Here is a 57,671-nt window from a genome sequence, read left to right on the forward strand (position 1 = left end):
TGCTGGCAACTAAAATCAAGGGTTGCGCTCGTTGCGGGACTTAACCCAACATCTCACGACACGAGCTGACGACAACCATGCACCACCTGTCACCTCTGTCCCGAAGGCCGCCTCTATCTCTAGAGGATTCAGAGGGATGTCAAGACTTGGTAAGGTTCTTCGCGTTGCTTCGAATTAAACCACATACTCCACTGCTTGTGCGGGTCCCCGTCAATTCCTTTGAGTTTCAGTCTTGCGACCGTACTCCCCAGGCGGAATGCTTAATGTGTTAACTTCGGCACCAAGGGTATCGAAACCCCTAACACCTAGCATTCATCGTTTACGGCGTGGACTACCAGGGTATCTAATCCTGTTTGCTCCCCACGCTTTCGCGCCTCAGCGTCAGTTACAGCCCAGAGAGTCGCCTTCGCCACTGGTGTTCCTCCACATATCTACGCATTTCACCGCTACACGTGGAATTCCACTCTCCTCTTCTGCACTCAAGCCACCCAGTTTTCAGTGCGACCCGGAGTTGAGCCCCGGGATTAAACACCAAACTTAAATGGCCGCCTGCGCGCGCTTTACGCCCAATAATTCCGGACAACGCTTGCCCCCTACGTATTACCGCGGCTGCTGGCACGTAGTTAGCCGGGGCTTTCTTCTCAGGTACCGTCACTCCGATAGCAGTTACTCTACCGGACGTTCTTCCCTGGCAACAGAGCTTTACGATCCGAAAACCTTCATCACTCACGCGGCGTTGCTCCGTCAGACTTTCGTCCATTGCGGAAGATTCCCTACTGCTGCCTCCCGTAGGAGTCTGGGCCGTGTCTCAGTCCCAGTGTGGCCGTTCACCCTCTCAGGTCGGCTACGCATCGTCGCCTTGGTGAGCCGTTACCCCACCAACTAGCTAATGCGCCGCAGGCCCATCTATAAGTGACAGATTGCTCCGTCTTTCATTATCTCTCCAGGAGAAGAAATAAATTATCCGGTATTAGCTACCGTTTCCGGTAGTTATCCCAGTCTTACAGGCAGGTTGCCTACGTGTTACTCACCCGTCCGCCGCTAACCCCAACACTTCCCGAAGGAAGTGTAAGAGTCCGCTCGACTTGCATGTATTAGGCACGCCGCCAGCGTTCGTCCTGAGCCAGGATCAAACTCTCCAAGAAAGACCAAACTTCGTTTGGTCGAACGATTGGAAATGGGTCAAACTCAGCTGAGTCGATCATTTCCAATCAACATCTTCGAAAGAGCGGATTTGCTCATTTTGAAACTGACGAGATTAAAAATCCCATTTATGCTCCGCAAATCATTCAGCCAGAAGGCTTGAACCAATTTGCTTCGCGATCGGCTTTGCAAGCAAAGCCTTATCTCACTCGTTGTTCAGTTTTCAAAGATCAAATTCTTTCGTTCACCGCCGAAGTGTTTCTCGGCGACAACTTTTATAGTATAACGTGTTCGACCGTTTTATGCAAGCTTTTTTTAAAATCTTTTTTTGAAGCTTTTCGCTTGCTAAGAACTCACTTTATCGTGTTTTCTCGGCCGGAATTAGAATATACCATGCGCCCAGAAATAATGCAACACTTTTATCAAAAAAGTTGATCATATTCATTATCCATCTTTACTTACAATAAACAAAAGGGCCGCCTTCCTCTCTTATGGAGAGAAATACGACCCTTCTTCTTCTATTATAAGTTTATTCCGTACCCAGGAAAACGAAACGGAAGATAACGATCAATGCGAGCACCCACATTAACCAATGGATTTTAACTTTGCGCTTGGTCACCAAGTTAGAGAAGATCCCCAGAATCACATAAGAGATGATACCAGCGGAGATACCGTTGGCGATACCACCCGTGAAAGGCATCAGGACGATCGTCAGGAACGCAGGGAAGGCTGCAAAGAAATCATCCCACTCAATGTTGCGGACCTGGCTCATCATCAGGACACCAACAATAATTAGCGCCGGAGCTGTAGCTGCCGAAGGAACAACCAGTGCCAGTGGAGCGATAAACAGAGACAGAATGAACAACACGCCAGTTGTTACTGCCGTCAGACCCGTACGTCCACCCGCTTCTACCCCTGCAGCACTTTCTACAAAAGAAGTCACGGTACTTGTACCGAGAACCGCGCCCGCACTGACGCCAACCGCGTCAACGAGCATGGCTTTCCCGATCATTTTTTCACTCTTCTCTTTGTCTTTCATCAGACCCGCACGAGTAGCTGTACCTACCAATGTACCGAAAGTGTCGAACAATTCAACAAAAGTAAAGATAAATACGATATCAAACAGACCGATATGAAGTGCACCCTTCAGGTCCAGCTGCCCTACAGCCAGATTGGAGAAGGAAGGAAGCCAGTTCGCATGAGTAAGTCCGCTAAGATCCGTTACTCCCATCGGAATACCGATCAGTGTTGTCACCACGATGCCGATCAGAAGAGCACCTTTGACACGGAGCACCATCAATACCGCGATAAACAAAAGACCGATCAAGGCAAGAAGGGCATCTTTATGTGAAAAGAAGTCGCTAAGCATCAAGTTGAAGCTTGCTCCGCCAATTGGTTTGCTCGCATCCGTACCTGGATTCACCGAAATGGAGATCAGATTGCTCAGTTTGAAGCCAACCACGGCGATAAACAAACCGATACCAACCGTAATGGCGCTTTTCAAGTTTTGAGGAACTGCCACAAGCAGCATTTGACGAACCTTCGTCACAGTCAGAATGATGAAAATGATACCGGAGATAAATACCGCACCCAGTGCAGCCTGCCATGTAATCGTACCATTCGAGCTCAGTACCACGGTCATAAAGTAAGCGTTAAGCCCCATCCCTGGTGCCAATGCAATTGGAATATTAACAAACAATCCCATGAGGATCGTAACCAGACCCGCTCCGACAGCTGTGGCGAAAAACACGCCCGAGTTCGGAATACCTGCACCATTTTCCCCTAGAAACAATCCGTTGACGAAAAGGATGTACGCCATTGCCATAAAGGTGGTCAGGCCGGCAATAATCTCTGTTCTTACATTCGTTCCGTGTTCCTTTAACTTAAAGAAACGCTCCATTTTTACTGAATCCCCCTTAGAAAATTGAGTCAGGACGACAAAAAAGCCCGCAGACCGTCATCGATCCGCAGGCATTATGCATAAAAGAAAGAGAGTTCGTCCGGATTTCGCGCATGCGTTTAGATGTCCCTACTAAATAAGGTGTACCAAGCACAGACTTGTTATCCGTCATCTCTTCTTTTCGTAGCCAGATCATTACGGTGATCTCGTAGAAACTCCCAGGCCAATTCCCGGGATTATACGAAAAAAATCTTATTTATTGTCGTTTCTCACATCATTTATTCTAGGGAGACAGAAGAAAATTGTCAATAGAAAAAACGAATATTCAAACATATGGATATACTTAACGTTCGGAATTAGTGCATTTTATTCCGATCTATTCGATTTCTACGATTAATTCAATCTCAACCGGTGTATTAAAAGGCAATTCATTGGCTGAAATAGCCGAACGCGCATGCTTGCCTTTTTCGCCAAAAACCTCAACCAACAGCTCGGATGCCCCGTTAATTACATACGGCTGCTCAACAAAACCGTCTGCGGAATTAACGAATGCCAGCATTTTAACGACCTGCTTTACGCGGTCCAGATCCCCCAGATGTTCTTTGAGCACCGAAATCAGATTGATCATGACCTGCCGCGCAGCATCATAGCCCTGCTCAACCGTCAGATCACTTCCCACTTTACCTGTGTATTTCAGAATACCATTGATGCGGCAGTCATTACCGGAGGTATACACCAGGTTCCCTACGGTTTTGGCCGGAACGTATTCCGCCACGGGTACGGGCACCTTCTCTAGAATGATACCTTTTTCTTCAAGAACTTTTTCGATTTTAGCCATGATTAGTCATCTCCTTAAATTGGGTTATCTCTAGGCTCGTAGCCTCTTTAATGACGGCAGCAGTGCTGCACGGGAATAAATACGCCGGGACGTTCATGAGTGTGCTGATGCTGCTCCATGGTCTTGCGGCCATTAACGAGTACCGCCGAAATCCCCTCAGGATAGCGGATCGGATCCTGGTAGGTAGCCGTGTCGGAGATCGTCGCCGGATCAAAAATGACGATATCTGCCGCATAGCCCGGTACAAGCAGACCCCTTTTGCCTAGCTTGAAGCGTTGTGTAGGAAAAGAGGTCACTTTGCGTACGGCCTGCTCCAGGGTAAGTATCTTGTGCTTGCGGACATACTCCGCGAACAATCTGGGGAATGTACCGTAGGAACGCGGATGCGGCTTGCCAGTGACACAGCCCAGGCTGTCCGATGCGATCAGGGAATAATCATAGCGGATGACTTCACGCACATCCTCTTCCGACATATGAAAATAGACAATGGATACCTGTCCATGTTCTCTAGCCAGCAGTTCCAGAGCAGTGTCTTCCGGATCCATGCCCCATAATTCGCTGATCTCTTGAATATGCTTGCCTTCCAGCAGTTTGCCCGCAGCAGATGGGACGGAGGAAACAAATACGCTCTGCCAACCCGTGGAGCAAACCAGGTTATCCCAGGTCGTCTGCTCTTCCCGCAGCTCTTGCTTGATCTTTTTTCGTATGGACGGGTCCGCAATCCTCTCTAGAGTAGCATTGATGCCACCCTCCAGCACCCATGGCGGCAGTACGGTTGTAAGCGTGGTTGACCCCGCGGAATACGGATACACATCACAGGTAACATCCATTCCCCGGCTTCTCGCCTCATCGATCAATTCAATCGCGTCCTGGGTTTGGCCCCAGTTGATGCGTCCCGCTGCCTTTAGATGGCTGACATGCAGGGATACGCCGCTTTGCTCCGCAATCCAGATGACCTCACGGACCGATGCCAGCAGGTTATTGCCCTCCCCGCGAATATGCGTAGAGAAGAGTCCACCGTATGCTGATACCACCTTGCATAATTCCGCGAGCTCTTCTTTTGGCGTATAGCTGCCCGGTGCATAGAGAAGTCCGATGGACAAGCCGATCGCGCCTGCCTTCAACCCGTTCTCCAGAAGCTGTTTCATCCGGTTCATCTCTTCCGTCGTAGCCGGACGGTTCGCAAAACCCATCACCGATATGCGCAGAGCGCCATGTGCCACATACGTGGAGACATTTTCGGATGCGGGTGACTTTGCGAGATGCTGCAGATACTCCTCGATGTTCTCCCATGGCCAAGGCCAATCAGTGCGTCCTATCACAGGCTCAATATAACTCTTTAGCTCGGCAGCCCTGTCTTTGAAATAAGGTGCCGGAGCAAGACCGCAGTTGCCTACGACTTCTGTCGTCACACCCTGCTGCATTTTAAACTCACTTTCGGGCTGGTCCAAAATCAGAAGATCGGAGTGGCAGTGCCCATCGATAAATCCAGGTGCCACCACCTGCCCTTTTGCATCCATCCGCTCTAGCGCTTCATCATCGGTTCTGCCCACGTGGGTTATCATACCGTCCTTAATGCCGAGTTGTCCAAAATACCATGGGTTTCCCGTTCCATCCACAAGTCTTCCATTTTCAATAATGATGTCGAGCATGTTGGTCTCCCCCACTTCCCTAGGCCAGCTTCCCTCTTGCCAACACAGGTACGGCCCGGATTACGCCTTCTTGCGTTACATATACTTCATTATGCAGGTTAATTGTAGGACAAATATGATTCGGTACAATTTCAAGAATATCTCCGACATGGAGGCCATGAGGACCGCTCGTGCGGATCATGCCATGCTCTTCATTCATTTTCTCGAATACGGCATCAGGATAACCTATAATCTCGCCAAAGCCCTTCAGATGCAGCGGATGCTGCCCCGGTTGTACATCGGTCGCGAAGGTTTTGCTGCCACCGTCCACAACGAGCCGGTCTTCAGCGGGAACGCTTACAACAGTGACCCGAACCCTCGCTGCCCAATCTTCCTTGGAGCAGGCTCCCATTACGGCAAGCATACGGTCATAAAAGATATAGGTTCCCGGACGTATTTCCGTTACGCCTTCGACTGCGGCTGCATACGGGGCTGTAGGCGTGGAGCCGACACTGACGTCGCGGATTGCAATGCCGCCGGCACGCAGCTTGTCAGCTGTCTCAACCATGATGCGTCCTTCCTCTTGGCCCGCAGCTTCCAGATCCAGCGTACCTGCTCCTTCAAAGACGGCTCCTTTAAAAGTGAAAATACCGCTTAAGTCGAGCCCCGGCAGTGCAGCGATCTCCTTCGCCATTTCAACAGCTTTATCCGGCGCTACTCCGGTTCGTGCAAGACCTGTATCTACTTCGAGTCTCACGGAAAGCGTGACGCCCGCATTCATGGCTTCCCTGGAGAGAATTTTTGCTCCTTCAATACTTTCCACACCAACAATAACATGGATTTTTTCGGCCAGCGCGATGATCCGCTTGATCTTGGCCGGAGATACCACCGGATAAGCAATAAAAATATCGTTTATTCCGTGTTCAGCCATAATCTCGGCTTCTCCAACCTTCGCAGCCGTAATGCCAGAGGCCCCTTTTGCGACCTGGCTCAAGGCAAACTCCGGAATCTTATGCGTTTTGATATGCGGACGGAGTTTTACTTGGTTGCGGGCGGCACAGTTCGCCATGTTATCCAAATTGCGCAGCACGACCCTTTCATCAATCAGAATACAAGGTGTTTCAAGCGATTCAATGGTTTGCACGCTTTAACTTTCCCCCTCTCAGAAGTGATGGTACTTAGACTCATTATATACGATATACGTAAAGAGATAAGGAATGAAATTATAAAAATCAACGAAATGGAGACATTACTCTAAAAGAAGGGAAGGTGCTCCAAGCATGCATACACCGGATAACGGTTTCGAAAACAATGATGTTTCCACCGTACAGTCGCAGCACAATGATTTGGTTCCAGAAGAGTTCCCGGAAGGGCCTTATGGCTCAAATCTGGAAGCCGAGTCCATTGGCAAAAGCTCGCCATGGCGGAAGGGGCAGCATAGCCCGCGCCGGTTCGGCAATGAAAATCTGGAGCTGCATGAGGCTAAGGGAAGAGAATATCCTGGCGAAGATCCCGTTGCTGAGAATTCACAAAAGGAATGATGATCTGAAGAATAGGTTATAGATAGCAGAGCCGATTTACATAGAAGAGGCTGCGCTGGCGCATATTGCGGCAGGAGCAGCCTTTTTGTGTGCAGATGTACCAAAAAATCCGTTCCCCTCCACAAGAGGAAAACGGATTTCGTATCAACAGTTATTGCTTAAGTTCTATTCCCACTCAATCGTTGCAGGCGGTTTGGATGTTACATCATACACGATGCGGTTAACGTTATCCACTTCGTTGACGATACGCACCGAGATTTTCTCCAGCACGTCCCAAGGGATACGCGCCCAGTCGGCGGTCATGCCGTCGATGGAGGTTACAGCGCGGATACCTACGGTGTAGGAGTAGGTACGTGCATCTCCCATAACGCCGACACTCTTCATGTTCGGAAGGGCTGTAAAGTACTGCCAGATTTCACGGTCGAGGCCAGCCTTGGCAATCTCTTCACGCAAAATGTAGTCGGAGTCGCGTACGATGGTAAGCTTGTCCTCAGTTACTTCACCCAGTACACGAATGGCAAGTCCTGGGCCTGGGAATGGCTGACGCCATACGATTTCTTCCGGAAGACCGCATTCTGCTCCGACCTTGCGCACTTCGTCCTTGAACAAGGTTTTCAAAGGCTCGATAAGCTTGAACTTCATGTCTTCAGGCAATCCGCCCACATTGTGGTGAGATTTGATCGTTTGAGCCGTAGCCGTACCGCTTTCTACGATATCCGTATACAGCGTACCTTGAGCGAGGAAATCAAAGTCATCAAATTTAGCAGATTCTTCATCGAATACATAAATGAACTCGTTACCGATGATTTTGCGTTTTTTCTCAGGATCTTCTACGCCGGCCAGCTTGCCGAGGAAACGTTCGCTCGCATCGATTTTGACAACCTTCATATCAAATTTGCCAACGAAGGTTTCCATAACACTCTCTGCTTCGCCCTTGCGCAGCAGACCGTGATCGATGAACATACAAGTCAGCTGATCGCCGATCGCTTTGTGAATCAGCATCGCCACAACGGAAGAATCCACGCCGCCGCTCAGTGCACACAGTACCTTACGGTCACCAACCTGATCACGGATATCGCGAATTGCGTCATCAATGAAGGTTTCCATAGTCCAGTTGCCATCGCAATGGCACACTTCGTACAGGAAGTTGCGGATCATTTCATTACCGTTTACAGAGTGGCGCACTTCCGGATGGAACTGAACCGCATAAAGCTGCTTGTCCGCGTTGCTCATCGCCGCAATCGGAGCCGATTCCGTGCCTGCATCCAGCTTAAAGCCTTCCGGCAGCTCCACAACATGATCCCCGTGGCTCATCCATACCGTTTGCTTGGATTCCAGGCCTTTCGTCAATGTCGTATTCGGTGCGAATTCCAGATCCGCTTTACCGTACTCGCGCTTCGATGCGCGTTCTACTTTACCATTCAGCTGCTGAGCCATCAGCTGCATGCCGTAGCAAATACCGAAGATCGGCACGCCCAGTTCATAAACCGCCGGATCCACATGGGGTGCGTTCTCAGCATATACGCTCGAAGGGCCTCCGGAAAAAACGATACCTTTCGGAGAAAGCTCGCGGATCTTCTCGACCGGTGTATTAAACGGCAGCAGTTCGCTGTAAACTCCCAAATCGCGAATGCGTCGTGCAATAAGTTGATTGTATTGTCCCCCGAAATCCAGGACAACGATGATTTCATTTGGCTTGTTCATAACGTGCCTCCCTCAATTGTTGAAATTAATTATACGCAACGTTAAATCATACCGTCAAGAAAACCGGGGCAGCAAGCTTATGCCACTTTTTTGGAGATCCGCAAGCAACGGCGCATGTAAGCGATACATCTCCCTCTGTCCATTGGACCTTCATCATATGCTATCCTTTCCCAATCGGCGGCAAAATCGTACAGCAGCATGCGTAAATCTTCTTTTTCAACGGGGAGGGCATTTACATATTCTCTGACCGTAATGCCGGTTGGCATAGCTCCAAACCGGCGCGCTAAAGCTGCCCAAACCGGGCGGGCGCTCCGCAGAAGCTCATCCCTGCCGGGAAATCGCTGCCGTGTTCCATGAAGTCTGAGCCAGACCGACATGAACCGAAGCCACGGCATGAGCTGGACGGTCATAAGTGCAACTATACCTGCCAGAAACGCTATGGCTGCTAATATAAGTTTCTTGCTCCAAATGAAATCCATTGTGTTGAACAGTCCTTTTACAGCCAAGCCTGATATTTTCTTAAATACATCACTTCCAGCTGCGGACATTTGATGCAAAGCAGAGGTGGGCTGTGACAAGCCGCTGGAGAGCGTAAATCCAGGAGTAGGATCAAAAGGAACCCAGCCCGATTCCGGAAAATACACCTCAACCCAGGAATGCGCATCGCCTTCGCTGACCTGATAACGTCCAGGCTGACTCAAGTCCTGCTTGCCTGGTGCAAATCCCTTCACATATCGTGCAGGTATGCCCTCACTGCGAAGAAGTATCGTCATTGCGGTTGAAAAATGGTTGCAGTATCCTGCATGGGTCTCAAACAGAAAATCATCCACAAAGTCCTGACCTTCGGGCGGCACTCTCGTTTCCAGCGTATAGCTTTCATGCTCCTCCAGATAACCTTTCACCGCCTCTACCTGCTCGTAGCGGTTTACAGCATTCTTCGTAATCTCATCAGCCAGATTTTTCACCCGCTGCGGGAGTTCACCCGGAAGCTGCAAATATCGTGCTTGGACTACCTGAGGATCTGCACCGGATTCACTGCTTAGGCGCTTCGCATCTGGGTCAGCGATATTCACTTTTACCGTGTACCCTTCCACCTGCGGCTGACCCCTGTCCAGCATCACCTTTACCGTTCCCGCCTCGCTATTTCGCTCAATTGCCGCGGGTAAGGCGGTCCCCGCCGGTGATAGCTGCAGGTCCAAGACTTCTGCAACCACGCCGCCGCCAAACAGCGGGAAACTTTGTAGAAGCGGCTGTTCAAATGTAATTTGCTGTGTGATTGTCTTGAGTCCGGCAGCCGTATTTTCCGCTTGTCCTGTAATTACCCCAGGTGCATACCCCGTCTCCACTTCTCCGTCAGGCTCCGACCATTTTCTGCCGTTATATTCGCTGAAGGTTTCCCCGCGCCAGTATGTAGCAACCGGGGTTTCCGCCGTAAAATAGATCCGGTTTCCCTGATGGAGTGGGAGTCCCATATCTTCCTCTGCACCGGATAAATTATATCCCGTAACCGCCTCTGCTTCACCGCCGTTGTAACCTGTCCTTACCCAGTCCGCCATACGCTCGGCAGCTTGCTGCAATGAGATACGGGCAGTAGGCTTCGGCTCCGTCAAACTCCCCCCAGCCCAGCCCCCTGCAACCAGAAGGAGTACGGCTGCTGCGAGCGAGAAGCCCCATATACTGTACACCGATTTGGGAATCGCATGTGATTTCCCGCTTTCTCTAAGCCGCGAGAGATGAACCATCCCTTGCAGCATAAGAATCAATGCACTGGTACGTATAATGTCAACATATACAGGAAGATTCAACAGTGTTTCTAGGCAGAGCAAATACAGCAGCGTTGCTGCCGCGAACAGCAGGACGCTGCTCCGGAGCAGCGCCAGTGACTGAACTGAATAGACCAGCAGGGCCCAGCCGATCATGAGAACCAGCATACGTGATTCCTGGCTCATCATAGAGAACTCTCCGGTCGAGACGAGCAGTCCCGCATCCCGCCAAAGCAAGGAGAGAGAGGACAAGAATCCGAACTCTTCCCCACTCTGCCGAATGACATATGCCCATACACCCAACGTGAACATCCCATAAATCGGCAGCGATAAGATCCACCTGAGGCAAAACACGCCGAGCAGAAGCAGAAGCCCGGTAAATACATACATGGCTCCGAACCATTCCATGCTGACAGACATTACATTAAGGGGCTTTAATGGTATAAGCCATTCCATGAATAACCCCATTAAGGGCAGAGAAATCCATATCCGGTACAGAAGCGGATCTTTTCCATTCTCCATCTAGACCGCCCCCTCCCCTTGAGAAGACGTATCTACCAGGCCGATTCTTACAGCGAGCTCCTGATTTACCGCAAATACCCCTGCCCCCATCCGGGATAAATGAACCGCCAAGGCAAAAGAAGAACCGCTACCTGCTTGTTTGGCCCTTTTACTTTCATCCGGGCTCCTGAAATTCCCATATATTGCTGTGCAGTAGAAATCAACCTGCATGCCTTGAGACATCAATCTGCCGGCGGCATCGGCCACCTGCTTGTCCAACATACCGGTAACGATAATCACACGAGTACCAGGTACCATCTTCTTCGTGCTTTCTACCAGCATTGACGAGAGTTGCGGTCCCTCGGCCAGATTAACTGGTGACAATGATGCAAGCATGCGGGTATAGGCGTCGCGGTTGTTGTCTTCCACTCCGCCCGTGGCCGTCAAACGGTTAGCCGGCATGTCCGGTACTCCGCACACAAGACTGCCTCTTGCCCCTGTCCGCATCATTTCACCTAAAATTCCGGAGGCTGCCGATACGGCCTTCTCAAAAGATTGTTTCCCTTTCTCCTGCCGCGTCTCCTCTGGGTCACTATGTGAAAGATATCCTTGAAGCGAGCGATCCAGAATAACCAGACAAAACGGATCCCGCTCATCCTCCGGCATATACGTTTGGAGAGTACCGCGCTTTGCGGAGCTTTTCCAATGAATACGGCTCAGCGGGTCAGAATGTATGTACTCCCTGACCTCAGGACCTTTGGTGCCATGCCTCTGTTCTGTCATCCTAATGGGCTGCTGCGCGGCTTTTGATACAGCGGTCGGTAATTCCAAAGCGTTTCCGATCGGGAGCGGCTTCGGAAGAACGAGCAGACGTCCTTCCGCTCTCTGCATCCGCCCCCCTTTAAACCAGCCGAACAGCCCGCCCCATTCCAGCAGGCAGGCATCGAAGGAATAGACTCCACGCGGCAGACTGTGGAGTTCACAGCTGTATGCCAAATTGCGCCGAAATCCCGGGAAAAGAATTTGCCGGCTGCTGCCCCCGGTATAATAGTCTTCTACGGCAAGCCATGGGACAGGGAGGAAAGAGCGGAACTCCACCTGCACCTGCATAACGGCGGTATCCCCCGCCGATATGACCGACTCGGATAAATGACGTTTCACGATAATACGATGCGGACCCAACCCCTGCATCAACACTCCGGAAGTGATAATAAGTCCGGCAAGCAGAAGCATATAGAACGCGGATGCTCCCCCATGCCAGAAGTACAGAGCAGCCAGTAAGCCAAGCACGACAACACCACCAGTCCACTCAGAAAGCCGCTTCTTCATATCCTTGCTCCTTTGCGGGGGGCCATCGGCATGACCAGGCGTGACAACAGCTCAAGCACGACATCCTCGCTTTGCACGCCGCCAAGCACTGCCTCATGACTGAGCAGCAGTCTGTGCGCCAGGACAGGAACTGCCGTATGCTTAATATCATCGGGAATGACATAGCTCCGTCCCGCCATATAGGCAGCTGCCTGCGAGGCTTGCATCCAGGCCAGCGTTCCGCGCGGGCTCATTCCAAGCTGCAGCTTGGAATGGCGTCTCGAAGCGTCTGCAGTCTGCACGAGCATTAGCTTGATGGAATCATCCACGAAGATCCCCTTCACCTCACGCTGCATTTTTTCCATTTCTTCTGCCAGCATAACCGGCTTGATCCGTTCAAGTGGATGTACACCCTGCATCCGCGAGAGGAGCTCCATCTCCTGATCCGGCTCGGGATACCCGAGCTGAATTCGCATAAGGAATCGATCCAGCTGCGCTTCGGGAAGGCGGTAGGTTCCCTCAAATTGCAGCGGGTTCTGGGTTGCCAGGAGCAGGAACGGGCGTGGAAGCGGATAGGTGCTGCCATCCACGGTAATTCTGCGTTCCTCCATCGCTTCCAGCAGCGCCGATTGTGTCCGCGGCGAAGCACGGTTCAGCTCATCAGCCAGCACCAGATTCGACATCATCGGACCCGGGCGGAATTCGAAAATGCCGCTGTGCTGGCGGTACACCGAGGTTCCGGTCACATCCGCCGGCATCAAATCATAGGTGAATTGTATACGGCCGAAGCTGGCTCCAAGGCAGGCAGCAAGCGTACGGACAAGCATGGTTTTGCCCACACCGGGCATATCTTCAAGCAGAATATGTCCGCCGCACAGCATAGACATGAGCGCGAGCCGGATCTGTGCTTCTTTGCCGACCATCACAGTTCCTACACGGGCGATCACCCGCTCCAGCAGTTCAGGAGCAAAGTCCTGATGTTGTATAGAAGGAGTAGACAATTTCATAACCTCCGATTCATTTTGGAGTTAGTTCCTCAAAGGAATCTATGAAATTAAGTCTCTCCATAATTGGAAGGAAGTAGACATCTCTTATTTCGGATTTCAATAGATTATGAGATTAGAATACCTTGATCCGTCGTTCCTCACCGTTCTCCGAAGCAGCAATATGCTTATACCCTGCATTATCAAAGAGATCACGGACTGGGACCCACACCGAATCATTCATATTTTTTACCACCGTAGACTGCCCCGCCTGCTTCTTGCCCAATACCATTACAGACAGTAGTCCTGATTTCGTATCGATCTGCAGCGTGGTATCTGTATCCGCCATAAGGGTTATATCCACGGTCTGCGTTTTGGCATTCCAGGCGGCGGTTCCACCAAGTCTTTCCGCTACTACGCGTACCGGTACCAGATAATGTCCATTCTCGTACCGATATTCCCCTGGCTGCAGCGTCGTCTCCTGCGGCCCCACTTCAAGCCGGAGAGGTTTACCATTCTCAAACAAAGCAGCATTGCCCGCTACATGCGACTGAACCCATTCCCCGCTTGGCGCGCTCCGCTTCAGCTGTCTTGCCTTGTTATTTACCTTGAACTGTACAGGCTCTTCCTCCGGAGAAAGAATTCCGAACTGATAGCCCTTTGCCTGATACCAGGATATGATCTTCGGCAGTGCCTTCACGCTCTCGCCATGACCGCTTCCGTCATGCATCAGCAGCACAACCTTATCCGATTTTACCGGTGTTTCGGCACCCTTAATGATCTCAGAAGCAGGCACTCCCCGGCGCTTGGAATCACCGCTGTCCACATTCCAATCGGTAACGATGTATCCTCCTTGCTTTAATAGACTAAAATAAGTATCATCGAAGTGCCCGGCTGTCCCCCCTGGAGCTCTGACCAATTGCGGACGGACACCGGTAATCCGGTTTACCTCTTCTTCCGTTTTCTTAATCTGGTCCCAGAAGACAGGAAATCCGCGATAAAGTTCGGTATAATTATGATCGTACGTATGATTGCCAATGGCATGTCCTTCTTCAAAAGTACGCTGCAGCAGCTCAGGATAACGCTTGACCTGCTCACCGAGGACGAAGAAGGTCGCATGTATATTATTTTTTTTCAAAATATCAAGTACCTCGCCGGTTAATGCACTCGGTCCATCGTCAAACGTAAGGTAGACCGTTTTGCCGCTTGCAGCTGATACAGGTTTGATTGTGGGAGATGATGATGAATACAGCAGTTCAACCTGCTGCTGACTCGCCGACAGTTCCGGAGCTTTCGCATCTGCCGGTTGTGGAGGCCAAGGAAACGAGCCTTCTCCGAAAAATGAAAAGAGCATAAACAACAGCACTGCAAGTCCACAGCAAGCCGCTCTTTTTTTGCTATCAAACAATCTTTTAAACATGACGAATACCTCCACTATTTCTATGAATTCTGCTTTCTGGTAGATTATATGGTGGAAGGCTTGAAAATAGACTTTGAGTCTGTACTTTTTAAAGCAAAAGAGGCAAGCACAACTTGGATCTGGTTTGGAGTGAGTCCGTTGGAACTACTGAAGTGGATACAGCTATTGTTTGGCGATTACGGCTATGTCGTATTATTTTTTGGACTGGTACTGGAGTTCATCGCACTCCCCTTTCCCGGGGAAACAACGATGGCGTATGCGGGGTATCTCTCCTATGCGGGGAAATTGCATTTTGGCTGGCTGCTCATACTCGCATTCCTTGGCACCACCATCGGCATTACGATAACGTATTTTATTGGTCTGAAGGCAGGGCTGCCTTTCATTCAGCGTTATGGAAAATGGGTGCTGCTGTCTGAGCACAAGCTTGAACGCGCGCAAAAGTGGTTCAACAAATACGGTCAAAGCCTGGTTTTCCTTGGTTATTTCATTCCAGGCGTACGTCATTTCACCGGATATTTTGCCGGGATGATCAATCTTTCCTTTCGCAAGTTCGCCTTGTATGCATATAGCGGGGCCCTTCTGTGGGTCGTTCTTTTCATAAGCATTGGCAAGCTGTTCGGACCACAGTGGAATCTGGTCTTTCATACCGTGGAAAAATACTCGATATGGGTGGTTGGCGCCATTATCCTGCTCGCTCTGATCTTACTGATCTACCGATACAGAAATTCTTTGCTGTTCTCCAAGATCATGCGCAAGCTAAAGGCCAAGCCCGTATCCAAAACACGCCAAAATTAAATGTTATAAAAATAGAGAAAAGACGCAACCCGCTGTTCGCAGGTGCGTCTTTTTTAGGTGTAACCATATTTTATAAGCTATCCGTTCATTACCCTTCGGCTTTTACGGTTCCGCCCACTTTGTTCATTTCTACTTTCAGGTTTTCCTCTTCCGGCTTCGTCTTCTTGATAAAGAAGGCCAGAATCAATGCAGCAACACTCAACCATGTAGCAATATTAAATGCATCGTTAATGCCGTGAACCATGGATTGTGCAGTCAATGCGCCCATTTGCGCCTTATCGGTCGCTTTGGCAGCGCCGGCTTTAATACCCTCGGTTACATAATGCTTCGTTTGAGAAGTCATTACCGTTACCAGGATCGCTGTACCAATGGAACCGGAGATCGTACGCAGCGTATTGGACATTGCTGTACCATGCGCATTCATGCTTCGCGGCAGCTGATTCAGACCTGCGGTCTGGATCGGCATCATCATGAGTGACATACCAAACATGCGGACCGTATAAATGATCATCATGTGCGAGTACGACGTATCTACGGTCAGCTGACTGAATTCATAGGTCATTGCGACCGTGATCAAAAGACCGATGACAGATAGCCATCTGGCACCGATTTTATCGAATATCGCTCCCGTGATCGGGGACATAATCCCCATCAGGATAGCACCTGGAAGCATCATCAAGCCGGACTCCATCGGTGTAAACATGCGAATGTTCTGCAGGAACAGCGGCATCAAAATCATACCTGCGTACATCGCCATCGTTACAATCACGTTAATGATCGTCGTCAGCGTAAACATATTATATTTGAAAATCCGGAATTCGAGCATAGGAGCCTTGGACAACAGCTGTTTCCATACGAATGCAATTAGAGCCACTGTACCGATAACGAGCGTCCAAATGACCCGCGGGCTGTTCCAGCCGTCGGTACCTGCGTCACTGAATCCATACAGGAGTCCGCCAAAACCGATCGTGGACAGGATAACAGAGATCGCATCGAATCTCGGCTTGGTTACCTTTGTTACGTTTTTCAAGAAGAAAATACCGATTAAGGTTGCAATGACGGCAAAAGGCAAAATGATATAGAACAGGATACGCCAAGAATGATGTTCAACAACATAACCGGACAATGTAGGCCCAATCGCTGGTGCCAAAATCATGGCAATCCCCATCATGCCCATGGCCGATCCGCGTTTCTCAATCGGGAAGATGTTCAGGAATACGACCGTCATCAGCGGCATCAGAATACCTGCACCACCGGCTTGAATCAAACGGCCAATCATTAGTATGGCAAAGGATGGCGATAAGGCGCATATCAACGTTCCTATCGAGAACAACGACATGGCCGAAATAAATAACTGCCTTGTTGTAAACCTTGCAATCAGAAATGCGGTGACAGGAATCAAAACACCATTGACCAACATATAGCCTGTGGTAAGCCATTGTCCCGTGTTAGCCTGAATTCCAAGATCATCCATAATCTTAGGCAGGGCAACATTCATAAGCGTCTGATTCAGAAACGCTACAAACGCGCCGATGAGCAATGCGGCGATAATCGGCCCTTTCTTAATATGCTCTATAGACTGAGCTTGGCTGCTATTCATAATGTACTTCTCTCTCTCCCTTTATGTGATAATATGTCGATAATCTGTTGATGTGTGTCGAGCAAATGACGCCGGTCCTCTTCTCTGATAAGTAAGAGCGGATCCAGATAGTCACTGCATGTTTCTTCTGTGCGCTTTCGCAATTCATCCCCTTCCTCTGTGTTCCTCAGCGTGATGGATCTTCGATCTGTCTCGGAGCGTTTGCGTTCAACCATCCCCGCTTTAACAAGCCGATCCACAACACCGCTGGTCGTGCTGTTTCCTATAAGAATGAAATCTGCCAGCTCAGTGAGTCCGATATCCGGATGATCACGGAGTGTTCGCAGCACTAGATATTGAATCCAGGTGGTTCCAAGCGTCCCCGCATCCTTCCAAAACAACTGGTAAAAGCTCAGATGCACTTGGCGAAAAGAGTACAACAATTCTAGAATGTGTTCCTGCGAATCCAAAACCAATTCACCCTGTTTCTTAATCAATTCCATATCCTAATATTTCGCATACGAATTAGTTTAATGCCAACATGTTTTCATGTCAATATAAATATACGAATAAATTTACATATGTTTTTGCATAGATATTTCATAAATTCATGTAAGGATGATCCGTCAAGGCATGAATACGCTGACCAGTCATTTTTATAGATAGGTCACGATATACATCAAGTAGCATATCTTCAAAAAGCAGATCAACGATATTACACTTCGAATATTCTAAGTTCATATTTGATATGCAGACCCCGAAATGTTTTCCAGATGAGCTGTAAACGCGAAAAAGCCCGGCAGCATTCCTTATTAAGGAAAGCCGACGGGATTTACCCAGTTTTTCGCTATATGGATTAAAGAGCAGACAAAATATCATCGGTATGTCCTGCTACTCTAACTTTTCTCCATTCTTTCAGGAGTTTCCCATCCTCATCAATAAGAAAGGTGGAGCGGACAATTCCTTCATACTCACGTCCATACATCTTTTTGAGCTGCCATACGCCATACAGCTCACTGACTTTGTGTTCCTCATCTGACAGCAGGAGAAAAGGCAGTTCGTATTTATTTGCGAATTTACCGTGGGATTTAACTGGATCGGGGCTTACACCGAGCAGGGTAACCCCCTTTTCTTCCAATATATGATGGGAATCACGGAAGCTGCAGGCCTCCTGCGTGCAGCTCGGCGTCATATCTTTCGGATAAAAATACAATACGACTTTACGGCCGCGATAGCTGCTTAGCGTGACTTCTTCTCCATTCGATGCGGGAAGCGTAAAGTCAGGCACCTCTTGCCCGATTATAAGTTCAGTCATGATTCATTCGTCTCCTTTCGACAATGGATAGATGCTGGATGCTAACGTAAAATTGATTGTATCCACAAAAAAAATTATAATAAATGAATCCTTAACCTACAAATGTCGAAACAGACAACAAGCTCCTTTATCAGGATAATTGAAAGGAAGAGAAGGAATGACCTTAAGGAAGAAAACGATATTGTGGATTATAGCCATCATTTTGGTAGCTGTGATCGGCTACGCTGTATATTATTTCACTTCGATTTATAGTGGTTTGCAAGGCCTGCAAAAAACCGGAGAAGCGTCTCCATTCAAAAACGTAACCCCCGTCGAAGTCAAGGTTCCCGATCCTCCCAAATGGGAAGGTACCGAGCCTGTTAACATTCTACTCATGGGCGTAGACGCGCGTGGTCTCAAAGAAGGTGAAGTTCCGAGATCCGACAGCATGATGGTTGCTTCTCTTGATCCCGTCAAAAAGCGGATTAATCTGTTCTCTATTCTGCGCGATACGTACACGGATATTCCAGAACACGGGAAAGACCGCATCAACACAGCGATTACCCATGGTCCGAATACGGCCATGAAAGCCGTCGGCGACCTGCTCGGTATTCAAATCCAGTATTATGTCTACACCGATTTCCAGGGCTTTATCAAGCTTGTGGACGCAGTCGGTGGCGTCGATTTCTATGTAGAAAAGGATATGTACTATCCGAGTGCCGCAGATAAGCATGAGTATGATATCAATTTGAAGCAGGGCAATCAGCATCTGGATGGCAACACTGCGCTCCAATATGTGCGCTTCCGTCATGATGCTACCTCTGACTTCACCCGTACCGAGCGGCAGCGCGCCTTTTTGAAGGCTGTTGCCGAGAAAATGCAGTCCACTACTTCCATCATGAAGCTTCCCGATATTCTGGAAGGCGTCAGTCCGTATATTGACACCAACTTGTCGGTCAACGATATGTGGAAGCTGGCAACTGTCGGCTACAAGAGCCAGATGGCCAGCAGTGAGCAGATTCCTCCGATGAAGCTCCTGAAAGAGAAAACCATTGGCGGCGCGGCTGTATTGACTGTATCGAGTGAGACGGCGCTGAAGGATTATATTAAGGATATCTTCAACAAACCGGCGCCGGTACCGGTCTCAAGCGATGGTAAAACCGAATCCGAAACAAACAGCACAACTACCCAGGACACTTCGTCCGGAAGCAAAAATAGCAGTACGGGCAGCAATTAAGGCTGCCCGCCTGCTTTTAATGAGGAAAGGAAGTTGAATCAACATGAATCGTTCACGTTCTGAACAGCTTTACCAAGAAGCATTACAGCACATCGTCGGAGGCGTCAACAGCCCTTCCCGCTCATTCAAGGCGGTAGGCGGCGGGGCGCCTGTATTTATGAAGCGGGCAAACGGAGCCTATTTCTGGGATGAGGATGATAACCGCTATATAGATTATCTGGCTGCTTACGGCCCAATCATCACTGGACATGCCCATCCTCATATTACGGCAGCCATTACACAAGCAGCTGCAAACGGCACGCTGTATGGTACACCAACAGAGCTTGAGATCAAGCTTGCCAAAATGCTGAAGGAAGCCATTCCTTCCATGGACAAGGTCCGTTTTGTCAATTCCGGCACGGAGGCCGTAATGACGACCATCCGTGTTGCACGCGCTTTTACCAAACGAAACAAGATCATCAAATTCGCAGGCTGCTACCACGGCCACTCTGATCTGGTGCTGGTAGCTGCCGGTTCAGGTCCTTCCACGCTTGGCATTCCGGACAGCGCCGGGATACCAACAAGCATCGCCCAGGAAGTCATTACGGTTCCATTCAATGACCTCGAAGCCCTTCAAGCGGCTCTGACCAAATGGGGCGACGATGTCGCTGCTGTCATGGTGGAGCCGATTGTCGGCAACTTCGGTATGGTTATGCCTGCAAAGGGCTTCCTCGAAGGCCTTTGCCAAATGACACATGATAACGGGTCACTCGTGATTTATGACGAAGTGATCACCGCATTCCGATTCCATTATGGCTCTACCCAAACCTTTGCCGGTTTGGACAACCATGAGGCGATCAAGCCTGATCTGACCGCCCTTGGTAAAATCATCGGCGGCGGACTGCCGATCGGTGCTTATGGCGGCAGCAAAGAGGTTATGGAACAGGTTGCTCCACTCGGCCCGGCTTACCAGGCTGGAACCATGGCCGGCAACCCGGCTTCCATCGCTGCCGGCATTGCTTGCCTGGAAGTCCTTCAAGGTGAAGGCGTCTACGAAGAAATGAACCGGCTTGCCATTAAGCTTGCCGATGGACTTCAAGCTTCCGCTGACCGTCACGGCGTGGCACTGACCATTAACCGTATCCGCGGTTCCCTGTCCACACATTTCTGCGATCATCCGGTCACCAATTATGAAGAAGCGCAGGATACGGACGGCGAGGCTTTTGCTGCATTCTTCCGCCACATGCTTGACCGGAATATCAATCTGGCACCTTCCAAGTATGAAGCCTGGTTCCTGACAACGGCGCATACGGATGAGGATGTCGATGTTACGCTCGCCGCTGCGGAGGAGTCATTCCGTGAGATGGGCAAGGAACGTAAGTAATCAAAAAGCGAAGCCAAACAGTTATAACTTTGCTAGAAATAAAAGGAACTGTCTCAAAGGCCGAACGGTCTGAGGCAGTTCCTTTTTTTTGTTGGTCGGCGCTCCGCGAACGAAGCATTCCTGCCATCGCTGTTGCCCCCAAGTATCATGAATTTATTATTAATTGGTAGATATCTTGGAGACAAAGGCGAACGCTAGCGCTTGTTCGGAATTGCTTCGTCCTCTCCGTTCTGGAGGACGCTGCGGGAATGAACGTTGCTTCGATCGCTGTTGTCATCGGATTCTTTTTAAAGATTATTTATGGGTATGATCCGATGACAAAGGCGACCGCTCCGCTCCTCCGCAATCGTTCATTCCCTCCGCTACTTGTGTGCTACTAGATCATTCTGCATACAAACAAAGGCTCCTCAAAGTCAGAGACGACTTTGAGGAGCCTTTTTCAAACACCATAACGCTTATTGCGCAGCTTTGATATTGTCAAAAAACTTCGTTTGCACGGTTTTGGCCGTTGCATCCAGTTGTGCCTTGGAATCCGTACCTTTCTTCGAGAAGGATTCCTGCACGACGTTGGACATCGCGCCGTAGTAATCCTGCGTGCCGTACTGGGCCTCAGGCTTGCCATCGATCAGGCTCAGCATCTTGGCGTCGTAACGGTATACGTTGTCGTATTTGTCGTAGATGGCATTCACTTTAGTCGCGTATTCGGAATTGTCGCTGAAGTAGTTCAGCGGAGCAGGCACATAGTATTTGTTTTTGTCCTTACGCTCCTGGATGTTGGCATCCAGCGCTTCGATACCCTTGTCGGTGAAGTAATCAAACGTGATATAGCGGAACGCGATTTCCTGTTCGTCCTTCGAAGCATTCGGGTTGATCACCAGATAGTTTCCGCCGAGAATACCGATGTGCTTGCCGCCTTTTTCCGCAGCAGGCATTGGATACGCGATCACGTTCTCCGGCTTGAGTCCGCCTTGGTTCAAGGCAGAGTCCACAATGTCGAATGCGCCGGCGATCACCATTGCCGTACGGCCCTGCTGGAATGCGCTGATCGCATCGCCCCATCCAAGCGCCCAGTCTTGAGGAATTGCATTAGCTTCCCATCTCAGCTTCTTATAGAAGTCGAGCGCTTTAATGCCTGCATCGGAATTAAACATTGCCGTATATTTTCCGTTGTCGTTCTTTTGGATTTCGCCGCCGGCTTCGAACAGGAAGTTCGTCCAGTTCCAACCGGATTCATTGCCTTTACCCATTGGAGCAATACCGGAAATGCCTTTTTTGGCGTCGGTCGCGCCTTTGGCAACGTTATACATATCGTCCCAAGTCCAGTCCATATCGGGCACCGGAACCTGCTTCGCATCCAGCAGCCCTTTGTTGATGACTGTGGAGGTCACGTAGCCGTTTTGCGTGATGCCGTACACTTTGCCGTCAACGATGAACTGGTTTTGCAGGAGCGGGTTCATCTCGTCCTTGTACTCCCAGCTGTTGTAGAGCTCGCTGATGTCCGCAACCCAGCCATGCTCGACCAGCATCTGGGCTTCCGTTGCGAACGTATTGTAGAATGTTGGCGCTTCGTTCGAAGCCATTTTAATGCCGATTTCATTCACGTTGTACTGCCAGTCGTCCTTCACGATCGTCACGTTCGGGTATTTTTCGTTGAAGCGTTTGATTTTATCGTCTTCCTGCGCTCTGGCTTCCTTCTGGTCAGGCAGCGGGTAGTGGATCTTGATCGTGACTTTTTTCGTGGTAATATCATCCGTTTTGGCAGGCTCTTCGGATTTGTTACCCGTATCCGTCGTGCCTTGCGATCCTTGATTATCGGCCGGTTTAGGGTCTCCCGCCGTTTTGTTGCCGCTGCACGCAGCCAGCATCGATGCGGAAAGCACGAGACTGACGAGCACTATTGATAACTTACGCATTGAAACTCCCCTTTTCGCTATTAAGTGTTGTTACTCTTTCATCATAAGAGAGGAACCGCAATCTAACGATGTGTAATCTTATGGCCTTCGTGTGCAGGCCTACGATGTTGACATCGGGCTACCCTTTTACCGCAGACAGGTTCACGCTGCGCATGATAAACCGCTGGAATACGAGAAAGACGAGAATCGGCGGCAACATGACCATAAACAGGATCGTGAATTTAATGCTGTTGTCCATGCTGCGGGCGTTGATGACATATTTGTAGATGGCGGTCGCCAAGGTATATTTCTCCTCGCTGTGGAGCACCAGAGAAGGCCAGAACCAGTCATTCCACGCCCCCGAGAAAATAAAGATCGCCAGCGTCGCGAAGATCGGTACCGACAGCGGAACCGCGATGCGGACATAGCTCGTGATCTCGGATGCTCCGTCGATGCGCGCCGCCTCAAAAATCTCCGGATGGATACCGTCGAAAAAGTTCTTCATCAGCAGGAAGTAATACGCGCTCGCCCCCGCCGGGAGCCAAAACGCCCAGAAGGTGTTCAGCAGCCCGAGATCCTTCAGGTTCACGAAATTCGGAATCATGTAGCTCGAGGCCGGAATAAACAAAGTCATCAGAATAAAAAAGTAGATCGCCCGGTAATACGGTACCTTCAGGCGCGAAATGCTGAAGGAGGCCAGACCGAGCACAAAAATCGTCATGAACAGGTTGCCGACGAAGACGAATATCGTATTCTTCAGAAACATCGGCAGGTTGATGTACTCCCAGCCTTCCTTAAAGTTACTCCAGTTCCAGGTTTCCGGGAAGAAATGCGGCGGGAACGTGTTGACCTCCTGGTTTGTTTTCAAGCCGTTAAACATCGTCATCAGAATCGGATACAGCATCGTAACGATCATAACGAGGATGCACAGAAACATGATGCCGTACACAACCCGGTTTAAAGGCTTTTTCAGATCGGAATCCGACAGGATGCCGCGTTCATGCTGCTTGCTCATATCAGTATTCCTCCTTGTTCAGCTTGTATTGAAACAGCCCTACAAGGCTGAGCACGACGAACATCAGCATGCCAAGCGCCGTGGCCGTGCCGTAATCCAGACGCGTAAAAGCGTATCTTACGATCAAAAGCGAATAGGTCAAGGTCGCGTTATTCGGTCCGCCGTCAAGCAGCGCGAGCTGCGACTGGTAAGACTGCGACGTGCCGATCACCTGCAAAATAAGCATCAAAACGATCAAGCTGCGCAAGGACGGAAGCGTGATATACCGGATGCGGTTCCACACCCCTGCCCCGTCGATCTCGGCCGCCTCGTACCAATCCCGCGGAATGCTGAGCACGCCTGCCAGATAGATCAGCATCGCCGAACCGAATTGCTGCCATGTCTCCATAAATACGATCGCGATCATCGACCATTTGCTGTCCGAAATAAACGAAACCGAATCGACGCCGAGCGCGCTCAGCAGCCCGTTGATCGGACCGACCGGATCATACATCCATCTCCACATGCCGTACAGCACCACGCCCGGAACGACGAAAGGCAGATAAGCGGCGATGCGCGCAATGCCCTGGAATCTGCGCAGCTCCGAAATCGCGATCGAGGCGACGATCGGCACCCAGAATCCCATGATCATCGTCAGCAGCATGTAATAGAGCGTATTTTTAACCGCCGTCCACACATCGGGATCATGAAACACCCGTACATAGTTGTCCAGTCCGACGAACGTGTTGCCCTTTACAAAGTCGATACTGTAGAAACTGTACAAAGCCCCTTTGGCAATCGGCACCCATAAAAACAAAATGAAAATCACAACAGCCGGCAGCAGAAACATGTATCCCCAAAAGTGCTTTGTAAAGCGTCCTTTTCTTTTGGGTGATTTGTTCTCTATAACCGGCTGCAGCACTGCTCCTGGCTCCCCCATTTTTCTCCCTCATTCCTTGTTGATTTCAAGCTTATTTTCATTGTAGAAAAGGAGGATGCCTTGGAACATGTCTAGTTCTATGCGAATGATGGTTGATCTTACTTCTTCTATTTTTTGAGGTCGCTTGGGCTGACCCCGTAATACTTTTTAAAAATCTTGCTGAAATGCTCCGGAGACTCGTAGCCGACCCGCTCGGCAATCTCGTAGCGGCGCAGATCGGTATGCAGCAGCAGCGACCGGCTCTCCTCCATCCGCAGCTTGACCACGTATTCCCAGAGATTGAAACCGGTAATCTTCTTGAACAGGTAGCTCAAATAGTTCGGACTGACATGATTCCGTTTGGCAACCTCATGAATGGTGAGTCCCTTTTGGCTGTAGTTTTCTTCGATATAGGTCTTCGCCTGCTCCACGATCCGGTTGCTTTGGGTCGATAGCTCTTCGGCGTTCGGATCGCGGGCGTAGTTATGCCAGCTGAAATCCCCGTAGTAAAAGACATGGTAATCGCCGTGCTCGCTGGTCCAAATCATCGCCTTGTCGGCCTGGCGGCTGAGCACGTTCACGAACTGCAGACCTTTTAAAATCTGGCTGATGCCTACCGTGCACTCGATTTTCAAATACTTGCCTATATGATGGTGCATGCTCCGGCTGATCATCTCGAGCTGGCTGATCCGGTTCGAATGCTGCTCCGCATACTCCGCTTCACTCCACTGGACAAGTATATTTATGCTGCGGTCCGGCGCATAGAACACCTGCGCGTTCAGCTCCTGATCCAGCAGCTCCTTGATAATATTGAGCGAAGCATACTGCATGAGCGGGATATCCTTCTCCGGGAACGGGCTCTCGCCGTTTGCCGCGATCAGCGCCAGTTTAACCTTAATCACGGCGAAATAAGGTCCTGTAATCCCGATATTTTCATAATACGATTGCATGGGATAAGGCCCATCCGGATGTTCTACCGTCTCGGCGAGCAGCCGGTTCAGCGGCTCGCTGGATTCCGGCTGCGGCTCCTCCATGCGGAAATCCTCGTGCCCGGCCGAAAGCACCTCTTCCGTGCGGGGCAGCGGTTTATCCATTTTCAGCAGCACGCTGCGGACCGAGTCCAGGAACTGCTCGCTATTGAGCGGCTTGATCAAATAATCACGCGCGCCCAGGCGGATCGCCATCTGCGCATATTGAAAGGTTTCATGGGCGGATATGATGATGGTCTGCACCCAAGGCTTGACGATCTTCGCCTGGTGCATCAGCTCGATGCCGTTCATTTCCCCCATCTGGATGTCCGTGATGAGCAGATCGATATTCTCCATCCGGATGTAATCCAGCGCTTCTTCGCCGCTCGTGGCGGTAATGATTTTGCCGATGCCGAGTCCCGAAGCATTCAATAGCCCTGCCAGACCTTTGCAAATCAACGGTTCGTCATCCACGACTAAAATGTTGTACATGTCTCTCGTTCCTCCCTTTAATCGTCCTGCCGGGTGATCAGCAGCGATACCGTTACTGTCGTTCCCCCTTCGGTCCGCCCTTCATAGGCCAGTCCGTATTCAGGTCCGTAATGCAGCTGCAGGCGCTGATGAATGTTTCGGATGCCGTAGCCCGTCGGCGAATTCGACGAGTCATCGCTAAGCACCTTGCGGATCGCATCATAGTCGACGTTCTTGAAACCGTTGTCGGAAATGCGGATGTACAGCACACCCTGGCTCTCTTCGGCAATAATCCGGATTTCCCCGTCCTCACCCATATTTTTAATGCCATGAATGATACCGTTTTCTATCAGAGGCTGCAGCGTGATTTTCGGTATGTTGACCGAATACAGATGCTCGGGAATGTCCATTTCTACGCGGAAGGCATAGTCGTAGCGGTTCTGCTGCAGCTTGATATAAGCCGTGGCATGCTCAAGCTCCTCCTCCAGCGTAATCAGCTCCCGGCCGCGGCTGAGACTGATTTTCATCAATTTGGATAAATCCTTGATCATGTCGGCGGAAACGGTATTCCCCTCCATCGTGCTTTTCCAGTAGATGCTCTCCAGCGTATTGTACAAGAGATGCGGATTAATCTGCTGGTACAGAAGCGAAAGCTGCGTTTCCTTCTGCTTCAAATCCATGTTGTATTTATAATGAATGAGATCATTCAGCCTGCGTGCCATGTCATAGATCGTCGAGATCAGCACGCTGACCTCGTCGCTGCGCTTCCTGTACGGGGACTGAGGCACGATGTTACCGGGTTCATACCTGCGGACGAAGAAGACAAGCTTCTGGAGCGGCGTCATGAGCGATCGCCAGAAATACAAAATAATAATCAATCCGACGATGAAATAAGCGATCGAAATGACCAGAATGACCCGCTTGATTTCGTTTTGCTGCTGAAGCAGCGCTTTGACGGGCACCTTGTAGATCAGCTTCTGCTGAAGCACATAATTATAATCGGCCACATAAATGAAATCTTTCGTGATGACATCCTTCACGCCGATGGCCGATCTGCCGGGATCTAGCTCCGGCGGCAGCTCGAGCACGCCTTCTCTCCCTGCTTCCGTCGTCGTGAGAATGTGATCCTGCCAATCTGTGAAATAGATCTCACCTTCGGGAAGCGAGACCGTTTTCAAAGATTCGGCAATTCGGGCATCCACGTTGGATACGGCCAGGACACCGATCGTTCCGCCCTGGTAGATATTGTTGATCGCCCGCACGTAAAGGAGCGTCTTCTGATCCTTCTGCCCTTTTACCGGAGGCGAGAGATGATTCGTCAGCTTCAAATAACCGTTCCCCTTGCGGGAGACGGCTTCGTCGAACCATTCCGGCTTTTCCTTGTCGTTAGAGAAAAAATACACACCCGACTTTTTGGATTCCGGATAATAGGGTGCAAAAAAATAAGCGTTGTCCGGATCATACACGTAAAGCGAATAATACAGCGGCTCCCGCTCATCGGTTTCCTGCGAATATGTACTCAGCATGACTTCGATTTTTTCGTAATTCTTCACGCGGGCGAGGATCGCCTCATCTTTGGTCGTGCCCAGCTGCTGGATCATGGAATTTTGAAACACGGTCGAAGTGACCTTGTTGATCGTTTCGATGTCCCTGCTGATCAGCTTGAAATTTTGCTTATTCAGCTCGATATACGCGTTGGTCACATGCCGCTTCAAAATTTGCCCCGCTTTGTTGTTGCCATAAGCGTTCAGGATGAAAAGCGGAATCACGAGAACAAGAAAAAGCAGGATTAGCTGCTGCTTGACGTTCATTTTCGTAAATGGGTTCTGAAGCTTCATTCGCCATAAACACCTCCGGCTTCTTTCAATATAGCAGTTCTAAAATAGTGCAAGTATGTGCATCTCTACGTTAATCATGGGCATTTGTAAGATCAAGCACTGAACGCATTGGGGTTTACAGGAAATGTAACTCCAGAACTCTAGTGTAAGGCATTATTCCCGGCTTGCCAGTATATTTTTATGGGGAAATGGACGTAGAAAAAAGAAAAAAAGCGGCTCGCGGCCGCTTCATTCCATTTCATGCAACTTTAACGAGACAGAGGGAGGGCCAGGATCCAATTCAGCATGATGCTCGCCTTCACTCTTTTTGATATCAGGCACCGAAGTAGCTTGCAGCACCCTGAGCACCCCATATCCCAGCACGCCTCCTGCTGTATTCATGATCAGGTCATCGACGTCAAAAGTTCCGATAAACAGCAGCAGCTGCGCCGTTTCCAGCGCCAGGCTGACTCCGAACGAAATCAGCAACACCTTCAGCACCGGCATGGACCGGAATCCGCATACCAGCGGTAGCAGGAAGCCAAGCGGCATAAAAGCGGCGATGTTTCCGAAAAAGTTGATGAAACTGGACGGACTCCAAAGATTGCGAATATTCCCAATAATCTCATGCATAGGCACTAGATTGCTCATCATCCGCAGATGCTGCAGGATGCGCTCCGGATGCGTGACGCTCTCGGTCAGCTGCCGCAGGTAAAAACCAGGGCTCGAGCCTCCAAACTTGAACAAAATGACCTTCACAAGCACATATAAATAAACGATAAACACAAGGATCAAGCCCAGCTTGACTGCCATGCGTATGGAATGGCCCGGATCGGCCGGACCGGAACCGGCTTGGTGTCTTCCGGATCGGCTCCGGTCCGGCGGAACATGATCATAAGAATTCATAACAGATTCTCCCTTAACATGCTATTTTGCTTACATGGTTAAGGATAGCCTGAAGGTCTTTGATATTTCTCAATAAAAAATAAAGAAGTTTAAAGAATCGCTTTATTCCACCAAATCGATCAGTCCGGAAACGACCCGGTCCGCTTCACTGAGAATCTCGGGACGGCCGATGCCGACAACGCCGCAGCCTGCAGCCTTGCCCGCCTGCACGCCGGCAGCCGCATCCTCGAATACGACACAATGGGAAGGGTCAAGCCCCAAAGCTTCGCATCCCTTCACGAATACCTCCGGGTCTGGCTTGGCCTTGGACACCCTGTTGCCGTCGATCACCACATCGAACAGGGAGGCGATCTGCAGCCGCTCCAGGATGAATTCCGCATTTTTGCTGGCCGAGCCAAGCGCGATGCCTACGCCCCGCTCCCTGAGCCCGGTCAAATACGGTCTTACGCCCGGAAGCAGCTCCGATTCGTCCAGCTGCGAAATGTACTTCACGTAGCGGTCATTTTTTTCCTGCGCCATACGCAGCTGCTCCGTTTCCGTGGCCTGCACGCCGCCGATCTCGAGCAGAATTCGCAGCGACTCCATCCGGCTGACGCCCTTCAGCCGTTCATTATGCTCCTCCGTAAACTCGAATCCCAGCTCCTTCGCCAGCTCGCGCCAGGCGAGGAAATGGTATTTGGCCGTATCGACGATCACGCCGTCCAGATCGAAAATAGCGCCTTTCATATGCTCCAGCATGTCTAATCCTCCGCTTTCTAAAGTTGTTGGTTAACTTCCCGCCTTGACGGTTGTTGTCTTCAGCATCGGTACCTCCACGCCTGCCATGCCGATCTCGGCGTTCTCTCCGTATAATCGAATCGCCACGTGGTCGCCCTCAGTGACGCGCACACGAACGCGCTGCTGGTCAGCTTTAATCTCCAGGACGCTGCCCCGATAGGTCATGTTAAAGCTGTATTCATCCCAGGCTTGCGGTATGGACGGGGCAAGCGCCAGACCCTCACCGTCGGAGCGAAGGCCTCCGAATCCGTAGACGATGTTCATCCATGCAGCCGCGATGGAGGTCGTATGGAGCCCTTCCCGGGTGTTCCGGTTATAGTTGTCCAGATCAAGTCTCGTAGCAAACTCAAAGAAATGGTAGGCTTCCTCATGCCGTCCGATCTCCGCCGCCAGGATGGAATGGATCGACGGGGACAGTGAGGATTCATGAATGCAGCGCGGCTCGTAATACTCGTAATTCACCCGCTTGGCTTCGGTCGTATACTCGCTGTTGTACAGGAACATGAACATCAGCACGTCCGGCTGTTTAATCATGTCGTAGCGGTACAGCCGGTCATACGACCAGTGGGAATACAGCGGAAATTCCGTTACCGGGATCGAATGGATATCGATATGCGGCATGTCGAAGAAGCCGTCATGCTCTTCGTAAATGCCGGTCTCCGCATCGTATGGGATTTTCATGTTCTCGGCCAGCCGGGCCCAGTTTTCAAGTTCTTCTTCACGCAGCCCCGTCTTTTCCGAGACGGCATTCAGTGCTGCTGGCGCTTCCGTCTTCATTTCTTCGAGCAAGGATCGGGTATATTCGAACAGCTTTTTCGCCATCAGGTTGATATAGCAGTTGTTGTTCACCATGAGCTGGAATTCGTCCGGTCCCATGACGCCAAAATAGCCGTATTGCCCGCTCTTTTGTCCCCACTGCCCGCGCGTCGCGTAGAAACGGCTGATTTCGACCAGCATTTCGGCCCCTTTTTCGTACAGGAAAGCTTTGTCAGACACAATGCGGTCGTAGTGCCATAGGCCGTAGGCAACCGCGGTGCCCACATGCAGCTGAAGATTGGAATGCTGCCACAGATCGCAGCTCTCGGTTCCGTCGATGGTCGCAATCGGGTAGAACGCCCCCTCGCAATCGACCTCGCGGGCGCGCTGCTTCGCATGCTCCAAGGAACGGTAGCGGAATTCCAGCAGGCTTTTGGCCGCTTTCGGATTGTTGAACAGATAAAACGGCAGGCAGTACGTTTCCGTATCCCAGAATGCCAGGCCCCGGTAGGCCTCACCCGTCAGCCCCTTCGCGCCGATGTTGAAGCCGGGATTGTCGCCGTGGTACGTCTGGTACATTTGGAATATGCAAAACCGGATGCCCTGCTGGTTCTCGGGATCCCCTTCGATCCGGATATCCGAGGTCCGCCAGATTTCTTCCCAGTACGCCGCCTGCTCACGGCTTAACTCGTCGTAGCTTACTTCTGCCGTCTGTTCCAGCAGCGCCTGACCCTCATCCCAGACAGCGGCATCCGGCTCTTCGCAGGTGACGAACGCAGCATTCACGGCCACCTTATCCACAACCGCCGCCTGCCCTTGCTCCACATGAAGCGTCAGCTCGGTACCTGCAAGATGCTCCTGCTCTACCGGTTCCGAACGAACAACCTCCGCGCCCTGCGTATGGAGCGTAAAAGAGGAATAGAGGCGGTTGCCCGTGTTAGCCGTTCTGCCGAGCATCGCTGCGCCGCTCCCGGCCTGCTCCCGGCGAACTACGGACCAGAACCCTCGCCCTTGATCCTCATGCAGCGTATTGAAATCAAGCCCGGAGCGGATCTGCACCGTGCCCGAAAAATTAAGCGGCGTAATGGTGATCCGCTGCGCCCCGACATGGGATCTTGTCATGCTCACCAGCCGTTCGAAGCGGATTGCGAGCTCTTTTCCATCCTTCACATGCCATACCAACTCGCGCTGGACCGTTCCCTTGCGGAAATCAAGCACGCGCCGGAATCCGGAGAAGCGGCTTTGAGCCAGATCGAGCTGTTCACCGCCCACCGTAATCCGCGTATACAGCCAGTCCACCGCATTGACCATGAAGCGCAAGGAACGGATGGTGCCGCGGTAATGACCCTGTACCGGCATTTCTTCATACAGTCCGTTAAAATAGCTGCCCAGCAGCGTGTCTCCTCCGTATCCTTCCTCCGGATACCCGCGGACGCCCATATATTCATTCCCCAGCGCGAAAATGGATTCGGACACCCGGCCTCGCTCCGGATCAAACCCTTCCTCCACAACCGACCAGGGATCCACCTTAAAGTACTTATCAGCGACTTTTGCCATTCCATTCTCTCCCCTTCCCATCAATGGGAAGCGTCAGCCCCGTCTCCTCTGCTCTATGGGGCGGCTAACGCTCCTGCTTCAAGCATAGCGAAAAGAAAATAGGTGCCCAATGTGCAGTGCTCAGCCTTTTATGTGCATTTGTACGGATTCGCCTGTGCAGGCAAAAATCACGCCTATTCCCTTTTGCAGCGGGATGCGTTACAATAATCCCCATATTCACGATGATGAAGAAGAGTACGCGGATCAGGCGTCTTCAGAGAGCCGGCGGTTGGTGCAAGCCGGTGACGACATGCGCGGAAGTGGGCTTCGGAGTGACCGGTCTGAACGTAAACCGCGGGTAGCTGCGGTTGAAGCCAGTAGGACAGGCGGCATTTCCCCACCGTTAACCGGGGCAGGGTATCGAGGAAGACCTTGGGATCAAGGCTGGAATCCGTACCTGATGAGCAGGGCTTTCATTTCGATATGAAATGGCGGCCAAACAAGGTGGCACCGCGAAGTTACAGCTTCGTCCTTGGAAAGTGATGTACCGGAGTGAGAACCTCCGGCAATCGCTTTTCACAGGACGGAGCTTTTTTGTGCTCTAGATAAGGAGGTGATGGCCATGGATGATGGCTGGTGGTGGCGAGGCGAAGGGACACATAACCATTTAAAAACCTGGAGGGATACCAATGACAACAACATCTATTCAACCGAAGCAGGAAATTGTGCTGACCGGAGACCGGACAACCGGAAAGCTTCACCTGGGCCATTACGTCGGCAGCTTGAAGAGCCGGGTACAGCTCCAGCAGCAGTATGAGACTTATATTATGCTGGCCGATGTGCAGGCTTTGACGACTCATTTTCACAACCCCGGCCTGCTCTCCCAAAGTGTGCGCCAGGTGGCGCTGGACTATCTGTCCGTCGGGATCGACCCGGAGCGCGCAACGATTTTCGTACAATCCATGGTACCGGAAATTGCTGAGCTAACTATTTTTTATTCCATGTTTGTCACTGTGAGCTCGCTGCGGCATAATCCCACGGTGAAGCATGAAGCGCAGGAGCGCGGATACGAGGATCTGTATTACGGCTTTCTCGGATATCCGGTCAGCCAGGCCGCGGATATTACCTTCTGCAAGGCTTCCCTCGTTCCAGCCGGGGAGGATCAAATTCCCCATATCGAACAGACTCGTAAAATCGTACGCCGTTTCAACGAGCTCTACGCACCCGTGCTTGTTGAGCCCCAAATTCTTGTCGGCGAGCGGCTGGACGGACTTGATGGCGGCAGCAAAATGAGTAAGAGCCTTGGCAATGCCATCTGTCTGGATGCATCCACCGAGGAAGTGCAGACCCAGATCCGCCGGGCCAAGACCGATCCTGGTCGTATTCACAAGACGGATCCCGGCAATCCCGACATCTGCACCATCTATGGCTACCACTGCATTTTCCGCAAAGAGGGCAGCGGAGAAATCCGGGAGAACTGCATGAAAGGCACCATCGGCTGCGCCGCTTGCAAAGCGATGATTACGGAAGTTCTCGAAGATGTCCTGAAGCCCATCCGTGAGCGGCGTGAACTCTACAAGCAGCGCCCCAAAGATATCGACGATATGCTTATGGCCGGCACCGAGAAGGCGCGGAAGGTTGCGCGCCAGACGATGAATGAGGTACGCGAGGCCATGGGGATGAACTACTTTTCCATGACCAGTGAGCAGTAAGGAATGCTGAATTGAAGCGGCCGACTCCGAACAGTTAATTCAGCCTTAGATGTGTTAGGAGGGATGGGAATATGCCCTCCTCCACTTTTATTCATCTCAACGGAATGCAAAAAAACCAGCTGTCCATCGGCCTCTTAGACCTTTGGACAACTGGTTTTTTACTTTTCACTGCACTGCTTATATTATGGATTAATAAATGCTGTTCTCAGGTTCGGTACGTATTGCACATCAAATCCTAGGCCCGACGCCAGCACAGCGATCGGCACGTACGTCTTTGATTCCTTGCCCACCTTGTTCAGGAAAGCCGCTGCGTCAACAGGCACCGCCTTGCCGTCCACTGTTACTGATTTGGAGCCGATGGTAATAACGACCGTGTGGCCATCATGGGTAATCGTGGCGCTGGATGTTTTGTTATCCCACTTCGATGTGGCGCCGATCGCATCAACGATGTCCTTGATCGCCACGAAGTTCAGGTTCTGGCGGATCACCGGCTTATATGGAGTGTTCAGCTCTTTCCCTTGAACGAAAATCCCCATCGGTGTTCCTGCTTCATGCACCGCAAGCTTGGTATAGCTTCCCCAAATGACTTCGGAGAACACTTTGGCCATCGCTTCATAGCCAAGCTGGTTCGGGTGAATATCGCGATCCTTGATGATATGAGTCATTGTGCCTTCCCCGCCGATGAATTCCTTGGCGACATGTGCTACCTTGACATTCATGCCCTTCGTTCCAAAGTCCGCTGCCATCTTATCGATCACGCCGGTAAATGATTCAGCCACCTTCCCGAGCTTCGGATAGAGCACACTGTCTGCAATTTCCGGCATCGGCTGGTATTGATCCGCAACGACAATCAAGGCATCCGGGTTCAGCTCATGCAGATCGGCAACGACCACATCCATGCTGTCTGTGTACAGCTTGAACAGCTGTTCAACACGGGTTTGCAGTTCAGTTTCGCTCAGCTTGCCCGCCGTATTAAGCAGCTCTGACATGTCGTTTCCACCAATGGTAATGGTAATCGCGTCTGCAGCGGTAAGATCCGATTGGGTCTGCGCTGCCGCGGCGCCGATCTGTGGTGTGCGCGGGTCTATCAGATTCGGCTGGATTTCATCAGCCGTGATTGCCTGGCCCTTCTTCACCGCTTCCACGAAGTTCTGAAGCCCGCCGCTTTTCAGACCGGCAATCCCCACATTCACTGTGGATGTATTTCCATGCAGCAGTCCCTGCTCCTGCAATCGGTCGACGAACCCGTATGGCCGCTCCGTCTCACTCTTACCTGGTTCATAGCCCACCGTCAGTGAGTCGCCTAACGCCACAATACGGTACGGCTCCTTACCGGCCGTTTGCACATCCGGCGCAGCCGATGCAGCCCCAAGCAGCATGGAGGACATCACCACCGCTGCGGAAACAGCAGATATGTACTTTTTAAAAGAATTCAGCATTTCATCACTCCTTATCACAAATGAAAGCCCTTCGTACCTTCAGGTACAGGGCTCTCTCTATTTTACCATCTTCTGTTAGCAGGGTTAACCTGTTTCTTCGCGAAATTCGGATGGCGTGCGTCCCGTCGCTTTCTTGAACACCTGCGTGAAATATTTCGCGTCCTGGTATCCGACCAGCGGTGCAATCTGATACACCTTGACGCTTGTATTCTTCAGTATATACTTGGCCTTCTCCATCCGGCACTGGGTCAGATATTCAAGGAAGGTATAGCCGGACATTTGCTTGAACAGCGTGCAGAAATGGCTGATGCTCAGGTCCACCACTTCTGCAACCTCTTCCATGCTCAGATCCTTGTGATAATGGTTCGTAATATAAGCCTTCGCCTTTTCGATCAGCGAATGACCGTCCTCCTTCACCTGACTGCGGAGGCTCTCATTCATCTGCCGCGCGAAGGCTCTTTTCAACATTCCGATCAGTTCATTCAGATTTCCCGCTTCATGCAGATCCTGAATCAGGCCATCCAGCGGCCATTCGGCAAGCAGGTTCGCATATTCCAGATGCCTGTAGAGGACAACCGCAATTTCCACAAGCAGCCGCTCCGCCGCCTCCTTGGCAAAAGCATGCTGCTCAATATACAACTTCAGCTCATCAAAAAGCGAAGCCATCCGCTGCGAATCCAGCGTTCGGACACTTTCCATAAGCGCGGCTTCCAGATGTTTGGGGTATTTCATTTCTGCAGGCTGCGGTTCATTTCCCATATCACCCTGGTCGATGAATACCCCTTCCTGCTCGGAATAAAAGCGTTGATAAAGTGCCCGTGTAGCACTCTGATACGCCATGCTCAGCTGCCCGATCCCTTTGCTGCTGCGGCTGATACCCACAGAGCAGCTCAGCTTGGAATACCTTTTGATCTGGTAGATCAGATCGTTGCCAAGCTTGGCTTTTTCCGGCTTAAGATTTTTTGGCAAAAGGATAATCCATTCGCCGCTGTGAAAAGGGAACACCGTCAATCCACCATGCTGCAGGGACCATTCCTCCAAAATATTCCGGATGGCAAATAGCCATAGGCGCTTCTCATCCATGAGCCACTGCTCATTCAGGCGCAGAAAATGGTCCAGCTGCACGACGGCCATAAAATATTCCTGCTCCAGTTCACTATTCTCCATCCACTGCATATACGTGAGCGGCCGGTCATTGCCTTCAATCCACTCCGAAAACATTCGCTCCCGCGCCATTACCGACAACACATGCACGGAATGAAGCAGCTTGTCGTTCTCGGTCTGGGCATCCAGATGCGCAGCAGCCCGCTGGAGCATGCCGGTCAGTTCATCGTGATCAATGGGCTTCAGCATATAATCGAAGGCTCCCTGTCGAAGTGCCTCACGCGCATACTCAAACTCACCGTAGCCGCTGATGACGATAAAGACCCGTTTCGGATTGCCTGTCAGTACTTCCTTCATCAGCGCAATGCCATCCATCCCGGGCATACGGATATCGCTGATAACCATATCCGGTGAGTGCTCACTGATGAGCTTCAGCGCACCTTCCCCGTTTCTGGCAGTTCCGGCGACTTCTAGTCCCAGCCCCTCCCAGTCGATGGCAGCCTGTAGGCTGCGCAGGATCATCGGCTCGTCATCCACGAGAATGACTTTATATTTGGCTGATACTCCCATCTTCTTACCCCCTGTTCATTTCACGGTGGAGCTGCGCCGCAGGTTCCAGTATTGTTTCAGGGCATCGTCCATTCTATCAAGCGCATCCTTGGCCGTGATTTGACGATTTATCATTTCTTCAACAACGGCCAGAAACGATCTCTTCACTTCAGGCGACAATATATTGTCATACGGCACAAAGGTCTGCGGATTCTGTTCCATAAGGCCCGTAACCTGTGTAAAAATCGGACCTGTCTTCTCTGCGTCGAAATGGATCCTCATCGATGGAATTCGAAGACCTTCATAAACGATCTGCTTCTGCACGTCCTTGGAATAAAAGACCTGCATCAGCTCAAAAGCTGCCTTCTTCTGCGCCTCGGTCAAATTGGATGAGAGCCCGATCCCGAAGGTATATCCCCCGGCAATAGCTCTCTCTCCACCTGGATACAGGGCCGGAAATGGAATGACCCCCACCTCATTTTGAAAATCAGAAGGAGCCTTCTCATTGTGAAACAATGTGATGTCCCAATTCCCGTTCAAATACATCGCAGCCTTTCCGTGCGTGAACAGGTCGATAGCCTCTTCTGTGGATAGGTCATTGGGGGATGGGCCGAAGGCTCCTTCTCTTCCCCATTCCTCAAGCTGCTGAAATGCCTTTAAATACCCGCTGTTCTGGAAGGCTGCCCCGCTTTTCCCCTGAACGATATCATCAATCGTCTGCGGATTGCTGTAACGGTCCATCAGATAATGGGCGAACACTGCAGCAGGCCAGCGATCCTCATTACCGAGCGCAAACGGAGTATATCCATTCTTCTTCAGCACCTCTACCGCCTCATTCAGCTGGCCGATCGTTTCGGGGAGTGCCAGCCCCAGCTTATTGAAGATACTCGTATTCACGTAAAGCGGCTCGGCGTTGCCTTCAATCGGCAGACCATAAATCCGGTTGTTAAAGGTCCATAGCTGCAGGTCCTTGAATTCCTTCTCCAGATGGTTGCTCTTCACAAAATCCGTCAGATCCATCAGACGATTCGAACGGATATATGGCTCGATCTCAGCCCCGCCAAACAGTACGAACATATCCGGTGGTGTACCGGTTACCATTTCGCTCTTCAGCTTCTGCTCCCGGTGAATCGTCTGGTCCATCCCCTCAAAATTGACCTTCACATTGGGATGGGAGCTCTCGTACTGACGGACGATATCCTCGAAAATATTCAGCATAGGCCGATCATGCTCCGTTATCCAGAAATGGCGGAAGGTGAGCGTGATTTTCTCGGTCGTATCCTCTTCAATCGCATTATGGTTGCCCCTTGCCACCAGCGTGACGGTGACAGTTAATACCGCGGCATACAGCAGAGCCCAGCTCCAGTTCAGCCATTTTTTCATACGTAATTTCCTCACGGCCTATTCCCCCTTCTCACTCGGCTGGTCAATTCATGGCATAATTTTGGGCAGCCTGATACGGACGGTTGACCCAAAGCCTGGAGAGGAACATATGAAAATGCCGTAGCGGCCGCCAAAACGGATGCGGAGGCGTTCATGCACATTTTTCAATCCAACGCCGCTGTCGCGGTACTTCTTCACGCCGTTTGCGTTCCCGTCTCCCAGTTGCAGAAGCGTTGTCTGATCGAATCCCGGACCGTTGTCGGTCACATCGATGATGATGTCACTGCCGGCATCCTGCGCCACAATTCGGATATAACCCTTTTCCTCCATCGGTTCGATCGCATGGTACAGGGCATTTTCAACGATCGGCTGGACAATCAGCTTTTGCGTCATGAAGCTTTTCAGGGATTCAGGCAGGTCGATCTCGTATTCGAAGCGGTCCTCGAAACGGTATTTTTGTATATTCATATAATGGCGGACATGCTCGAGTTCCATATTCATAGTAATAAGCTCATGATTCTCACTGATGCTGATCCGCAGCAGCTTGCCTAGGGAGATGACCATTTTACTGATATCCCGGTTGCCAGCCAGCACGGCCATGGAATTAATGGATTCCAGCGAATTGTATATAAAATGCGGGTTGATCTGGGCGACCAGCGCCTGCATCTCGGCTTCCTTTTTACGTGTTTGTTCCGTCTCCACCTGCTGGATAAGCTCTTGAATCTGCTGACTCATACGGTTGAAGCCGTCGATCAGCAGGTCTGTTTCGTCAAAGCGCTCAACATGTGACTGGATCGGCACGAAGATCCCCTGCTTTACCCGCTTCATGCCGTTTACCGCGCTGATAATGCTGCGTACAAGCCTCCGGATAAAAAACTGGTCGAACCATAAGGCCGACAGCAGTGAGAACAGCACCAGAATAACGGCAATGTTCCGGATTGATACGGATTCAGAGCGGATCAACTTGAGCGGGGTGACGGCGACCAGATACCACTGATCATTATGTGATGGAAGAAAGGTAATCAGTGACCTTTCATGCTGATAGCTGTCTACATAGTAATCCTTCTCTTGATGGAAGCCATCCGATAAAAAGGGGAAATTCACCTTCTCACCAATATGTCCGCCGGATTTATTGAATACGATGCTGCCCTGTTTATTGACGAGCAGTATATCACCGCTCTTCAGCGTGGCGGATTCCCAGAATACCTGATCCAGAATATCAGGCTTCACGTAGATGACGAGGTAGCCGATATCCTCCAGCGAATAATAATCCTTGATGATGCGGGCATGAATCATGACCGGCTTGCCAGTCTCGGCAGAGCCATTCTCCCCCGGACCAGACCATACCGGCCTGCCTTCTGCCTTTTGCATGTCGTCAAACCAGACCTGATGCTTCATATCGGTGTAAGACAAAGGAGCATTGTATTGATAGATGAGATTGGTTTTCGAATAGAGACTGAATGAAGTAATCATCGGATGATTGATAAGCAAATTATTAATTTCCTGCTTGCGGTCATAAGTCATGATGGAGTCTTGATTTTTTAATGCCTGCTGGATCGCCGGCTGCGTGATAGCCGCATTCGAAATCGAGTTAATCTCATTCAGCGCAAACTTCAGCTTCCGGTCCGTCTCCAGTAGAGATATCCAATAAAAGTTATTCGACTTCTTCTCCATCGCGCTCGAAAAATTATAATAAGAGACCACTCCCATTACGATAACGGGTATAAACACAAGAAGAATAATAGCAAGCAAGATTTTACGGCGGAGCTTCATCGCATGTCCTCCTGCGCCCTGATCTGTGACTTTACTCTATTATTCTTCATGATGTTTATAATTCCTTGCATGAAATAGATGGAACGAAAGAATAAGAAGCAACTCAACTTTTGATCGCACCAGAGGTCAGACCGGCAATGACCCAGCGGCTGAACAGCAGGAATACGACGAGCAGCGGCAGTGTGGCTGTGAAGGTTGCGGACATAATCATGCCGTAGTCCAGACCGTCGCGGTTGGAAAATAGCTGCTGCAGCGCAATTTGAATCGTGAAGTGCTCGCTGTTCTTCAGCACCACCAAAGGCCAGAAGAAGTCATTCCACACATTCATGAAATTCAGGATGCCCAGCGTCGCCATTGCCGGTGTAATGACTGGAATAGCGATATTCCAGAAAATCCGGAAATGCCCGCCACCGTCAATCCTTCCGGATTCAATCAGCTCCGAGTGCACCGCCGTGGACACATATTGTCTCATCCAAAAGATACCGAAGGCATTCACCATCGCTGGCACGATCAATGCCCGGTAAGTGTCGATCCAGTGCAGCTTCGCCATAATGATATACGTTGGCAGCACGCTCAGCTGGGAAGGTACAAACAATGTCGCGATGACAAAGTAAAATAAAGCCGTTTTAAACGGAAACTCATATTTAGCAAAAGCGTAACCCGCTAGCGTACAGAAGAAAACTACGGAAATCGTCACCATGGACGACACGAACAGGGAGTTAAACAGTGCCCTGAAGAAATCCGTCCGCTCCAGTACGCGCTGAAAGTTATTGAAGAACTCGCCGCCAATCGTCAGCAAAGGCGGAATATGGAATACGGCGCCGCGGTCATTCGTCGCAATGACAAACATCCAGTAGAACGGGAATATGGATGCCAGCGCTCCGATAATAAGCAGGATATAGAATACTGTTTTGCTGATAAACCCGGCATCGCCAGGTGCTCTGGAGGAGCCAGCCCAAGAATTCGAACTCATGCCTTGCCACCTCCTGTGTCGCCTTCCATACGGCCCGATACCCACATATTGATCATGGAGAAAATGATGGTGATGATAAACAGCATCACGGCCGTAGCCGCCGCTGTACCGAAGAAGCCATTACGGAATGCTTCACTGTACAAATAGGTTACCATGGTAATACCTTCCTGACGTGTGGAGCCTGTTCCCGATTGTCCAAGATACACATAAGGCTCCGTAAAGAGCTGCAGTGAACCGATGGTCGAGATCAATGTTACGAATACGATGAACGGCTTCAGGAGCGGCAATGTGATAAAGGCCAGCTGCTGACGCCGGTTTGCGCCGTCGATGCGTGCCGCCTCATACAAGTCCAGCGGTATACTCTGCAGGCCTGACAAGAAAATAATGGCATTGTAGCCCGTCCAGCGCCACATCACCATGGTGGAGATGGCGATTTTAACGCCCCACCAGCCGGAATTAAAGGCCATGCTTTCCATTCCAAACTGATGCAGCAGCCAGTTGACCATGCCGTTATTGCCGAACAGCGTACTGAACACGAGAGTAACAGCCACAATCGAAGTAATATTGGGCATGAAAAAGAGGACCCGGAACGTTTTCTTGAAACGGGTCATGGCCGAATTCAGCATGACGGCCAGCAGAAGCGCGATGATCAACTGCGGGATTGTTCCCATGACGCCCATAATGAGCGTGTTCGTGAATGAAGTCCAAAACATCGGGTCACTGGTGACCAGATCATAGTTTTTCATGCCGACATATTTCATCGGTCCAAGCGCATCCCACTTAAAAAAGGATAAGTAAATCGTAAAGAAGATCGGGTACAAGCCAAAGATGGCAAACAAAATAAAAAAGGGCGATATAAACGTGTAGGCCGTTAACCGGCTCCGCCTTTGTTCAGTCCAGAAAGGCCGCTTGCCTGCTGAAACGGTTTGTACAGCGGTTACGGGTTCTGCCATGACGCACCTCCATGAAGTATAGGGAATAACCGAATCCGCCGGAGAGGGCGTCTGCCCTCCAACCTGCGGATTCGGGATGATACTGGCTTACCACTCATCTCACGTTAATGTATCCTTTTAACTGCGCGCTGCGAGCGTCTTCGCCTTCTCAACGGCCGCATCCCATTCCTTCGCCGGGTCTGCTTTCTTCTCAAGAACGTTCTTGAGCGCATCTTTGAAGAATGTGTCCACTTGGTCATGCAGCGGTCCGTAGTATACAGGTTTTACGCGTTGTGCAGCTTTACCATATTCAACAGCCGTTGCCTGACCGCCAAAGAAATCATCCTTAAAGCCTGTGAAGGCTTCATCCGTATACAGAGCAGGAATGGAAGGCATCAGACCTTTTGTCTTGAATGATTCAAGCTGATTCTCCTTGTCGTCCAGCCAGGAAATGAATTCGTAGGCTTCCTTCGAATGCTTGCCCTGCTTCGGCAGCGTCAGGAATGAACCGCCCCAGTTGCCGGCGCCTTCAGGAAGCTGGGTAATTCTCCATTTGCCGGAGGAGTCCGGACCGTTGCTCTTGATGTTGCCCGCCATCCATGCTGGGCCGAGCATAACATCGAATCCACCGTCATTCGTTGCTTGGCCCCATTCAGGAGACCATAGCAGCGTGTTACCGATCCAGCCTTCCTGGATTCCTTTGACCGTAAAGTCAAATGCTTTCTTCACCTGCGGGTTTTTATCGCCGATGAAAGAGCCGTCCTCTTTGCTGAAGTAGATTTCACCTTCGGATTGGTCGCGGATACCGTTATAGACCAGATCGGTCAGGTCAGCAAACGGTTTGCCTGTTTTGTCTTTGAACTGCTTCGCCACAGAGGCGAATTTATCCCATGTATCGATCTCTTTGCCAAATGCATCCGGATCGGTTGGAAGTCCGGCTTTCTCAGCGAGATCCGTGCGGTAGTATACAACGGTCGGACCAATATCTGTCGGAAGACCGATCTGGAAGCTGCCGTCCTTGGAAGACCCCTGTTTCCATTTCCAGTCCAGATAGTTGCCGGCAATATCTTTAGCCCCTAAATCATTCAGGTTATAAAATTTATCCTCGGCGCCGATAAAGCGCTCCATGAAGCCGATTTCAAGCATGAAGATGTCAGGTGCTCCTGAGCCTGCGGACAACGCAGTGGTCAGGTTGTTATGGTGAGCTGTCTGGTCAGAGGTATTTTGAAATTTGATCGTTACATTTGGATGCTCTTTGGTGTACTCCTTGCCAAGCTCTTCGTAGTTGGTTGTGCCAAGCGACCAGAAGCTCAGCTCCACCTTTTCATCGGAATCCTTCTTTGTATCATCGGTTTGCGCGGTTGTATTATCTGTCGTCTTCTCAGGAGTCTGGGTGTCCTGCGTACTGCTCTTTCCTCCACATGCGGCGAGTGATGCCGTCAGCATCAGCGAAAGCAGCAGCATTGGCCATTTCTTACCTCGTTTCATTGCTCTTTACCCCTCTCGAAAATAGGTTTGACGTTTACAAGATTTAGTCTACCGGAGAGAGCAGCAGATTTTGAGGAGACAATATTTCGATTTAAGGTTGAAATTATTACGGCATTAAAAAAAGCCTTCATGAAATCGCATCATTGCGCTTCATAAAGGCTTTGCTTATTTAGATTACATTTTTATTCATCTGTTGGTTTGGACTCTGTATTCGCCTGCTTTGTTCTGTCCAAATAGCGGTCATAACGGTCATCCAGCTCCCGCGCCATGCTGCGGTATTTCCATGTTTCTTCCACAATCGGATCCAACTGGGTCTGAATCCGCACTTCATATCGGGGTGAGATGAGCTCCCGCTCCTGATCCTTGCGGTTTTGCAGATCTTCCATCTCGCCTTCGGTTAGCATCTCACTGAGCTGACGCTCCAAATCGTGATTTTCACTCATTGCCAGACACTCCTTTGCGATTGAACAGCGCCCGGAAGGCGCCGTGCGATATGTTTACCCTGTGTTATGCGGATTGAAACGGTATCAGATCAATGTACGATTCTGTTACTTTTCTTCAAGTCCGGTGGCTGCAGCCTCTTTCAAAGCCTGCACCAGCTCTGCATGTACAACTCCGTTTGTTGCGGCGATATGCCGTACACCAAGGGAGTACGGGCTGCCCATCGTATCGGTGATATGCCCGCCCGATTCCGTAACCATCAGCGCTCCTGCGGCGATATCCCAGGAATTAAGTCCGATTTCCCAGAAGCCGGTCAAGCGGCCTGCGGCCACGTATGCCAGATGCAGCGCTGCCGAGCCCCCCGAGCGGATATTGCGGACCTTGGGTGCCAGATATGCAAGACCAGCCATATTAACCGGAAGCGTCGTGTCGCGCCCCACCGGAAAACCGGTGGCCAACAAGCTTTGGCCCAGTTCAGTCTCACCGGAAACATTCATGCGTTTGCCATGAACATAGGCGCCTTTTCCCTTCTCGGCTACAAACATTTCATCCCGTGAAGGGTCATAGATCACGCCAACAATGACCTCACCCTTATGTGCAAGTGCAATAGAAACGGAAAAGAACGGGAAACCATGCACAAAATTGGTGGTTCCATCAACGGGATCTACAATCCACAAATACTCTTCTTCCGCTACTTTCTCCAGCGCTTGGGTGGAAGCTTCCGGTCCAGGCTCCACGCCCTCCTCGCCGAGAAGCGCGTGATCCGGAAAGTGGGTAAAGATCAGCTTGCGGATCATTTGCTCCGCTCCCTTGTCCACTTCCGTCACCAGGTCGCTCACAGCGGATTTGGTATTCAATTGTGTTACGGTACCCAATCTGCTTTTAATCCATTCACCCGCCTTGGAAGCGGCATTTATCGCCACAGCGGTATAGCTTTTGCTCGTCACGACATAAGGAGTCTTATCCTCTTGGTTCAAAGCGCTCACTCTACTTTCTGTGTTATCGTCAATTATCTATCCGGGCTCCTTATAAGCCCCATTCTTTTAAATTTAATTCTTCTAAAAATATACGTAATGAAAGATTTAAAGTTTCGCCCAAATTGGCAGCTGAAGGCAAAAACCGCAGCCGCCTCAGGGCATCCTCCTGGTAAGCAGTAACTTAGCCGTCCTTTTTACGGATCAGCCCGAAATTTCCACACTCGCTCCATCCAGGACTTTGACTCCATCCTCAGAATAATCAGCTAAACGTTTCATCAGATTAAACAAGGCGACGTCCTTGTTCTTTGCCTCAATCATCACGTCAACCGCGGTTGTACTGCCGGCGATCTCACGCAGAAATGAAAGCAGCGGACCTGGATCAACCAGATCGGCATGACTGCGTGGATCGCTTTCGCTTTTCGGACTGGAAATATGTATCTTGGGCGGCAGCGGCTTGTCGGAATCAGCATCAGCCTGAGCGAGCGGTCCATCCCAGGTCTGCAAAACCTCAGGCCATAACTCCCACGCCTTCTCGCCGTCATTATTCACCCAGTGATGATGAATATCCAGCACCATCGGCAGTCCAGTCGACTTACATACCTCCAGTGTCTCAACAGCTGTGAAGGTTTTATCGTCATTCTCAAGGGTAAGACGTTCCTGAATATCAGGATCAAGTCCGGCAAAATGCTCCTTGAACCGTCCAGCTGCGGAAGGCTTGTCCTTATAGGCTCCACCGATATGAATATTATTCTTGGCAGTTGCATTCAGCCCCATGGCCTTAAGCATCTTTACATGATATCGCAGGTCACGGATAGAATTCTGCAGAACCTCCCGCCGGGGCGTACTGAGCACGGTGAAATGATCCGGATGAAAGGATACTCTCATCTCATGATCACGGACATAACGGCCAACCTCGGCAAAAGCCTCCTTCAGCGCAACAAACGGATCCCAGTCCTTTAGATCGTCATGGGTGGCCAGAGGAATCAACTTGGATGAGAACCGGTACAGCTGAATGTCATTACCATTATTATGCTTCAGCAGTCGGAGCGTATTATGCAAATTCCCTTCCGCAATCCGCTCCAGCTTGCGAACCGCTGCTTCCCGGTCACTCAACTTGCTGAAACTCGCCATCGTCATCGTTTTGGATGGGGACGAGTCCTTGATAAGCATAGACATTGCGACATAGCCGAACCTGACGATCATGATTTCTCTACTCCTTATGGTCTCAAGTTAATAACACCTTAAGGATTATGTTCCCCAAAAAACATCTCATAAGCCAAATCCGTCTGGATCCGCGATTCCTCTTCGTTCAGCTTACGGATCAGCTCCATTTCAACCTCAGTGACTTCCTGACCCTGAAAATTAATTTCCGCAATGCAGCCTACGATTTTGACGATGGCTACTGCAACATTATCCGGCGTATAGGCAATGACCTTCTGGCCTGTAGGAAATACGCGAAAGCCCTGCTTGACCATTTTGCCGCGTCCGTATTCCATGAGCTCATACAGCTCCTGTTCGCTCTTGAACTTGCAAACGGAATTGAATTCAGTTTGAAACCCCATCTATGGCACCTCCTTCTTATATTCAGAAATTTTGCGAAATCCTTTATGAAAAGATGCCCGGCCTCTTACTGCGCCGGCCGGACACCTCCTAGATACTGCTATCTTAAAATGCGATGGTTACGGTTCGTTTGTATAGCTGAGTGCCTGCTTGCTTTCATAACGTTCCAGAGCCAGCTCAATCATCCGGTCCAGCAGAGCTCCGTAACTGAGACCCGTCTCCCGCCACAGCAGCGGATACATGCTGTACGGCGTAAAGCCCGGCATCGTATTGACTTCATTAATTAAAATTGCGCCGTCGGATTTGCGGAGGAAGAAATCCGCCCGCGTAATGCCGCTGCCTTCAATGGCTTGGAATGCAATAAGTGCCGATTCACGCAGACGATCCGCCACTTCTGAATCCACTGCTGCCGGAATCACCATCTCCGACTGTCCATCGGTATATTTCGCCGCATAATCATAATAATCAGCAGAGGATACGATTTCACCCGGAACGGAAGCCATTGGCTCCTGATTGCCCAGAACAGCGACCTCTACTTCGCGCGCATCCACGAATTCCTCAACAATAACCTTTACATCATAGCGGAAGGCAACTTCAACCGCATGTTCTAGTTCTTCACGGTTTTTGGCCTTTGATATCCCAACACTTGATCCAAGATTGGCCGGTTTGACGAAACATGGGTAGCCCAAGTCATCCTCCACGCCCATGATCAGATTAAAGCTGTTACGTTCCCATTGAGGTTTGGTAAAGTAGCTATAATCGCATTGCGGAAGGCCCGCCTGTGCGAACAGCTTTTTCATCACGACCTTATCCATCCCGGCCGCGGATGCCAGCACCCCTGCACCTACATACGGCACATTTGCCATTTCAAACAGGCCCTGGATCGTCCCGTCTTCGCCAAATGTCCCGTGAAGAAGCGGAAACATCAGATCGACCTTCGCATCTCCGCCGTACAAACGGCTGAAAATAGCGCTGAGCGCTCCTTCAGTTCCTTCACTGTCATGCTCCAGCTTCAGCTTCTCCAGCTTTTCAAGCGGTGCGGAAAGTGTGCTTCCCTTTTTCCACTCCCCCTGCTTCGTGATGTAGAACGGAATCAGCTCGTATTTATCATAATCAAAGGCGTTCATGACCGCAAAAGCCGTCTGCAGCGATACCTCGTGTTCGCCTGATTTGCCGCCGTATACAAGGCCTACGGTTGTTTTGTTGTTCCCCATGCCTAACCTCTCTCTTTTTCACTGTATTGCAGGCTGCTCCTGCTGTCGTACTCTTAACCATTATAACGCTCTAGAAGTAGTCCGGAATATGCAAAAAACGGTATACGGTATTTTCGGTCCAAGCATAGGAATCCTTATAATCCCAATAACGGTGTTTACTGCTGACCGTATGTGCGTTCACGAGCGGCTGTCCGCCAGCATCGAAAGCGGTCACAACTGTCGAATGTTGAAAGGAACCATCCCCATCCCAGTCATAGAAAATGACATCGCCAAGCATCAGCTGCTCGGGACGTTCCACAATTTCACCTCGGATTCCCCAAGTGCTTGCCGTAAGGTATCTGGCCAATGCGTTCGAGACAGCCCAGCTGTAGCTCCACCATTCCCTGCCGCCCACATATCCTTTGTACCACCAGCCCGCTTCTCTTTTACCAGTATAGTTGATTGGCGCATCCCCTGCAAAGAGACATTGCGAGACATAACTAGTGCAGTCCACATCGAATTCGGCAAATTCCGGATTACTGGAGTTCCACCATTTATCGGCGTATGCAGCGGCTTCCTCACGCCGGTACTTGATCGACTTTCGGCCCGCTCCACCTCCCTGCAGGATGTAAGAGTTCAAATACGGCTGCGGACTGCTGCTATGCGAATGATAAACATAGTCCTGCGGTCCTCCGGGTGCATTGGCACCAGCTGCCACCGGATGCTTTTCAGGCGAAAGATGCTCAACGGATACGATCACCCAATCATCCCCGTCGCGGATCAGGGTAAGACGCTCCCGCTGAACCATTTCCTCCATGTGGTTGACGCCGCCCTTTTCATAAAAAAGCTGCACATGTAATTGCACATCAATGACCGCTTCATCCGGCGTATCGCGAATGGTTCGCTGCAGCTTGGCCCGTGTTTCACTGCGCAGAGGGCGCGCTCCCCGCTCTTCATACCACTGTGAGAGTCTTGATGAACGTTCTGCCCTGGCCATCAGGTATGCCGGGTCGGTGACGACCTGCTGCGCATGCTGGGATCTGTAATCAATTTGAAGCTGGTTATATTGATTCACATAGGTGTAGAGTGTCTGTTTCCATTCCTTATCCATCCGCTCTATTCCCCTCTCATTTCCGTTACTGGCAGCCATTTCCCCCTTATAGATCGTCCATCCCTTTGGTCAAACGGCTTCTTATTTATACATATATGAAAATAAACGAGCCGCTATGAACTGCAGTTGATTTAAGGTTTTATATGGGAGGCATCAAGGAAAGAATATATTCAGTGGTTCCGTGAGCCCAAATCATTGGCACCACAAGGATTTGAGCACCTTGGAGGCATTCTTCCCGGTACAGAAATCCATCCTTTCGTTTCATATAAATAGACGCAAAAAGTTCTTTACTCTACGGCTTGTAAACGGTATACTTAAAGCAAACCTCACTATTTTGAAATTATGTTTCATCTAGTGAAACAAGGAACGGCAAAGTGATTGCCCTTATCGCTCATCACCCAAGCCATCCTCACCTGAAATGTTCATCAGATCACATTCTCAAGGAGGTACATGTATGACAGCAAAGGATCAGTTCAATACCGTCCGCAGTCTGGAAGTCGGCGGCAAAAGCTACCGATACAACAGCCTGCAGGCTCTCGAAGAACAAGGAATCGGCAGCATTTCCAAACTCCCATTCTCCATTAAAGTACTTTTGGAAGCAGCAATTCGTCAATTCGACGGACGTGCGATTACAGAGGAGCATGTTAACCAGCTGGCTAAATGGAACGAGGGTCTTGACCACAACAAGGAAATTCCCTTCATTCCTGCCCGTATCGTACTGCAGGACTTCACCGGCGTACCGGTCGTTGTAGACCTTGCCGCAATGCGTGACACCGTGAAGAAATCCGGCGGGGATCCGAAAAGCATTAACCCGCTCGTACCGGTTGATCTCGTAATTGACCACTCCGTTATGGTCGATGCGTTTGGCAATGGCGAAGCGCTGAACTATAACATGGAAGTTGAATTTGAACGCAACGAGGAACGTTACCGCTTCCTGCGCTGGGCTCAAACCGCATTCAACAACTTCCGTGCGGTGCCACCAGCTACGGGTATCGTTCACCAGGTTAACCTGGAGTATCTCGCATCTGTTGCAGCAACCAAAACCATTGACGGCGAAACCGTTGTTTACCCTGACTCCCTCGTAGGTACGGATTCCCATACGACCATGATCAACGGTCTTGGCGTTGTGGGTTGGGGTGTAGGTGGTATCGAAGCGGAAGCAGGCATGCTCGGACAACCGCTGTACTTCGTAACGCCTGATGTTATCGGCTTCAAGCTGACAGGCAGCCTGACTGAAGGCTCTACAGCTACTGACCTTGCGCTGACGGTTACGGAATTGCTGCGTAAAAAAGGCGTTGTCGGTAAATTCGTAGAATTCTTCGGCCCTGGCCTCTCCAACATCAGTCTGGCAGACCGCGCGACCGTAGCAAATATGGCACCGGAATACGGCGCAACCATCGGCTTCTTCCCGGTTGACAGCGAGACACTGGCTTACCTGCGCAACACCGGACGTTCCGATGAGCAAATCGAGCTGGTTGAAGCTTACTACAAAGCACAAAACATGTTCCGTACAGCAAACACTGAAGATCCTGAGTTTACGGACGTTATCGAACTCGATCTGGCTTCTGTTGTACCGAGCCTTGCAGGACCTAAACGTCCGCAGGACCGCATCGAGCTGACGAACATGAAGCATGCATTCAATGACATCGTCCGTACACCGATTGAAAAAGGCGGATACGGCCTGAGCGATGCCAAAATCGAAGAAAAAGTAACCGTTAAGCATAAAAACGGATCTACCAGTGAAATGGGTACGGGCGCGGTCGTGATCGCGGCAATTACAAGCTGTACCAACACTTCCAATCCGAGCGTTATGCTGGGCGCAGGTCTCCTGGCCAAAAAAGCGGTTGAACGTGGTCTGACTGTTCCTGGCTATGTTAAGACCAGCTTGACACCAGGCTCCCTGGTTGTAACCGAGTACCTGAAAAAAGCTGATCTGCTGCATTCTCTGGAAGCTCTCGGCTTCTATGTAGCCGGCTACGGCTGTGCGACATGTATCGGTAACTCCGGTCCGCTTCCGGATGAAGTCAGCCAAGCAATTGCCGACAACGACATGACGGTAGCTGCCGTTCTGTCCGGTAACCGTAACTTTGAAGGCCGCGTCCATGCACAGGTTAAAGCCAACTATTTGGCATCGCCTCCACTCGTGGTTGCATATGCGCTGGCAGGAACCGTAAACATCGATCTGCAAAACGATCCGATCGGCTACGACCAAAAGGGCGAGCCTGTATATCTGAAAGATATCTGGCCATCTTCCGAAGAAATCAAAGAAGCGATCAGCTTATCCCTGAACGCGGAAATGTTCCGTCAGAAATACGCGAACGTATTTACTGCCAATGAACGCTGGAACGCGATTCCGGTTCCGGAAGGCGAATTGTATGAGTGGGATGAAAACTCCACTTATATCCAGAACCCTCCGTTCTTTGAAAACCTGGGTACCGAACTGAACGACATCAAGGATATCAAAGACGCAAACGTACTCGCATTGCTGGGAGATTCCGTAACCACGGACCACATCTCTCCTGCCGGCAACATCTCGCCAACCAGCCCTGCAGGTCTCTACCTGAAAGAGCATGGCGTAGAGCGCAAGGACTTTAACTCTTACGGTTCCCGTCGTGGTAACCATGAAGTGATGATGCGCGGTACATTCGCCAACATCCGGATCCGTAACCAGGTTGCCCCTGGAACTGAAGGTGGCGTAACCACTTACCTGCCTACGGATGAAGTGATGTCCATTTACGATGCTTCCATGAAGTATCAAAATGGTGACCGTAACCTCGTCGTGATCGCAGGCAAGGAATACGGTACAGGAAGCTCCCGTGACTGGGCCGCAAAAGGTACCTTCCTCCTCGGCGTCAAAGCGGTTATCGCTGAGAGCTTCGAGCGTATCCACCGCAGTAACCTGGTTGGCATGGGCGTTCTCCCGCTGCAGTTCCAGGAAGGTCATGGCTGGAAGAGCCTTGGTCTGACCGGCAAAGAAACCTTCGATATCGTTGGACTGAGCAATGACGTGAAGCCAGGTGAGAACCTGTCCGTTATGGCAATCCGCGAAGACGGTACGAAGTTCGAATTCCCGGTTACCGCGCGTCTGGACAGCATGGTGGATGTGGACTACTACCACAACGGCGGTATTCTGCAAACGGTGCTTCGTCAAATGATCGCTAATCAATAATCCGTCAACAGGTTAAGATTCAAATAGAAAAAGGCGTCCCTGAGCCATGAAATTAGCTCAAGGGACGCCTTTTTTGTGCTGTTTCTATCGCTGTCCGACATGATCAAACCGGTTGCCGATCCGCTCGCGCATGAAAATTTTGATCACATCGATCGCTTTCTGTTCCGACTGCCGGCATTCCTCCATCCGTCCGATTAGGCTGCTTCCGGATTCTTTTCCCATCATGCCTTTCTGCTCTTCCATCAGGTCTAATGCCTCCCGGAAGGAAGCCGCCGCTACCCGGTAGGCTTCCGCCGCATCACCGAGCTCCGGCCAGAGGGACGTTAGCGTATCCATATACTCGCTAATATCCCGTTTGGATGCGGCATAACACCGGAAAAGCTCGGCTGCTTGAGACGGATCATAGCACCTCGTTTCGAGTGCCTCCCGGATCGCGTCATACGCTTCCCGGCCGCATGCGTAATCTTCTTTCGGCAGCATGATGTCATGCGTTTCCCATTTGTATACGGCTTGTACCAACGACTCTTTATAGATCTCGATCGGATCCAGATCCACCGGATAATCAAGGATTTGATAATGCCAATACGGCGACACATTCCTCCCGAACTCTTGATAAGAAAGCCGGCAGAGGTCTAAGCCCTCCCCATCCGAATACCATAATACGCCTGCTTCATCGTCATAGCCTGCGGCGACGACAAAACGGTCCTTCCAGAATACCGCTCCCCTTCCCCGATCGATGGCTGCCTTCATATCGGAAACAGCCTGATGCTGATACAGCGGGAATGTGGGCTCGAACGTAAAGCCGGCAGCCTGGTTTGATGTCACGCCAACAAAATCCGCGGCAAGAAAGTTCTCCGCGATCCAGTTGTATGCCGTTGCCAATTCGGAGCTGAGGCTGCGTTCCACCACAAATCGAAAGCCTGTTACCGTCATCCCCGATAACACCGGTTTCGGGTATGACGTCCACCCGGCGTGAGTGAGCACGGCATGCATGGCGTCAATATATGACCTGGATTCGACCGCCATGCGCAATCCATCAAGTATTTTCGCGCCCATTTCCATCCTCCCCTCTTGCTATCTTGCCATATGCAGACCCCAGCGCGGAACCATGGATCGTTTCAAATCGGGATACCGACCCGAAATGCCCCGGAATACGTTCACCGCTTCATCCTCCAAGCGGCAGGCCTTCTCAAGCGCTCCTATTAAGGAAGGCATCGCGTGCGAATTAATGAATTTGTGCTTCGCATTCCGGGTAGGTATCCATTCCGACGGCTTGAACAGGGCTACCGTTTGTTCATACAGGGCAGAGGCTTCTTTCAGCTCGGGAAACAATCGCTCGGCCTCCTTCAAAAATAACATGATCTCATGTCTGGATTGCTGATACGACTCCAGAATATAAACCGCCCCAGCTTCGTCGTAGTCTCCCTGCATCAGAGCCCGGATCAAATACGAATAAGCCGTCCGGCCTGAAGCGATACTCTCATCCGGCGGGACCGGATATGGCGTGTTCCAATCGTCAATTGCCATCCGAAGCGCCTCAAGCACCTTTTGTTCGGGATCGATCTCTACGCTGTCCCCAAAAGCTTGCGCATGCCAGAAGGGCGTAAAGTTCAGGCCTAGGTTATCGTACAGCACCAGCCGGTTTTCGTTTGAACCGTCCTGCACATAAAACACCCGATCTTCGTCATCATAACCGTAAATCACGCCGAACTCCGGAATCCAATAGACCACCCCTATCCCCTTGTCGAGGCTCTCCTTTATCCACTGGACCGCGTCCTGCTGGTAGCGCGGGAATGTCGGATGCCGCGTGCGTCCCCCGTCCGAGACCGTGTAAATACCGAGGCTGTCGGCCGCACGCTTATGGACTGTTACCCATTGTCCGTAAGCCGTGACCGAAAGATGGAGCAGCCGTTCATGTACCGTGAAAATAAAGGCCATCCCGCTTAAAGCGGACAGCATGTATTTGGGCCCTTCGTACAAGCCCGCAGCCGTAAGAATCGCATATAAAGCGTCGATAAAGGATTTTGATTCTCTTTTGAAATTAAGATCCTGTAAAATGACGCCGGACATCATCGCTCCCCCTCTCCGTTTAAACAGTTCAGCACCTGCTCGCACCGGTCCTGAAGCTTCTGTCTCAGCCATTTGGGTGCTTCCAGCTGCTGCCAGGCTGTCCGCATCAACTGCTGCATAAAAGACTCTACATCGTAAAAATCAATCTCATACAAAAGCTCAACTACAGGTCTCGCAGCATATCCAAACCAAGTATCATCGTCCAGTTCATGATTCAGCTTGATTCTGGCCGTGAACGGCTTGATGGCCGGGAAATCTCGCTCGATCACCGCGGCGTTCTGCTCATCCCTATCCTCAAATATTCGGGCCGTTACATGCAAGTCTCCTATGCCATCAAGCCTGTACAGTCGCTTCCGGCTTCCGTCCGCTCCATAAGCCGCCACGTAATCCGCGTTGTATCTGGATAACAATTGAACCGGACATATGTCGAGCCTCATCTCCCCGGCTTCATCGCGATAGCGGATATGCACGATTTTTCGTTGAGAAATCGCAAAGGCAAGCTGTCCGCTGATCTCGATCAAGCGCGGCTGAGCTTCAAAGAACGGCAGCCGTCCAAAGGCTTCCGTCTCCTCTTCTCCGGTAAAGCGGCCGAGCAGATGCGCGACCCGCTGAACACTGGATTGATCACTGCTGAACTGGCCATATTTCCGCGCCAAAAACTTTAGTACTTCCTTCTCTTCTTCAGTCATATATAAATGCGGCAGCACGTATGTTTTATCTTCGTAACAGTAACCGCGGTGCTTGGCTATGTAGAGAAGCGGAGCCCGCAGGGAGACCGCCAGGTACTCAATATCCCGCTGCGCCTGCCTCCTGGATATTTCAAACTGGAGGGCAATATCCTTGCTGCTCGGATAATGCCCTTCCCTGATTCGCTGATCAAACCAGTGAATTCTATGCATATTGCTCATATGTCGGCTGCCCCCTTATCGCACTTGGAACCCTGCAGCTTCTATTGAAGCATCTGCAGGCCTTGGGATTCAAGCCATTTTTTCACACCTGTTACTTCACCAGCTCATTCAGGAACTTGGCTCCGGTACCGGCTTGTCAGTCTTTACCATGGGCTGTAGCAGCATCCACTCTCTCTTGAACGGCATTAAAACATTTCTTACATACCTTGAGCGATGATCCGTCCGTCGTGGTACGCGTATACAGCAGCTTGATCCGTTTGCTGTCACAAACGGGACATGTACCTCGGCCTCTGGATGGGAGATTCCAGAGAATACGTCCTCTTTTGGTTTTTGCCATTGTTCATCCAACCTCATTTCAATAATTGTTCCTGTTTACATGACCATTATATGGCATGAGGTATGACATAAAGTGTCGTAGCAATATCCTTTTTTCCGGAGCTGGACCTTCGGTCCTATACTCATCCGTCAGCCCTAAAATCACATGACCATTCTCCCAAAATCCGGATATTCCGTTTAAGGACCGAATGAGGCGGGTAAAGAAAATAAGAGCCGGTCAACAAGATCATGCTACTGCATACATAAGCTTTAAGGATGAAGAATTAAAGGACCTGCAAGAGGAGGAGAGAAATTGATGAATGTTCCGCAAATGATGCCCTTTCACCATGCCTATCCAAGACCCCAGGTCACTGCAGCGCAGAAAAAGGATAACTCCATCGATAAACCGCTGACCTTCAAGGAGGTTCTTACGGAGAAATTGAATCAAAAACGTTAAACGAAAAGTTGAAGCGCACCTATTCCTCCTTATGAGTGGCCCCCCCTTCCACCCATAAGATTCATATTGTAAAAGAGCGTCTGCATTTGGCAGTCGCTCTTTTTTTATGTATATGCATCATTCGTCTATTTACATGATATTGTTCCATCTGTTATATTTGTAGTATAACAGATGGTTTTTTAAAATTTATTGCTGAAAGAAGGGTCTTCCTATGATCATCCGTCTGGATATGCAGTCGGATCTTCCCATTTATACGCAGCTGATGAACCAGATAATTGAAGGCATTGCCAGCGGCGAACTCAAGCCGGGAGAAGACCTGCCCTCCGTGCGGAGCCTGGCTTCGGATATCGGCGTCAACCTGCATACCATTAACAAAGCTTACACATTGCTGAAGCAGGAGGGTTTTATCCAAATACACCGGCAAAAAGGGGTCGTTGTTAATCCGGAGGGCATGCCTGGCATAACCCCCGAGTATGAACAAAAGCAGACCGAACAGCTCAGACCGATGATCGCTGAGGCCATCTGCCGGAGCGTGGATAAAGAGCACCTGCTCCAAATCGTCGAATCGCTTTATGATGACATTTTACACGGTGAAAAGGAGAATGCGTAATGTTCTGGATATCCGCTTTAATGACTGTTGTCATGTTCATCCCCATCTCCATCACGATAATTGCCATGCCATTTCTCAGCAGGGAAACGGTTAGCTTCGGCATCTCGGTCAGCGAGGAGATGTACCACAGCCCGCAGCTCCGCCAGATGCGGAAGCAATACGCCTGGGTCAGCGGCATCCTCTATACCCTGCTGCTTCTGGCATGCCTGCTCATCCTGCTGCGCACTGAAGAAAAAGGCCTGGCATACGTCCTGTCCTCATATATCACAGTAGTGATCATTTGTTCCGCGGTTATCAATCTGACATATTATCTGAAGATGAAAAAAGTGAAATCATCCTTGCCTCCGGCCACATTGAAAATCGGCAAAATTGCGATTGATACGAAGTTCCGCAGCCATAAAATGACGATTTCAAACAAATGGTATGTACTTCATCTTGGCGTTATGCTGATCAGTACCATTCTGGCGCTCGTATATTACGACCGCTTCCCGGCCGATCTTCCCATGAAGTTCGATTGGCAGGGTGAAGTGACCCGTTCCGCTGTCAAGTCCTTCCGGACCGTGCTGGGGCCCAACCTGATGCAACTGGTCATGATTGCCCTCTTTATATTCATCAACTGGATGATTCTCAAAAGCAAGCAACAGATCAATCCTGATCACCCGGAACAATCGGTTCAGCGGAATGCTATCTTCCGTCTCAGATGGTCCATGTTCTGCGCAATCGCCGGCATGATGATGGTGCTTATGCTTTCGTTTATCCAGCTGAATATGATATTTGAACTGCATGCAAGCTTCGTATTGTTAGTTACGCTGCTGATGCCCTCTCTGATCGTCGTTATGGCTTTGATCCTCTCCTTTACCACAGGCCAGGGTGGCCGTCGCATCGGGCGTCCATTGAGTACGGGCACCTCCGCCTTCGGCGATGACCGCTTCTGGAAGCTGGGCTTCATCTATTTTAATCCCGGCGACCCGGCCCTGTTTGTAGAAAAACGGATGGGGATCGGCTGGACAGTGAACTTCGCCCGGCCTACGGCCTGGATGGTATTTGTAATTACGTTGGTTGTTATCACTGCCGTTGGCTTTTTTGCAGGGTAATATACTTCCCTGAAGAGAAGGTGCAGGGTAGAAAAATAGAAGAGACCTTTAACGTCTCTCAAGGAGGATTATATATAATGAAAAAGCCTTCAAAAATCAACAAGGCGGCAGCTGCTTCTCTCGTTCTTGCCCTCTCCGTACCAGCAGTCGTTGCAGCTTCGGACTCCCAGGGAGATGCATCCTATACGCCCGTATGCGAGATTGCCGAAAAGCTTAATGTACAGATTCAGTGGGATCAATCTGCTCATACCATCACGCTGAACAAGGGCGGCCAGACACTGGTTATTACTCCGGGTGAGACTCAAGGCGTACTCAATGGCAAAACCGTACAGGTAGGCGGCTCTGTCCGCCTCGTTGCTGGAAGAACACTGGTCCCC

47 protein-coding genes, 1 riboswitch and 3 other annotated features (2 of these 51 running past the window's edge) are annotated in these 57,671 nt (G+C 50.6%); of the genes, 10 read left to right on the forward strand and 37 right to left on the reverse strand.

Annotated elements, in window-relative coordinates:
- Positions 1-174, reverse strand: a sequence feature (16S ribosomal RNA rRNA prediction is too short) (it extends 76 nt beyond the left edge of the window).
- A gap of 76 nt (positions 175-250) precedes the next feature.
- Positions 251-1,137, reverse strand: a sequence feature (16S ribosomal RNA rRNA prediction is too short).
- Positions 1,138-1,672: 535 nt separating this feature from the next.
- The 4 genes from E6W40_RS27910 to E6W40_RS27925 form a co-directional block, all read right to left on the reverse strand.
- Positions 1,673-3,043 carry an NCS2 family permease gene (locus E6W40_RS27910; protein ID WP_136608828.1) on the reverse strand — a complete coding sequence of 457 codons (1,371 nt, stop codon included), beginning with the start codon at positions 3,041-3,043 and terminating at the stop codon, positions 1,673-1,675.
- A gap of 164 nt (positions 3,044-3,207) precedes the next feature.
- A riboswitch (purine riboswitch) is annotated at positions 3,208-3,307 on the reverse strand.
- A 112-nt stretch (positions 3,308-3,419) separates the two neighbouring features.
- Positions 3,420-3,881: a RidA family protein gene (locus E6W40_RS27915; protein ID WP_136608829.1), complete on the reverse strand. Its 462-nt coding sequence runs from the start codon at positions 3,879-3,881 to the stop codon at positions 3,420-3,422.
- Between the two features lie 47 nt (positions 3,882-3,928).
- Positions 3,929-5,533 carry an N-acyl-D-amino-acid deacylase family protein gene (locus E6W40_RS27920; protein ID WP_136608830.1) on the reverse strand — a complete coding sequence of 535 codons (1,605 nt, stop codon included), beginning with the start codon at positions 5,531-5,533 and terminating at the stop codon, positions 3,929-3,931.
- 19 nt (positions 5,534-5,552) lie between these two features.
- Positions 5,553-6,656, reverse strand: a complete 1,104-nt coding sequence (locus E6W40_RS27925; RefSeq protein ID WP_246073225.1) for an alanine racemase — start codon at positions 6,654-6,656, stop codon at positions 5,553-5,555.
- 136 nt (positions 6,657-6,792) lie between these two features.
- On the opposite strand from E6W40_RS27925, the gene E6W40_RS27930 reads away from it, so the two are divergent.
- Positions 6,793-7,053, forward strand: a complete 261-nt coding sequence (locus E6W40_RS27930; RefSeq protein WP_136608831.1) for a hypothetical protein — start codon at positions 6,793-6,795, stop codon at positions 7,051-7,053.
- A gap of 165 nt (positions 7,054-7,218) precedes the next feature.
- Here E6W40_RS27930 and guaA read toward each other — a convergent pair whose 3' ends face one another.
- The 5 genes from guaA to E6W40_RS27955 form a co-directional block, all read right to left on the reverse strand.
- Positions 7,219-8,757: a glutamine-hydrolyzing GMP synthase gene (gene guaA, locus E6W40_RS27935; RefSeq protein WP_136608832.1), complete on the reverse strand. Its 1,539-nt coding sequence runs from the start codon at positions 8,755-8,757 to the stop codon at positions 7,219-7,221.
- Positions 8,758-8,834: 77 nt separating this feature from the next.
- Positions 8,835-11,042, reverse strand: coding sequence for a transglutaminase-like domain-containing protein (locus E6W40_RS27940; protein WP_136608833.1), 2,208 nt, complete (start codon positions 11,040-11,042; stop codon positions 8,835-8,837).
- Positions 11,043-12,350, reverse strand: a complete 1,308-nt coding sequence (locus E6W40_RS27945) for a DUF58 domain-containing protein (protein ID WP_136608834.1) — start codon at positions 12,348-12,350, stop codon at positions 11,043-11,045.
- Positions 12,347-13,336 carry an AAA family ATPase gene (locus E6W40_RS27950; protein ID WP_211147096.1) on the reverse strand — a complete coding sequence of 330 codons (990 nt, stop codon included), beginning with the start codon at positions 13,334-13,336 and terminating at the stop codon, positions 12,347-12,349. Before E6W40_RS27950 ends, E6W40_RS27945 begins: the two co-directional genes overlap by 4 nt.
- Before the next feature lie 112 nt (positions 13,337-13,448).
- Positions 13,449-14,732, reverse strand: coding sequence for a polysaccharide deacetylase family protein (locus tag E6W40_RS27955; RefSeq protein ID WP_246073226.1), 1,284 nt, complete (start codon positions 14,730-14,732; stop codon positions 13,449-13,451).
- Between the two features lie 138 nt (positions 14,733-14,870).
- On the opposite strand from E6W40_RS27955, the gene E6W40_RS27960 reads away from it, so the two are divergent.
- A complete protein-coding gene (locus tag E6W40_RS27960) occupies positions 14,871-15,527 on the forward strand; it encodes a DedA family protein (protein WP_136608835.1) in 657 nt (218 codons plus the stop codon).
- Between the two features lie 88 nt (positions 15,528-15,615).
- On the opposite strand, the gene E6W40_RS27965 is transcribed toward E6W40_RS27960, so the two are convergent.
- The 3 genes from E6W40_RS27965 to bcp all read right to left on the reverse strand — a co-directional run bounded on the left by E6W40_RS27965 (position 15,616) and on the right by bcp (position 18,421).
- Entirely contained in the window at positions 15,616-17,127 is a 1,512-nt protein-coding gene (locus tag E6W40_RS27965) for a DHA2 family efflux MFS transporter permease subunit (protein WP_136608836.1), read from the reverse strand.
- Complete coding sequence (locus E6W40_RS27970) at positions 17,124-17,603, reverse strand: MarR family winged helix-turn-helix transcriptional regulator (RefSeq protein WP_168929086.1); 480 nt, start codon at positions 17,601-17,603, stop codon at positions 17,124-17,126. The genes E6W40_RS27965 and E6W40_RS27970 overlap by 4 nt, the downstream gene beginning before the upstream one ends.
- A 359-nt stretch (positions 17,604-17,962) precedes the next feature.
- Positions 17,963-18,421: a thioredoxin-dependent thiol peroxidase gene (bcp, locus tag E6W40_RS27975; RefSeq protein WP_136608838.1), complete on the reverse strand. Its 459-nt coding sequence runs from the start codon at positions 18,419-18,421 to the stop codon at positions 17,963-17,965.
- 157 nt (positions 18,422-18,578) lie between these two features.
- Here bcp and E6W40_RS27980 point away from each other — a divergent pair, with 157 nt between their 5' ends.
- Positions 18,579-19,637 (forward strand): LCP family protein, encoded by a 1,059-nt coding sequence (locus tag E6W40_RS27980; RefSeq protein WP_136608839.1) that lies wholly within the window; start codon positions 18,579-18,581, stop codon positions 19,635-19,637.
- 43 nt (positions 19,638-19,680) lie between these two features.
- A complete protein-coding gene (locus tag E6W40_RS27985; protein WP_281281522.1) occupies positions 19,681-21,000 on the forward strand; it encodes a glutamate-1-semialdehyde 2,1-aminomutase in 1,320 nt (439 codons plus the stop codon).
- Between the two features lie 455 nt (positions 21,001-21,455).
- On the opposite strand, the gene E6W40_RS27990 is transcribed toward E6W40_RS27985, so the two are convergent.
- The 8 genes from E6W40_RS27990 to E6W40_RS28025 all read right to left on the reverse strand — a co-directional run bounded on the left by E6W40_RS27990 (position 21,456) and on the right by E6W40_RS28025 (position 32,057).
- Positions 21,456-22,913, reverse strand: a complete 1,458-nt coding sequence (locus E6W40_RS27990; protein WP_136608841.1) for an ABC transporter substrate-binding protein — start codon at positions 22,911-22,913, stop codon at positions 21,456-21,458.
- A 118-nt stretch (positions 22,914-23,031) separates the two neighbouring features.
- Complete coding sequence (locus tag E6W40_RS27995) at positions 23,032-23,907, reverse strand: carbohydrate ABC transporter permease (RefSeq protein WP_136608842.1); 876 nt, start codon at positions 23,905-23,907, stop codon at positions 23,032-23,034.
- Position 23,908: 1 nt separating this feature from the next.
- Positions 23,909-24,826 carry a carbohydrate ABC transporter permease gene (locus tag E6W40_RS28000; protein WP_246073227.1) on the reverse strand — a complete coding sequence of 306 codons (918 nt, stop codon included), beginning with the start codon at positions 24,824-24,826 and terminating at the stop codon, positions 23,909-23,911.
- Between the two features lie 107 nt (positions 24,827-24,933).
- Positions 24,934-26,265: a response regulator gene (locus E6W40_RS28005; RefSeq protein WP_136608843.1), complete on the reverse strand. Its 1,332-nt coding sequence runs from the start codon at positions 26,263-26,265 to the stop codon at positions 24,934-24,936.
- A gap of 17 nt (positions 26,266-26,282) precedes the next feature.
- Positions 26,283-28,082: a sensor histidine kinase gene (locus E6W40_RS28010; protein ID WP_246073228.1), complete on the reverse strand. Its 1,800-nt coding sequence runs from the start codon at positions 28,080-28,082 to the stop codon at positions 26,283-26,285.
- A gap of 228 nt (positions 28,083-28,310) precedes the next feature.
- Positions 28,311-28,967, reverse strand: coding sequence for a VanZ family protein (locus E6W40_RS28015; RefSeq protein ID WP_136608844.1), 657 nt, complete (start codon positions 28,965-28,967; stop codon positions 28,311-28,313).
- A 102-nt stretch (positions 28,968-29,069) separates the two neighbouring features.
- On the reverse strand, positions 29,070-29,705 hold the full coding sequence (gene pgmB / locus E6W40_RS28020; RefSeq protein ID WP_136608845.1) for a beta-phosphoglucomutase: 636 nt from the start codon (positions 29,703-29,705) through the stop codon (positions 29,070-29,072).
- Between the two features lie 30 nt (positions 29,706-29,735).
- Positions 29,736-32,057 (reverse strand): glycoside hydrolase family 65 protein, encoded by a 2,322-nt coding sequence (locus E6W40_RS28025; RefSeq protein ID WP_136608846.1) that lies wholly within the window; start codon positions 32,055-32,057, stop codon positions 29,736-29,738.
- Positions 32,058-32,269: 212 nt separating this feature from the next.
- Positions 32,270-32,573, forward strand: a binding site (T-box leader).
- A gap of 152 nt (positions 32,574-32,725) precedes the next feature.
- Between E6W40_RS28025 and trpS the strand changes: the two genes are divergently transcribed.
- Entirely contained in the window at positions 32,726-33,748 is a 1,023-nt protein-coding gene (trpS, locus tag E6W40_RS28035; protein WP_136608848.1) for a tryptophan--tRNA ligase, read from the forward strand.
- A 182-nt stretch (positions 33,749-33,930) separates the two neighbouring features.
- On the opposite strand, the gene E6W40_RS28040 is transcribed toward trpS, so the two are convergent.
- The 13 genes from E6W40_RS28040 to E6W40_RS28100 all read right to left on the reverse strand — a co-directional run bounded on the left by E6W40_RS28040 (position 33,931) and on the right by E6W40_RS28100 (position 48,671).
- Complete coding sequence (locus E6W40_RS28040) at positions 33,931-35,187, reverse strand: SGNH/GDSL hydrolase family protein (RefSeq protein ID WP_136608849.1); 1,257 nt, start codon at positions 35,185-35,187, stop codon at positions 33,931-33,933.
- 84 nt (positions 35,188-35,271) lie between these two features.
- Positions 35,272-36,861, reverse strand: a complete 1,590-nt coding sequence (locus E6W40_RS28045; protein WP_136608850.1) for a response regulator — start codon at positions 36,859-36,861, stop codon at positions 35,272-35,274.
- Positions 36,862-36,876: 15 nt separating this feature from the next.
- A complete protein-coding gene (locus E6W40_RS28050; protein ID WP_136608952.1) occupies positions 36,877-38,223 on the reverse strand; it encodes an ABC transporter substrate-binding protein in 1,347 nt (448 codons plus the stop codon).
- A 48-nt stretch (positions 38,224-38,271) separates the two neighbouring features.
- On the reverse strand, positions 38,272-39,996 hold the full coding sequence (locus E6W40_RS28055; protein WP_136608851.1) for a sensor histidine kinase: 1,725 nt from the start codon (positions 39,994-39,996) through the stop codon (positions 38,272-38,274).
- A gap of 103 nt (positions 39,997-40,099) precedes the next feature.
- Entirely contained in the window at positions 40,100-40,969 is an 870-nt protein-coding gene (locus E6W40_RS28060; protein ID WP_136608852.1) for a carbohydrate ABC transporter permease, read from the reverse strand.
- On the reverse strand, positions 40,966-41,922 hold the full coding sequence (locus E6W40_RS28065) for a carbohydrate ABC transporter permease (RefSeq protein WP_136608853.1): 957 nt from the start codon (positions 41,920-41,922) through the stop codon (positions 40,966-40,968). Before E6W40_RS28065 ends, E6W40_RS28060 begins: the two co-directional genes overlap by 4 nt.
- A 117-nt stretch (positions 41,923-42,039) precedes the next feature.
- Complete coding sequence (locus E6W40_RS28070; protein WP_136608854.1) at positions 42,040-43,389, reverse strand: ABC transporter substrate-binding protein; 1,350 nt, start codon at positions 43,387-43,389, stop codon at positions 42,040-42,042.
- Between the two features lie 182 nt (positions 43,390-43,571).
- Positions 43,572-43,832, reverse strand: coding sequence for a hypothetical protein (locus E6W40_RS28075; RefSeq protein ID WP_136608855.1), 261 nt, complete (start codon positions 43,830-43,832; stop codon positions 43,572-43,574).
- A gap of 105 nt (positions 43,833-43,937) precedes the next feature.
- Positions 43,938-44,807, reverse strand: coding sequence for an inositol monophosphatase family protein (locus E6W40_RS28080; RefSeq protein ID WP_136608953.1), 870 nt, complete (start codon positions 44,805-44,807; stop codon positions 43,938-43,940).
- A 201-nt stretch (positions 44,808-45,008) separates the two neighbouring features.
- The gene (gene uvsE / locus E6W40_RS28085) at positions 45,009-46,010 is read right to left on the reverse strand and encodes a UV DNA damage repair endonuclease UvsE (protein ID WP_136608856.1); all 1,002 of its coding nucleotides are present in this window, start codon (positions 46,008-46,010) and stop codon (positions 45,009-45,011) included.
- 38 nt (positions 46,011-46,048) lie between these two features.
- On the reverse strand, positions 46,049-46,369 hold the full coding sequence (locus E6W40_RS28090) for a hypothetical protein (RefSeq protein WP_136608857.1): 321 nt from the start codon (positions 46,367-46,369) through the stop codon (positions 46,049-46,051).
- 117 nt (positions 46,370-46,486) lie between these two features.
- The gene (locus E6W40_RS28095) at positions 46,487-47,581 is read right to left on the reverse strand and encodes a D-alanine--D-alanine ligase (protein WP_136608858.1); all 1,095 of its coding nucleotides are present in this window, start codon (positions 47,579-47,581) and stop codon (positions 46,487-46,489) included.
- 70 nt (positions 47,582-47,651) lie between these two features.
- Positions 47,652-48,671, reverse strand: a complete 1,020-nt coding sequence (locus E6W40_RS28100) for an amidase domain-containing protein (protein ID WP_136608859.1) — start codon at positions 48,669-48,671, stop codon at positions 47,652-47,654.
- Positions 48,672-49,125: 454 nt separating this feature from the next.
- Here E6W40_RS28100 and acnA point away from each other — a divergent pair, with 454 nt between their 5' ends.
- Entirely contained in the window at positions 49,126-51,840 is a 2,715-nt protein-coding gene (gene acnA, locus E6W40_RS28105; RefSeq protein WP_136608860.1) for an aconitate hydratase AcnA, read from the forward strand.
- Between the two features lie 84 nt (positions 51,841-51,924).
- Here acnA and E6W40_RS28110 read toward each other — a convergent pair whose 3' ends face one another.
- The 4 genes from E6W40_RS28110 to E6W40_RS28125 form a co-directional block, all read right to left on the reverse strand.
- Positions 51,925-52,896, reverse strand: coding sequence for a hypothetical protein (locus E6W40_RS28110; protein ID WP_136608861.1), 972 nt, complete (start codon positions 52,894-52,896; stop codon positions 51,925-51,927).
- Positions 52,897-52,914: 18 nt separating this feature from the next.
- Positions 52,915-53,982 (reverse strand): BtrH N-terminal domain-containing protein, encoded by a 1,068-nt coding sequence (locus tag E6W40_RS28115; RefSeq protein ID WP_246073229.1) that lies wholly within the window; start codon positions 53,980-53,982, stop codon positions 52,915-52,917.
- Positions 53,910-54,818 carry a helix-turn-helix transcriptional regulator gene (locus E6W40_RS28120; RefSeq protein WP_136608862.1) on the reverse strand — a complete coding sequence of 303 codons (909 nt, stop codon included), beginning with the start codon at positions 54,816-54,818 and terminating at the stop codon, positions 53,910-53,912. Before E6W40_RS28120 ends, E6W40_RS28115 begins: the two co-directional genes overlap by 73 nt.
- A 136-nt stretch (positions 54,819-54,954) precedes the next feature.
- Entirely contained in the window at positions 54,955-55,155 is a 201-nt protein-coding gene (locus tag E6W40_RS28125; RefSeq protein ID WP_136608863.1) for a hypothetical protein, read from the reverse strand.
- 294 nt (positions 55,156-55,449) lie between these two features.
- On the opposite strand from E6W40_RS28125, the gene E6W40_RS29670 reads away from it, so the two are divergent.
- The 4 genes from E6W40_RS29670 to E6W40_RS28140 form a co-directional block, all read left to right on the forward strand.
- The gene (locus E6W40_RS29670; protein ID WP_168929087.1) at positions 55,450-55,590 is read left to right on the forward strand and encodes a hypothetical protein; all 141 of its coding nucleotides are present in this window, start codon (positions 55,450-55,452) and stop codon (positions 55,588-55,590) included.
- A 211-nt stretch (positions 55,591-55,801) separates the two neighbouring features.
- Entirely contained in the window at positions 55,802-56,200 is a 399-nt protein-coding gene (locus tag E6W40_RS28130; protein ID WP_136608864.1) for a GntR family transcriptional regulator, read from the forward strand.
- Positions 56,200-57,294 (forward strand): DUF1648 domain-containing protein, encoded by a 1,095-nt coding sequence (locus E6W40_RS28135; protein WP_136608865.1) that lies wholly within the window; start codon positions 56,200-56,202, stop codon positions 57,292-57,294. Before E6W40_RS28130 ends, E6W40_RS28135 begins: the two co-directional genes overlap by 1 nt.
- A gap of 77 nt (positions 57,295-57,371) precedes the next feature.
- Positions 57,372-57,671: the 5' end (the start) of an alpha/beta fold hydrolase gene (locus tag E6W40_RS28140; protein WP_136608866.1), read on the forward strand. It continues 1,335 nt past the right edge of the window; 300 of the gene's 1,635 nt are visible here — the first part of the coding sequence; its start codon is at positions 57,372-57,374; its stop codon lies off the right edge, out of view.

Origin of the sequence: Paenibacillus dokdonensis, assembly GCF_004916975.1 — a bacterium.
In the GTDB taxonomy this organism is placed as follows: domain Bacteria; phylum Bacillota; class Bacilli; order Paenibacillales; family Paenibacillaceae; genus Paenibacillus_AQ; species Paenibacillus_AQ dokdonensis.

Coding starts and splice junctions, on each gene's coding strand:
- E6W40_RS27910 (WP_136608828.1), bottom strand. CDS start 3,043: ATGGAGCGTTTCTTTAAGTTAAAGGAACACGGAACGAATGTAAGAACA.
- E6W40_RS27915 (WP_136608829.1), bottom strand. CDS start 3,881: ATGGCTAAAATCGAAAAAGTTCTTGAAGAAAAAGGTATCATTCTAGAG.
- E6W40_RS27920 (WP_136608830.1), bottom strand. CDS start 5,533: ATGCTCGACATCATTATTGAAAATGGAAGACTTGTGGATGGAACGGGA.
- E6W40_RS27930 (WP_136608831.1), top strand. CDS start 6,793: ATGCATACACCGGATAACGGTTTCGAAAACAATGATGTTTCCACCGTA.
- guaA (WP_136608832.1), bottom strand. CDS start 8,757: ATGAACAAGCCAAATGAAATCATCGTTGTCCTGGATTTCGGGGGACAA.
- E6W40_RS27940 (WP_136608833.1), bottom strand. CDS start 11,042: ATGGAGAATGGAAAAGATCCGCTTCTGTACCGGATATGGATTTCTCTG.
- E6W40_RS27945 (WP_136608834.1), bottom strand. CDS start 12,350: ATGAAGAAGCGGCTTTCTGAGTGGACTGGTGGTGTTGTCGTGCTTGGC.
- E6W40_RS27950 (WP_211147096.1), bottom strand. CDS start 13,336: ATGAAATTGTCTACTCCTTCTATACAACATCAGGACTTTGCTCCTGAA.
- E6W40_RS27955 (WP_246073226.1), bottom strand. CDS start 14,732: ATGTTTAAAAGATTGTTTGATAGCAAAAAAAGAGCGGCTTGCTGTGGA.
- E6W40_RS27965 (WP_136608836.1), bottom strand. CDS start 17,127: ATGAATAGCAGCCAAGCTCAGTCTATAGAGCATATTAAGAAAGGGCCG.
- bcp (WP_136608838.1), bottom strand. CDS start 18,421: ATGACTGAACTTATAATCGGGCAAGAGGTGCCTGACTTTACGCTTCCC.
- E6W40_RS27980 (WP_136608839.1), top strand. CDS start 18,579: ATGACCTTAAGGAAGAAAACGATATTGTGGATTATAGCCATCATTTTG.
- E6W40_RS27985 (WP_281281522.1), top strand. CDS start 19,681: ATGAATCGTTCACGTTCTGAACAGCTTTACCAAGAAGCATTACAGCAC.
- E6W40_RS27990 (WP_136608841.1), bottom strand. CDS start 22,913: ATGCGTAAGTTATCAATAGTGCTCGTCAGTCTCGTGCTTTCCGCATCG.
- E6W40_RS27995 (WP_136608842.1), bottom strand. CDS start 23,907: ATGAGCAAGCAGCATGAACGCGGCATCCTGTCGGATTCCGATCTGAAA.
- E6W40_RS28000 (WP_246073227.1), bottom strand. CDS start 24,826: ATGGGGGAGCCAGGAGCAGTGCTGCAGCCGGTTATAGAGAACAAATCA.
- E6W40_RS28005 (WP_136608843.1), bottom strand. CDS start 26,265: ATGTACAACATTTTAGTCGTGGATGACGAACCGTTGATTTGCAAAGGT.
- E6W40_RS28010 (WP_246073228.1), bottom strand. CDS start 28,082: ATGAAGCTTCAGAACCCATTTACGAAAATGAACGTCAAGCAGCAGCTA.
- E6W40_RS28015 (WP_136608844.1), bottom strand. CDS start 28,967: ATGAATTCTTATGATCATGTTCCGCCGGACCGGAGCCGATCCGGAAGA.
- pgmB (WP_136608845.1), bottom strand. CDS start 29,705: ATGCTGGAGCATATGAAAGGCGCTATTTTCGATCTGGACGGCGTGATC.
- E6W40_RS28025 (WP_136608846.1), bottom strand. CDS start 32,057: ATGGCAAAAGTCGCTGATAAGTACTTTAAGGTGGATCCCTGGTCGGTT.
- trpS (WP_136608848.1), top strand. CDS start 32,726: ATGACAACAACATCTATTCAACCGAAGCAGGAAATTGTGCTGACCGGA.
- E6W40_RS28040 (WP_136608849.1), bottom strand. CDS start 35,187: ATGCTGAATTCTTTTAAAAAGTACATATCTGCTGTTTCCGCAGCGGTG.
- E6W40_RS28045 (WP_136608850.1), bottom strand. CDS start 36,861: ATGGGAGTATCAGCCAAATATAAAGTCATTCTCGTGGATGACGAGCCG.
- E6W40_RS28050 (WP_136608952.1), bottom strand. CDS start 38,223: ATGAAAAAATGGCTGAACTGGAGCTGGGCTCTGCTGTATGCCGCGGTA.
- E6W40_RS28055 (WP_136608851.1), bottom strand. CDS start 39,996: ATGAAGCTCCGCCGTAAAATCTTGCTTGCTATTATTCTTCTTGTGTTT.
- E6W40_RS28060 (WP_136608852.1), bottom strand. CDS start 40,969: ATGAGTTCGAATTCTTGGGCTGGCTCCTCCAGAGCACCTGGCGATGCC.
- E6W40_RS28065 (WP_136608853.1), bottom strand. CDS start 41,922: ATGGCAGAACCCGTAACCGCTGTACAAACCGTTTCAGCAGGCAAGCGG.
- E6W40_RS28070 (WP_136608854.1), bottom strand. CDS start 43,389: ATGAAACGAGGTAAGAAATGGCCAATGCTGCTGCTTTCGCTGATGCTG.
- E6W40_RS28075 (WP_136608855.1), bottom strand. CDS start 43,832: ATGAGTGAAAATCACGATTTGGAGCGTCAGCTCAGTGAGATGCTAACC.
- uvsE (WP_136608856.1), bottom strand. CDS start 46,010: ATGATCGTCAGGTTCGGCTATGTCGCAATGTCTATGCTTATCAAGGAC.
- E6W40_RS28090 (WP_136608857.1), bottom strand. CDS start 46,369: ATGGGGTTTCAAACTGAATTCAATTCCGTTTGCAAGTTCAAGAGCGAA.
- E6W40_RS28095 (WP_136608858.1), bottom strand. CDS start 47,581: ATGGGGAACAACAAAACAACCGTAGGCCTTGTATACGGCGGCAAATCA.
- E6W40_RS28100 (WP_136608859.1), bottom strand. CDS start 48,671: ATGGATAAGGAATGGAAACAGACACTCTACACCTATGTGAATCAATAT.
- acnA (WP_136608860.1), top strand. CDS start 49,126: ATGACAGCAAAGGATCAGTTCAATACCGTCCGCAGTCTGGAAGTCGGC.
- E6W40_RS28110 (WP_136608861.1), bottom strand. CDS start 52,896: ATGGGCGCGAAAATACTTGATGGATTGCGCATGGCGGTCGAATCCAGG.
- E6W40_RS28115 (WP_246073229.1), bottom strand. CDS start 53,982: ATGGCTGAGACAGAAGCTTCAGGACCGGTGCGAGCAGGTGCTGAACTG.
- E6W40_RS28120 (WP_136608862.1), bottom strand. CDS start 54,818: ATGAGCAATATGCATAGAATTCACTGGTTTGATCAGCGAATCAGGGAA.
- E6W40_RS28125 (WP_136608863.1), bottom strand. CDS start 55,155: ATGGCAAAAACCAAAAGAGGACGTATTCTCTGGAATCTCCCATCCAGA.
- E6W40_RS29670 (WP_168929087.1), top strand. CDS start 55,450: ATGAATGTTCCGCAAATGATGCCCTTTCACCATGCCTATCCAAGACCC.
- E6W40_RS28130 (WP_136608864.1), top strand. CDS start 55,802: ATGATCATCCGTCTGGATATGCAGTCGGATCTTCCCATTTATACGCAG.
- E6W40_RS28135 (WP_136608865.1), top strand. CDS start 56,200: ATGTTCTGGATATCCGCTTTAATGACTGTTGTCATGTTCATCCCCATC.